This is a genomic window from Phycisphaerae bacterium (assembly GCA_018003015.1).
Lineage (GTDB): Bacteria > Planctomycetota > Phycisphaerae > UBA1845 > PWPN01 > JAGNEZ01.
The window spans coordinates 57,672-113,448 of sequence record JAGNEZ010000015.1 but is presented as its reverse complement, the minus strand read 5'-3'; the positions used below and the strand labels follow the sequence as shown (position 1 = coordinate 113,448).

At 63.5% G+C, this 55,777-nt stretch carries 36 protein-coding genes and 2 pseudogenes; 20 read left to right on the top strand and 18 right to left on the bottom strand.

Translation table 11 applies throughout. From position 1 onward, the window contains the following. The first annotated feature begins 104 nt into the window (after positions 1–104). The 9 genes and pseudogenes from KA354_09285 to KA354_09245 all read left to right on the top strand — a co-directional run bounded on the left by KA354_09285 (position 105) and on the right by KA354_09245 (position 11,598). Positions 105–221: pseudogene (locus tag KA354_09285) on the top strand (hypothetical protein). Positions 222–257: 36 nt separating this feature from the next. Beyond that, positions 258–452: pseudogene (locus KA354_09280) on the top strand (hypothetical protein). Between the two features lie 57 nt (positions 453–509). Continuing rightward, entirely contained in the window at positions 510–3,089 is a 2,580-nt protein-coding gene (locus KA354_09275; protein ID MBP7934824.1) for a PKD domain-containing protein, read from the top strand. 228 nt (positions 3,090–3,317) lie between these two features. Next, the gene (locus KA354_09270) at positions 3,318–3,926 is read left to right on the top strand and encodes an FG-GAP repeat protein (protein MBP7934823.1); all 609 of its coding nucleotides are present in this window, start codon (positions 3,318–3,320) and stop codon (positions 3,924–3,926) included. 2,080 nt (positions 3,927–6,006) lie between these two features. Beyond that, positions 6,007–7,128, top strand: a complete 1,122-nt coding sequence (locus KA354_09265; GenBank protein MBP7934822.1) for a PEP-CTERM sorting domain-containing protein — start codon at positions 6,007–6,009, stop codon at positions 7,126–7,128. 79 nt (positions 7,129–7,207) lie between these two features. After that, positions 7,208–8,713, top strand: a complete 1,506-nt coding sequence (locus KA354_09260) for a hypothetical protein (GenBank protein ID MBP7934821.1) — start codon at positions 7,208–7,210, stop codon at positions 8,711–8,713. 116 nt (positions 8,714–8,829) lie between these two features. Continuing rightward, positions 8,830–9,684 carry a prepilin-type N-terminal cleavage/methylation domain-containing protein gene (locus KA354_09255; GenBank protein MBP7934820.1) on the top strand — a complete coding sequence of 285 codons (855 nt, stop codon included), beginning with the start codon at positions 8,830–8,832 and terminating at the stop codon, positions 9,682–9,684. Positions 9,685–9,757: 73 nt separating this feature from the next. After that, entirely contained in the window at positions 9,758–11,296 is a 1,539-nt protein-coding gene (locus tag KA354_09250; GenBank protein ID MBP7934819.1) for a hypothetical protein, read from the top strand. Continuing rightward, positions 11,293–11,598 (top strand): hypothetical protein, encoded by a 306-nt coding sequence (locus KA354_09245; GenBank protein ID MBP7934818.1) that lies wholly within the window; start codon positions 11,293–11,295, stop codon positions 11,596–11,598. Before KA354_09250 ends, KA354_09245 begins: the two co-directional genes overlap by 4 nt. A 39-nt stretch (positions 11,599–11,637) precedes the next feature. Here KA354_09245 and KA354_09240 read toward each other — a convergent pair whose 3' ends face one another. The 6 genes from KA354_09240 to KA354_09215 all read right to left on the bottom strand — a co-directional run bounded on the left by KA354_09240 (position 11,638) and on the right by KA354_09215 (position 21,034). Then, positions 11,638–13,152, bottom strand: a complete 1,515-nt coding sequence (locus KA354_09240; protein MBP7934817.1) for a hypothetical protein — start codon at positions 13,150–13,152, stop codon at positions 11,638–11,640. A gap of 74 nt (positions 13,153–13,226) precedes the next feature. Beyond that, complete coding sequence (locus KA354_09235) at positions 13,227–14,252, bottom strand: class II fructose-bisphosphate aldolase (GenBank protein ID MBP7934816.1); 1,026 nt, start codon at positions 14,250–14,252, stop codon at positions 13,227–13,229. Positions 14,253–14,381: 129 nt separating this feature from the next. Beyond that, positions 14,382–15,182, bottom strand: a complete 801-nt coding sequence (locus KA354_09230) for an SDR family oxidoreductase (protein MBP7934815.1) — start codon at positions 15,180–15,182, stop codon at positions 14,382–14,384. 160 nt (positions 15,183–15,342) lie between these two features. Next, positions 15,343–18,039: a response regulator gene (locus KA354_09225; protein MBP7934814.1), complete on the bottom strand. Its 2,697-nt coding sequence runs from the start codon at positions 18,037–18,039 to the stop codon at positions 15,343–15,345. Positions 18,040–18,416: 377 nt separating this feature from the next. Continuing rightward, entirely contained in the window at positions 18,417–19,826 is a 1,410-nt protein-coding gene (locus KA354_09220; protein MBP7934813.1) for an MBL fold metallo-hydrolase, read from the bottom strand. A gap of 110 nt (positions 19,827–19,936) precedes the next feature. Continuing rightward, a complete protein-coding gene (locus KA354_09215) occupies positions 19,937–21,034 on the bottom strand; it encodes a spermidine/putrescine ABC transporter substrate-binding protein (protein ID MBP7934812.1) in 1,098 nt (365 codons plus the stop codon). A gap of 350 nt (positions 21,035–21,384) precedes the next feature. On the opposite strand from KA354_09215, the gene KA354_09210 reads away from it, so the two are divergent. Continuing rightward, positions 21,385–23,526, top strand: coding sequence for a serine hydrolase (locus tag KA354_09210; GenBank protein MBP7934811.1), 2,142 nt, complete (start codon positions 21,385–21,387; stop codon positions 23,524–23,526). Between the two features lie 210 nt (positions 23,527–23,736). Here KA354_09210 and hisA read toward each other — a convergent pair whose 3' ends face one another. The 4 genes from hisA to rnc all read right to left on the bottom strand — a co-directional run bounded on the left by hisA (position 23,737) and on the right by rnc (position 27,282). Continuing rightward, a complete protein-coding gene (gene hisA / locus KA354_09205; protein MBP7934810.1) occupies positions 23,737–24,459 on the bottom strand; it encodes a 1-(5-phosphoribosyl)-5-[(5-phosphoribosylamino)methylideneamino]imidazole-4-carboxamide isomerase in 723 nt (240 codons plus the stop codon). Positions 24,460–24,470: 11 nt separating this feature from the next. After that, the gene (locus KA354_09200) at positions 24,471–25,718 is read right to left on the bottom strand and encodes a hypothetical protein (GenBank protein MBP7934809.1); all 1,248 of its coding nucleotides are present in this window, start codon (positions 25,716–25,718) and stop codon (positions 24,471–24,473) included. 79 nt (positions 25,719–25,797) lie between these two features. Continuing rightward, positions 25,798–26,523, bottom strand: a complete 726-nt coding sequence (nfi, locus tag KA354_09195; GenBank protein ID MBP7934808.1) for a deoxyribonuclease V — start codon at positions 26,521–26,523, stop codon at positions 25,798–25,800. Between the two features lie 30 nt (positions 26,524–26,553). Beyond that, complete coding sequence (rnc, locus tag KA354_09190) at positions 26,554–27,282, bottom strand: ribonuclease III (GenBank protein MBP7934807.1); 729 nt, start codon at positions 27,280–27,282, stop codon at positions 26,554–26,556. Between the two features lie 406 nt (positions 27,283–27,688). On the opposite strand from rnc, the gene KA354_09185 reads away from it, so the two are divergent. Further along, complete coding sequence (locus KA354_09185) at positions 27,689–29,521, top strand: hypothetical protein (GenBank protein MBP7934806.1); 1,833 nt, start codon at positions 27,689–27,691, stop codon at positions 29,519–29,521. A gap of 151 nt (positions 29,522–29,672) precedes the next feature. Continuing rightward, a complete protein-coding gene (locus KA354_09180; protein ID MBP7934805.1) occupies positions 29,673–31,967 on the top strand; it encodes a hypothetical protein in 2,295 nt (764 codons plus the stop codon). Positions 31,968–32,110: 143 nt separating this feature from the next. On the opposite strand, the gene KA354_09175 is transcribed toward KA354_09180, so the two are convergent. Beyond that, positions 32,111–32,356, bottom strand: a complete 246-nt coding sequence (locus KA354_09175) for a hypothetical protein (protein MBP7934804.1) — start codon at positions 32,354–32,356, stop codon at positions 32,111–32,113. A gap of 15 nt (positions 32,357–32,371) precedes the next feature. After that, complete coding sequence (locus tag KA354_09170) at positions 32,372–35,788, bottom strand: hypothetical protein (GenBank protein ID MBP7934803.1); 3,417 nt, start codon at positions 35,786–35,788, stop codon at positions 32,372–32,374. Between the two features lie 677 nt (positions 35,789–36,465). Here KA354_09170 and KA354_09165 point away from each other — a divergent pair. The 4 genes from KA354_09165 (at position 36,466) to KA354_09150 (ending at position 42,045) form a co-directional block, all read left to right on the top strand. Beyond that, positions 36,466–39,249, top strand: a complete 2,784-nt coding sequence (locus KA354_09165; GenBank protein MBP7934802.1) for a CHASE domain-containing protein — start codon at positions 36,466–36,468, stop codon at positions 39,247–39,249. Positions 39,250–39,690: 441 nt separating this feature from the next. Further along, complete coding sequence (locus tag KA354_09160; GenBank protein MBP7934801.1) at positions 39,691–40,509, top strand: ATP-binding cassette domain-containing protein; 819 nt, start codon at positions 39,691–39,693, stop codon at positions 40,507–40,509. Positions 40,510–40,538: 29 nt separating this feature from the next. Continuing rightward, complete coding sequence (locus KA354_09155) at positions 40,539–41,240, top strand: cobalamin biosynthesis protein (GenBank protein ID MBP7934800.1); 702 nt, start codon at positions 40,539–40,541, stop codon at positions 41,238–41,240. A gap of 58 nt (positions 41,241–41,298) precedes the next feature. After that, positions 41,299–42,045: a Fe-S cluster protein gene (locus KA354_09150; GenBank protein MBP7934799.1), complete on the top strand. Its 747-nt coding sequence runs from the start codon at positions 41,299–41,301 to the stop codon at positions 42,043–42,045. A gap of 221 nt (positions 42,046–42,266) precedes the next feature. Here the strand turns inward: KA354_09150 and KA354_09145 are convergent, their stop codons facing one another. The 3 genes from KA354_09145 to sppA form a co-directional block, all read right to left on the bottom strand. Continuing rightward, positions 42,267–43,490, bottom strand: a complete 1,224-nt coding sequence (locus KA354_09145; GenBank protein ID MBP7934798.1) for a VCBS repeat-containing protein — start codon at positions 43,488–43,490, stop codon at positions 42,267–42,269. Positions 43,491–43,543: 53 nt separating this feature from the next. After that, positions 43,544–44,614: a DUF2961 domain-containing protein gene (locus tag KA354_09140; GenBank protein MBP7934797.1), complete on the bottom strand. Its 1,071-nt coding sequence runs from the start codon at positions 44,612–44,614 to the stop codon at positions 43,544–43,546. Positions 44,615–45,261: 647 nt separating this feature from the next. Continuing rightward, positions 45,262–46,275, bottom strand: a complete 1,014-nt coding sequence (sppA, locus tag KA354_09135) for a signal peptide peptidase SppA (protein MBP7934796.1) — start codon at positions 46,273–46,275, stop codon at positions 45,262–45,264. Positions 46,276–46,408: 133 nt separating this feature from the next. On the opposite strand from sppA, the gene KA354_09130 reads away from it, so the two are divergent. Continuing rightward, a complete protein-coding gene (locus KA354_09130; GenBank protein ID MBP7934795.1) occupies positions 46,409–46,783 on the top strand; it encodes a metallopeptidase family protein in 375 nt (124 codons plus the stop codon). 6 nt (positions 46,784–46,789) lie between these two features. Here KA354_09130 and KA354_09125 read toward each other — a convergent pair whose 3' ends face one another. Then, complete coding sequence (locus KA354_09125) at positions 46,790–48,724, bottom strand: hypothetical protein (protein MBP7934794.1); 1,935 nt, start codon at positions 48,722–48,724, stop codon at positions 46,790–46,792. Between the two features lie 209 nt (positions 48,725–48,933). Between KA354_09125 and KA354_09120 the strand changes: the two genes are divergently transcribed. The 3 genes from KA354_09120 (at position 48,934) to KA354_09110 (ending at position 53,398) form a co-directional block, all read left to right on the top strand. After that, positions 48,934–50,868 (top strand): motility associated factor glycosyltransferase family protein, encoded by a 1,935-nt coding sequence (locus KA354_09120; GenBank protein ID MBP7934793.1) that lies wholly within the window; start codon positions 48,934–48,936, stop codon positions 50,866–50,868. A gap of 21 nt (positions 50,869–50,889) precedes the next feature. Continuing rightward, positions 50,890–52,539 (top strand): radical SAM protein, encoded by a 1,650-nt coding sequence (locus KA354_09115; GenBank protein MBP7934792.1) that lies wholly within the window; start codon positions 50,890–50,892, stop codon positions 52,537–52,539. A 70-nt stretch (positions 52,540–52,609) separates the two neighbouring features. Beyond that, on the top strand, positions 52,610–53,398 hold the full coding sequence (locus KA354_09110; GenBank protein MBP7934791.1) for a hypothetical protein: 789 nt from the start codon (positions 52,610–52,612) through the stop codon (positions 53,396–53,398). A gap of 18 nt (positions 53,399–53,416) precedes the next feature. Here KA354_09110 and KA354_09105 read toward each other — a convergent pair whose 3' ends face one another. Both KA354_09105 and KA354_09100 read right to left on the bottom strand, forming a co-directional pair. Beyond that, positions 53,417–54,586, bottom strand: coding sequence for an amidohydrolase (locus KA354_09105; protein ID MBP7934790.1), 1,170 nt, complete (start codon positions 54,584–54,586; stop codon positions 53,417–53,419). 100 nt (positions 54,587–54,686) lie between these two features. Further along, complete coding sequence (locus KA354_09100; protein MBP7934789.1) at positions 54,687–55,703, bottom strand: hypothetical protein; 1,017 nt, start codon at positions 55,701–55,703, stop codon at positions 54,687–54,689. Between the last annotated feature and the right edge of the window lie 74 nt (positions 55,704–55,777).

The following is a 55,777-nucleotide window of genomic DNA, read 5'->3' as shown; positions in this document are numbered from 1 at the left end:
CTCAACGGTGACTGGGATGCGTTCCAGAAGCATCGCATCATCGAGGAACGTCGCAGACTATACCCGTACCGGCCGCTCGTGCGCCGGGAACATAGGAAAGTTGCATAGCGGAAGGCGAGTTACACCCCAATGATTTTGTCGCGATAGCTGCAGGAGAGATCCACAGCCTGGCCCTGAAGGCCGACGGCTCCATCGTCGGGTGGGGCTACAATGGCTACGGACGAGCCAGTCCTCCCGCGGGCAATGATTTTGTCGCGATAGCTGCAGGAGCGTACCACAACCTGGCCCTGAAGGCCGACGGCTCCATCGTCGGGTGGGGCTACAATGGCAACGGACAAGCCACTCCTCCTGCGGGCAATGATTTTGTCGCGATAGCTGCAGGAGAGATCCACAGCCTGGCCCTGAAGGCCGACGGCTCCATCGTCGGGTGGGGCCACAATGGCAACGGACAAGCCACTCCTCCTGCGGGCAGTGGTTTTGTCGCGATAGCTGCAGGAGATCGCCACAGCTTGGCTTTGAAGGCCGATGGCTCCATCGTCGGGTGGGGCTCCAATCGCAACGGACAAGCCAGTCCTCCCGCGGGCAATGTTTTTGTCGCTATAGCTGCAGGAGGGTGGCACAGCCTGGCCCTGAAGGCCGACGGCTCCATCGTCGGGTGGGGCTACAATGGCTACGGACAAGCCAGTCCTCCCGCGGGCAATGATTTTGTCGCGATAGCTGCAGGAGCGTACCACAGCCTGGCCCTGAAGGCCGACGGCTCCATCGTCGGGTGGGGCAGGAGCGACTACGGACAAGCGAACAGGCCAGGCGGAGCTTGCGCTGGGATGACCTACAAGGAGGTGATGACTGACCTGGTGGACTTTCTGGCCTGGGCGCAGGTTGATGGGGGGCCTGGAAGAGGCGGATGGCGCTACGAGTGGTACGACAACTCGACCGGCTATTCGGACAACTCGGTGGCCCAGTGGCCGGTGCTCGGCCTGGTGGCCGCCGAGCAATGGGGGATCTATGCGCCGCAATTCGTTAAGGACGAGCTGGAGTATTGGGTCACGTACATCCAGTGTCCCTATGGCGGCGATTGGTACGGCGGGTCCGGTTACGACGGGTCAACCAACATGGTCAATATTGCTAAAACCGGTGGGTTGCTTGTCGAGTTTTTCTACCTGGGCGATGACGCCACCACACCCAGAGCGCAAAAGGCCCTCAGCTATGTTAACTCCCACTGGAATCAGGCTCCGTCTTACTGGGATGGAAACAAGGGCCATCCCTATGCCATGTTCTCGGTGTTCAAAGGGTTGGAACTGATGCAGGTGCCGACGATCCTGAATGCACCGGCCAACGATGAGACACCGGCGGGCGACTGGTGGGGGGACTATTGCGAATACCTCGTTCACACACAGGCTCACCCCTCGCCGGGTCTCGGTCTCGGGTACTGGGACGGCTACTATTACTGGGGACCCTACCTGGCCACGCCGTGGTACATCATTATCCTGCAGGCCTCGGTGTTCCCGGTCTCGGTCGACGTAGTCGTGCCGGGAGCTGCCTGCGACATCACCGGCTACGAGATCAATGTCCATTACAGTGTGGCACGGTTTTCGGCCAACGGCACATTGACCGTATTCCGCGATGGGGTGCTATACGACACGGTCACGCTGACGGACTTCTCGGGCGAGGCGACCAAGAAGTACAACGTTGCCCAGGAGACGGTGGGTGAGCACACCTGGAGGGCGGTCCTGAATGTCACTGGAGGCAGCATCACGACGCAGGTCGAAGACACGGACGATGGTATGGTCTATGCGACACCACAAGTGGCTGGCATCCCGGACCAGTTTACGCCTTTCCAGAGCTTCGATCTGGATGATTTCCAGACCTGTGACTGCGCCGATGTCGATTGGGCTGTGGATGCCGGCAGCGTCCCCGACGGCTGGACGGTGACCATCGACGAGCAGCACATCGCCACCGTTGTTGCCCCGGAGGGTGCTACCACGCCGGCGAATATCATCTTCAAAGCCACTTTCCATTGGCCGGGCATCGATTGCACTGGCAGCGACATGGCGATGTTCTCACCGAACCGCCCCCCCGTGGCCGACCCCGGGAAAGACTATTCCCAAGGAGAAAAGTACTACGTCGACGAAGGCAGCTCGGTACTGCTGGACGGGAGCAATTCGTACGACCCGGATGGGCACGCGCTGGTCTCGTATGAGTGGGATCTGGACGACGACGGCACCTTCGAGACGCCGGGTGACAAGGTGACCTTCTCAGCGGCCAACATGGACGGTCCGAGCGAGGTCTATGTCCACCTCAAGGTGTGCGATCAGTACGGTGCATGCGATGTCGGGACCGCGGAAGTTGAAATCGAGAACGTCGCCCCGACGATCGACGCCCTGACGGCGCCGCTCGACCCGGTGAACATCAACAATCAGCCGGTGACCGTTGGCGTTGAATTCAGCGACCCCGGTACGCTCGACACCTATGACGTCACGTGGGATTGGGGCGACGAAACAAGCGACATGCAGGTCGGCGCCACCAGCCCGGCGTCGGCGGGCCACACCTACGCCGAGCCGGGTGTCTACGAAATCACCGTCACGGTCACGGACGACGACGGCGGCTCGACTAACATGGTGTACCAATACGTCGTCGTCTACGATCCCAACGGCGGCTTCGTCACCGGCGGCGGGTGGTTCGACTCGCCGGCGGGTGCGTACAGGGCAGATCCCGACCTGACTGGCAAGGCCACCTTCGGCTTCGTGTCCAAGTACCAGAAAGGCGCGACGATCCCGACGGGCGTGACCGAGTTCCAGTTCCATGCGGGCGACCTGAACTTCCACAGTTCGAGCTACAACTGGCTGGTCATTGCTGGTGCCAGGGCCCAGTACATGGGAACCGGGACAATCAATGGTGCAGAAGGCTACAGTTTCATACTCACTGCCATTGACGGCCAGATAAACGGTGGCGGCGGAACGGACAAATTCCGCATCAGGATCTGGGGTACTGACTCCAACGGTATGGTGTATGACAACATGCTGGGTGCCGCCCAGACTGATACGCCGACCACGGTGATCGGCGGCGGCAGCATCCTCATCCACAAGTAGCCGTCTGCAAACGGTACCCTCTCGCTCATGAGGGAGGCCGGTGAGTAATTGGGGCCCGCTGGAGCCGGAGACGGCTTCAGCGGGTCCCTTTTTTGACGCTGGAGAAAGGTCCTCTTCAATCGCTCACGGCGAAACGGATCTGGGGCTCGGCGTCACACCGGGCGGCCTCAGCGAGGGGTTTTCCGCTTGATCCGACGGGCTTCGACGGCATGACCACCGGCGTGGTCCGTGCGATCGTCGCACCTGAGCCGGCCGGGCTCGGTGGAGCCGCGCGCAGGGCGCGAGGGCGAGGGTCGCGGAGCGAGGGCGTGGAAGACACGGGGAGGCGGCGACACCGCCATCGTGGGGGCGTACCATAACGATGACGCCGGCGATGGTTCCGGCTCGGCGTACATCTTCCGGCGCGACCAGGGGGGGGCGGACAACTGGGGCCAAATCAGGAAGCTCACCGCCTCCGACGCCGCGGCTGGCGACGAGTTCGGGCTTTCCGTCTCCATCAGCGGCGCCACCGCCATCGTGGGGGCGAGGGGGAACGATGACGCCGGCATCGATTCCGGCTCGGCGTACATCTTCCTCGTTGTTTCCATCCCCGGCGATTTCGACTCCGACGGCGACGTGGATGCCGGGGATTATGCCACGTTCGAAGCCTGCGCGACCGGTCCGGCGATCCCGTACGATCCTGAGCATCTGCCGGAAGGCTGCTGGCTCACTGCGGACGCGTCGCACATCATCCCCGCCGACTTCGACGGCGACCGCGACGTGGACGCCTCTGACTTCGGCATCTTCCAGCGGTGTTACAGCGGGACGGAACCGGCAGACCCGGATTGTGCGAAGTGAAGAACGCCGGGCAAGTACATCGCGAGGCATCCTCCAGCCCGCGGCTGCGCCACATGGGACCCAAACCCAAAACCGCTTCGCCGGACAGGCGAGATAGGATCTGGTACCGTCTGCGCGCTCACCGGGGGGTCCGGATCGCTTGCCGGCGAGCCCTTGGATGGGACCCGTTTTCATTGCGAGGGCAGCGGCGCGGGCGGCGGAGGCGGCCATGGTCGAGGCGGTGGCGGGCCGCTCGGCGGCATCGACCGTGGCAGAGCTGACGCGGGGGGAGAAGGGCACATTGACACCGGCGCCTGTCTGGCCGGCGGAGGCAGCGGGGGCGTGGGCACAGAACAGTGCGGCATGGCCGGTTCCGGTGCCAGCTCCAGGATGAGCTGGGCGAGGAACTCCCGCATCACCCGACGCTTGACGGTGTTCCTCCGCATACCGGCGGCAAGCAGGGCATACATCCGGTCGTGAACATCCGGCCACAGGCCGGTTCGCACGGCGACCTTCTGGAAATCCTCCCAGGCCAGTACGATCCGCCGTCCGTTTCTCCAGCGTTGCATGTCAGATCCCCCGTACTTGTTGTCCAGATGGCCACGAAGTGGCTGGTTGCGCGTTTAAGGACGTCGATCCCCTGCTCAGAAGGCCCAAGGACCGCCCCCGACGTCTGATCGTTGAATGGCGCCCGGATTGGCGGCCCTGAAGCGGGTCTGGCGCCAAAGATGAGGACAACATCGGACCTGAGAGGGCGGGTTCGCTGGCTGGAACTGGCCACCGCTACCGCTCCGCGATCATCGGTAGACCGGTGGCCGAAGCACTGCTGGACGCCCTGAGGCCGAGCCGACGGCGAGAGCTGTTCGTATCTCATGCCCTGCCGTCCTTCGCGTCGAGGGCGGTGAGCAGTCCGGCGAGCAGTGTTCTCGCTTCCGGTGGCAGCTTCGCTAGTTCCGCCGCCAGAGCGGCCAAGCGGTCGGCGGTGACGGTTTGCGGGGCGTTTTGACAAACCCCATCACAAACTGGAGGCGCGTCGCATGTAAGTTCTTCATTTTCAATCGTTTGTACCCTAGGCTGGTTGCCTACGGAGCCGAAGGTTGCAGGTTCGACTCCTGCGCGGTGTAGTGGTTTCGGCTATCTTCGCTGTATCCCCGGTCAACCCCAACGTTGTTCATGAGCTGATCGCTAACTGGTTCTCTGTCCGCGTCCCACGTTGGCACTCCATGGGGGGAGGGGGCCGGTCGCCGAGCCCCAGACCGGGCCGGGGGCCATCGTCTGAACGACCTCCTCACGTCTGGGCAGACTTCCTGAGCCGAATGCGCCCCGTGCCCGTCGCCCGTGAGTGCGTTGAGACAATCTGCTAGCCGTTGAGAGCACGCCTGAGGCGGCTAGCCTGGCGATGAGCGGGGTGCCGGCAGGGATCGAGAGACCGAGGCAGCGGAAGCGGCCACCTGGTTTCGCGTGGTCGGCAGGAGCGGCCGTCGCATCATGTGTTCTAAGATCATTTAACAATCGATTGTATAAAAGACAGAAGCGACGCCGCCGTTTTCCTGAGGGCCTGGTCGCGACGACCGGCTGCCGGAAGAAGGTGGGTGACCAGCGTGGCGGATTCTGGGAAGGACGTGCGGTCATTTGCCACGGTCCACGCTTGACTGAGACAAGGGCTTGGCGTAAAATCTAGTGTGTTGGCACATTAGCGTGCGTCCTGTCATCAAATCTCGACGATGTCTGCCGTCTAGGGAGGGACGCCAACATGGCGCGGTAGCGCCCAGGGGCATGGAGGAGAAGCCCATACGGGAAAGTGAGGCCGATGCGGAGCCGGTCGTGGGGGAGCACTTCAGCCCGGGATTGGGGCCAGTGAAGAGGGGGAGAAGTCCCACTCAGATCACGCTTCTTGGGGTCCGTGGAGCGACCTCGGCCGGCAACATCGGGACGTTTTCAGCGGTGTGTAGGTGGGCAGTCTCAGATGGCTCCCCGTTGAGGCTGAACGTGCTTGAAGTGAGGTCTTGGGTTGCCCGGCGATGGGGCCGGGCGAGGTGGTATGGACGTGTGGGATGGGCATACCTGGTCAGCCAGGAACCCGGAGAAGGAGAGAGGACAAATGGTAGGTAAGAGACTCTGGACGGTTTGTGCAGTGTTTGCGGTGACCGCCGGTGCATCGGGTGCGTTTGGCACGTTTTACAACCTGGGTGCCGGGACCTCCACCGGCATTTCCAGTGATGGCAGCGTTGTGGCCTTCAACAACAACGGTGCGTACATCTGGACCCCAGGGGGCGGGGCCAAGGGTATCGGGGCGGGCTACAGCACTGCTGGTGTGGCCGTTGGCGGGAGCGGGATCTCGGATGCCCTGTTCGGCAACACGGACAAGGTGGTCGTGGGTGCGAACGCCGGTGGGAGTGTCTATTACTGGGTTGGCGACACCAGCGGCACAGGCACGTGGAGTGCGTCGCTAGGTACGGGGACGGCCTATTGCACGTCCGCCTCCGCGTCCAATTTCTGGATCGGCGGGAACCAGGGTACTTCGAGCGGTAGCCGGACGGCCTACCGCTACAAGTACAGCTCGAACTCGTGGAGCTCGCTGAGCCTCCCGTCCAGCTACAACAAGGACGCCTACATCTATGGCATTTCGAATATCGGGAGCTACGCTGGTCGGGCGCAGTATGGGGCGGTCAGCCCGGGCGGTGCGCGCGGTGCTGTTGCCGGCGGCACTCTGGCCGGACTGGACCCACTCATCGGGGCGATGAGCACCAGTGTTGAGGCCGTCGCGAATGCCATCTCGCGCGATGGCTCGCGTGCAGGCGGCTGGAGCACCGCTGCCGGTGGTATTCAGCGGCAGGGCACCATTTGGCAGGTGACGCCGTTCAACAAGACTCCCGTCGTGGCGATCCCCTTCATCGGGACTGACAACTACGACGAGGTTCAGGCCCTCAACAGCGATGGAACAGTCGCTGCAGGCTATGGCCGGGATCTCACTGCGGGAACGCGCCGGCTTTGGATCTGGGATGCAGCCAATGGCTCGCGAGATCTGTCCACGCTCATCCCGGACCTGGGCTCGGGCTGGACGAACCTCAACGTCAAGGGTCTGTCCGGCGACGGTCTGACGATCGTGGGCGATGGCACATTTGGCGGCGTGACCACGGCTTGGGTGGCCATCGTACCCGAGCCGGCGACGTTCGGCCTGCTGGTGCTGGGCGGCCTTGGCCTGCTGCGTCGGCAGCGATGACGTTTTCGTGGTGGCCTGAGCGGCTGATGGAGCATCGGAGTATCACCCAGGCGGCAGGCGTGAGGTAAGGAGAGCAGTCATGATTCGTCCAGAACGTGTGTGTGTGGCAATTGGAATCGTGGTGTGCGCCTCCGTCGCGTTGGCCGCGCCAAGCCTGGTCATGGTTCCGCCGATTGCGGACCAGACCTCGTCCGAAGTCCGCGCCATCACGCCCGACGGCCGGTACGCGGTGGGCAAATCGGGGACAACGGGCTTCCTCTGGGATTCTCTGACCGCCCCGGCCAACAGCGTGGTGGTGATCTCGGGGGCCGCGATGAAGGAAGCGACCGGCGTGGCCTACCGCACCTACGACACGGTCCAGGAAGTTGCGGTTTTCGGGCGCATTGACTTTGGCCTTGGCAACAACACGCCCTGCATCGGAATCACGAGCAACGGTGGGGCGAGCTGGTCGAAGGCCTGGCGCGATGGCCCCAACTTTGCGAATTCTCTTTTGGGCGCGGCCAACACGCTTGCCGGCCCGGGTGATACCGACCTGCTCTGGGCTTCCTTTGGCAAGGGCGGACAGTACAACATCAGCATTGCCAAGCTGACCGGCGCCTCCACCGGATTGACTGTGGCATCGGATAACAAGGCTACCAACACCGGCTCGGAACTCACGGTCAACGGCGTGTCCAAGGACGGCCTGGCGGTGGGCTCTCGCATGGTCAGTGGTGTGAGATCGAACTACTACAACTCCTGGGTCGGCAACGGGACAGGTTCCGTCGCATTCTTCAAGGGCCTGGACGAGACCAATGCCGGCGAGGCTTTCTGCGTCGCCGGGGACAAGGCGAGCGGGAAGATCTTTGGCCGGTCGCCTAAGGCCGGAGACGCCCGGCTGTTTCCGTATGTGCATGACCTGGCCACGGGCCAGACCTCGCAGTTGCCGATGTTCGGCGACGAGGACGGCAGTACGAGCCTGTCCGTGCCGTATGGGTGCAGCGAGGACGGCCGCTATGTCAGCGGCATGCTGTATCGCGGCATGGAGAAGGCCGTTCTGTGGGATACCCAGGTGGGTACGGTGGTCGATCTGACGCAGTACTTCCAGGATGCTGGGCTGCTGGGGAACTTCACGCGTTTATCGCGGGCCTACAGCGTGGCAGTGGACAATATCGGCACCGTCTGGGTGGCCGGGAGTGGTCCGTGGACGGAGGATGGGGCGACGTTCGTCACCCGAGGCTGGCTGGCCTCGGTCTCTGCGGAGCCGGTCGGTGCCTGCCTGGAAGTCGGGTACGGCTTCCGGCGATGCCGGGTCACCACCGAGGAGGAGTGCACAGCGGAGGATCCCGCGCACACCCTGACCTGGACGCTTGGTGAGGGCTGTGTGAACAAGGCGTGCGCTGCGCCCTTCGCGGATGCTGACTCCGACGGCGACGTGGATCAGATTGACTTCGGCTTCTTCCAGGCTTGCTTCGACCCGACCGCGATCAGGCCGGGCTGCGATTGCATGAACCCCAACGGCGACAGCAAGGTCGATTCCAGCGATCTCAATGCGTTCGTCGCCTGTTACATTGGTCCAGCGGTGGCGGCCAACCCGGATTGCGACTAGCGAACGCAGTTGAGACGTCTGCGGTTTGGTGGTGGCCATTGGCAGGCGGTCGACTTCATGGATGGCTTGCGTCCACAGGCCTTTGTCGGGAGCTCACTCCGAGGAAGGGAGTGGTCATGGGCAGGAGACCAGCAGGATTTGGCCGCCGGCCGGGTCGACGGCGTGGCCCAAGGCGGGCAGGCTTCACGCTCATCGAGGTTCTTGTTGTGGTGGCGATCATCGCCCTGCTGATCACCATCCTGATTCCCTCACTGGCCAAAGCTCGCGAGATGGCCAAGCGGTCCTCCTGTCTGGCTGCCCTGCACCAGATCGGGTTGGGCATGGTGGGTTATGCCTCTGACCACAAGGCGCGCTTGCCGCTCCGGGGGACTTACGGGTACAACATTGCCGAACACAAGTCGCTTCACTACGAATCGGTGCCGGCCGACCAGAAGTACATCAAGGAACCCATCAACTACGGAATGCTTTACGGTAAGTACGTGGGCAAGGACCTGCGCTTGTTCTACTGCCCGAGCACGCCGAAGGGCTTCTGGAGTGATCCGACCTACGGAATCGACAGCTTTTTCCTCCACAACGACAAGACCTCCTACGTTACCTGGGGCGGGTACATGTACGCTGCGCCCGTGGACGTGGGCAAGTGTCCCCGTGCGGACAGCAAGAAGGTCTATCCGTCCGAGGTCTGGCATCCGTACTTCGTGGACTACCTCGCCAAAACCAAAGGGGTTGATCCGGCGACCTATCAGATGCCGCTGATGCAGGCCCTTGTCGCCGACGGGGTCATCGGCAGCAGCGAAGGTCAGACGGTCATGCGAGCGTGTCATGGCAACGGCGCCAACGCTCTCTACAGCGACTACCACGCCAAGTTCGTACAGGACATCAAGGGCGAGCTGCGGTCATTGGCTCCCAGCAGCGGACCCAATGGTGGTCCCGCCCTGTACCGCATGTGGGAGTTCTTCACGTTACACTACTGAGCCTGGAAGGTGCTATCATTCACCATTCCCGGTGTGGGCGAAGGCAGGTGGCCCGCGTTGCGGAGGAGGCTCCATGTCAACGACGAAAGTCGTGTTGGCGGTCGGTTGGGTATTCTCGATCGCACCGCCGGTTGGTGCCGACGGCACAACCCTGGCCGGTGATGGTGTCGTATCGGTGAGAAGTGGGATCGCCCAGCTCTTCATCGACGACCTGCTTATTGATTCACAGGTGAATCTGCGGCGAACCCTGCACCAGCCGGTCAAGGAGAACGGCGGCCAGACCCCCCTGATCGCCGCCAACAAGGGCGATGCTCTACTGGCCTACGGCACGATCGTGTTCGATTCGCGGCTCAAGCAGTACGTCATGCTGGTGCAGGATTTCAACAACAGGCGCATGCTTCGGGCAATCTCGTCCGACGCCCTCGGCTGGTCGGCCAGGACTCACGATGAACTCACGCCCCTGAGACTTGATCTGGATCTCGGTCCGCTGCCCAAGGATGCGAAGGGCAAGTTCGGCATCGACGTCTTCTCGTGCTTCTATGATGTGAAGGACGAGAAGTACCCGTACAAGGGCTGGGTCTGGATCGCCAACGCCGGTCATGAATGGGAGGGCGTATGGTATGTTCGCTCGGCGGATGGTCTGGTCTGGGAGCGCCCGCACCAGATCTGCAGCGGTTTCGCCCAGCCCGGAGACACGAGTTGCCAGACGATCATCCAGGAAGGCCGGATGGTGTATGGTCCGGGCGACGTGACCCTTTTCTGCCACGACCCGGTCGAGAATCGTTTCCTGGGCATCTTCAAGTTCTTCAACCCGCACGATGTCTCGCCGGGGTATAGCTCGCGTGCGCGAGCCTACGTATGGTTGGACCGGATGGATGAGCCTTTTGACAGCCGGCGGATTACCCACGTGGAACTTATGCCGGCCATGGCCGAGCGCAACGGGGACACGCCGTATGACGAGTACTACGCCAGCACGGCGTGGCGATATGAATCCGTGTACTTGGGCGGCCTGAAGGTATTCCACGGCAAGGGCGACTATCCGTTTTCGGCGGCTGGCTGCGCGTTTCTGAAGCTCGTGGTCAGCCGCGACGGTCTGCACTGGAGGAAGGCTCCTTTCGCGAACGACGCGGGCATTCCTGAAGTCTGGCTCGCCAACGGTGTCGAGGGCGGCAACGAGGCGCTGAACGATGGGGGGTATATCAGCGAGTTCAGCCAAGGTCCCCTTCGGATCGGGGATGAGCTGGTCTATTATTACAGTGCGTCCTCCTGGGGCAAGAATCAGCCTCGAGATCGACTGGTCCGCGGCGGCGGCATTTTCCGGGCCAAGCTGCGGGTCGACGGTTTTGTCTCGGTCGACTGGGGCACGCTGACGACGCATCCGTTGAGGATCGAGGGCGAACGACTGTACGTCAACGGCACCGGTCCGATGACGGTTCAACTGCTGGATCGCCTGGGCAACCCGCTGGCCGCGACGGTCTTCAATGGCGATTCGCTCCGTCATGAAGTCCGGTTCGGCGACCACGGGTTGCGGCGGTGGGCGCCTGACGGCGTGGTTCGATTGCGATTCGCCGTTGAACCGCCGGGGCGACTGTATTCATTCACTGTGCGATGATGCGTGCGGCTCTTGTCTGGTTTCGACAGGACCTGCGCGTTGAGGACAGCACGATGGGCTGGCCGGCGTCGGCCGGCTGCGGAGCGGATGCCGCGCCGTCCTTCCGCATCTTCAATCCAGTGACCCAGTCGGAGCGTTACGATCCCGACGGGGTATACCTTCGCTGCTGGCTCCCGGAGCTGGCCGCACTGCCGGGCAAGGCGATCCACCGGCCGTGGGAGACCGGCGTCCGGGCATGTCCGAAGCCGGTCGTTGACCATGCGGAGGCCCGCGGCCGTGCCCTGCGGCGTTTCGGGCCATGAACCGGTCGTCGCCCGGCGGAGTGTGGGAGTGTGAATGCCTCACGCCGTGTTAGGCTGCAGGTATGGCCGCAGGTGTTTGTCTTCGAAGAATGCTCGGATGCCTGCCGGGGTCGCGAAATCGTTGAAGGTGTAGCCTTTGCCGGCCAGTCGTTCAACCGGCATCTGCGAGCGGTTGAACAGTTCCAGGGCGAGCTCCAGCATCTTGGTATTCGATCCGCTGGTACCCAGCAAGCCCGCGTTGGCGTAGTGCCAGACGCCGCTTTCGAGTTCGCAGGGGCCGCGTGTGCCGGCAAAGGCCATGATCCGCGCCCCGGTCGGAGCGATCAAGGCATGGGCAAGAGATAGCGTTTGAGCATTTCCCGCTGCGACGATGACATCGTCGAAGCCGTGAAAGCTCTTGCCGGTTCGCTGCTGGTATTGCGGCCCGTAGACCTTGGCGATCCGGCCGGGCAACTGGCTCTCATCCTTGCAGACCACGGTCACGACCCGCGGATCGGCCATGATTCTCCGGACCAGATCAGCCTTGTCGTCCCCGCGAACCACGGCGACCACCTGTGCGGCTGATGACATACCCAGGACGTCGTCGTTGACCAGGGCGAACATCATGGACATCATTGCCATGGCCCCGCTGCCGATGACGCAGGTGGTTCCGCCGGGGAGGACGCTCTTGTGCAGGATGGAGCCGTGGTCATCCTGGCCCAGCTCATGGGTTGATTTCTGGAAGCAGTCGAGCAGACACGCGGCCGGTTCGGCGAATGCCGCGAGGGCATTGGGGAGTTCGCCGGGCACGCGAATGACGCTTCCGCTGCGGATGATCGGGGGTGTCAGGCGGATGTACTGGGCGTACGCTCCGGCCAGGTTCATGGCCAGGTCGGTGATGTTGCCGCCGAGCAGCTGGATACCGGCGGCGTTGGGGCGGCTGGTCGGCGGCGGGTCGTAACGGGCGATGCGGCTCTGGAGTACGCAGCGGTCGCCGGGCTTGAATGCCAGGTAGGCCGGCTCCAGCCATTTGCCGGCCATGTAACCGATGCCCTCGCGGAGTTCGTGGACCTTCGAGCCCACTCGTTCGATCGTGACCACGGTCTCGTGTCCGAGAATGCGGCCCCAAAACCGCCGCAGCAGCCCGGACAACCGACCGCGATCCTCGTCCGACATTCCGGCCAGCCGCTCGCGGATCGCGATGAACAGGCGATCGTCGCTGATTCCCACCGGCTGGTTGTCGAGCAGGAGGCGACTGTAGTCCAGGAAGTGCCCATCGCGATGGGGAGCGTCGATCGCGAAGATGCTCCGCAGCTCATCCAGCAGGGATTCCTCGCACTGATCCGGTCGCCCGCTGGCACAGATCTTCACGTCTGTTCCGCATCGGTAGACGCGTTCGACGCGGGCCAGCAGATCGTGCTCGGTACAGACAATCGGGCGGTCCTCGATCAGTTCGAATCGGCCCTGCCCGAAGTAGGCGAGGGCCTTCATCTTGCCGGACCACTCGATCCGGCTTCCGTCGCGGGCGAGGCCGACCTCGCAGGCTGGCCAGTGGAGATCGTTCAGCATCGTCATCGGTGTCCTCGATCGTTTTTTCCAGGCCTCGGTTGGTGCGTGTCGCAAGGGCGGCGGGCCCCGCGGAGCGGGGTTCACATCAGCTTGCCGTAGCCCAGGGTGTCCAGCATCTCGTAGCACACGTCGGCCACGTGCCGGCGTCGAATGTCGTGGAAGTACGAGGCGCTATTGATCCAGAGATTCCGGTCCTTGAGTACCTTGTCCGCGTGGGCATGCATTAGGTTGCAGATCCTGTTACCCGCGTCGACGGCCATGGCGGTGTAGAAGTTGACCTTGACGATCCCGTCCTCGGGAGTGGAGCCGACCTTGCCGCCCAGGCAACTCGAGCCGTGCAGTGATTGGATGGTGCCGACGCGGTCGCGGATTTGGCGGGCCAGCTCGCGCTCATAGCGGCGCTCCGCCCGGCCAACACCAACGCTGCGGTGCTCGGTGCCCAGGTTGGGCACAATGAGGTCCACCCCCGTCCGGCGGACGAACTGCTCGACCCGGTCCGGCTTGGAGAGTTGATCCTCGCGGCTGAGCTTGAGCTTGGTAATGTCCTTGGGGTCGTAGATCTTGTCGCAGGCGGCCTCGACCACCACCCGTTTCCCGTAACGCTCCACGTACTTGCGGGTCAAGGCGATGTTCTCGTCCCAGTCCAGTTTGCTGGCGTCGTACATGATCACGGCCATCCGTTCGACGATGTCGTCGTTGAACAGCAGGCGCTGGTCTTCCGGGTCCGGGGCCCAGCCGTGGTCGATGAATGGCAGCATCCGCACCGCCGGGAAATAGCCGAGCAGATCCTGGTAGCAGGCTAGGTGCCGCAGCCAGATCTCGCAGCCCTGGAGTACATCGCCGCCCTCGAAACCGCTGATATCCTCGGCGGTCTTGCACGGGGTGGACATCTTGCGGAATTGCGGATTGTCCGCGTAGTTGCCGGTCATGCCGATGCCGAGCGGCAGGTCCTTGATTCGGTGATCGTCCGCGTACCGCTGGGCTCCCATGCACAGGCCTTCGATCTCTGCGGGCAATTCGGCGTTGGGTGCGAAGAGGGCGGCGCCGGCCCTGCGTGTCCGCTCGAAGACGTTCAACACGGCTTGGCGATCGGTGATGATCTTCATGAGAAGTCCTTTCACCCCCTTCGAGGGGGATGGGTGGCTCCACGGGCGTGGCGGCTGCCCCGTCCGCGAGGCGCCGGTCTGAGGTGGAGTCGCCGGCGGCGCCGGCTTGAACTCTGCCGAGGCCGCGCCTCAGGTCGGCAGCAGACCGCCGTTGACCGCGATGGTCTGGGCGGTGATGAAGCTTGCCTGGGAGGAACACAGGAAGGTGACCACGTTAGCCACATCCTGGGCCGAGCAGCTCCGCTGCAGGGGCGTGCGGGCGATCCGCGCCTCGCGCACGCCATCGAGATCCACGGCGTTTTCCTTTCGACAGCTCGTACAGATCAGCTTCTCGTTGGTCCAACTCCCGGCCGGGCGATCGCCTTCCGGATAGACATCGCTTGGGCAGACGATGTTCGCGGTGACCCCTGTCGGCCCCAGCTCGATGCCCATCGCCTGGGTCAATCCCCGGAGGAAGAACTTGCTGGCCGAGTACAGCATGAGACCGCCGGATCCCTTGATGCCGCTGCCAGATCCGATGAGCACGATTCGCCCGTAACCCGCCTCACGCATCTTGGGCAACGCCGCCTGAGCGGCCCAGATGTGGCTTCGCATGTTGACTTCGAAAGTCCGCTCGATGTCCGCGTCGGTGATGTCTTCCAGGCGGTCGGGCAAGGTCAGGCCCACGGAAAGCACCAGGATGTGCAGGCCGCCGAATTGCGTGGCTGCCGATTTGACGGCAGCCACGATCTCGCCCTTGTTGGACACATCGCAGGGGATCGAGACGACCAGGGGGCCCATGCTCTTGGCCAGGGAATCGGAGCGTTCCTTGTTCAGATCGGCGATGGCAACGCCGGCCCCCTCGGTGTGGAGCGACTGAACGATGGCCGCCCCGATGCCGTCGGCTCCACCGAACACGATCGCCGCCTTATCGTACAGGCCGAAGTCCATAGGTTGTCCTCTTGTGAGGTCGGATCTCCGGCCGATCGACCTTCTCAGTCCCTGCTCGCTTCTAGCCGGATGATCAGCGCGGCCCGTGATGGCCCGGCTCGATCACGGAACATCGTGACTATTATTGGCTGAATGGGCGGTGGCGTCCAGACGGGTGGCGTCAACCGGAAGCCCGAGCGAGGATTTGCCCCCTGACCAGGGTGAGGAGGGCCCGCCGGTCGATCGGCTTGGTCGCATAGCCGTCGCAACCGGCCTCGAGGCACTTGGCCTGATCTGTGGCCATGGCATGAGCGGTCAGAGCGATGATCGGTCCGGTGTGGCCACGCCGTCGCAGTTCGGCGGTGGCCTGGTATCCGTCGAGGATGGGCATCTGCATGTCCATCAGGACGAGGTCGAACGGCCGGCCTTCCTGGGCGGCGGTTTCGATTCTCTCGATGGCCGTCTTGCCGTTTTCGGCGATCTCGACTTCTGCGCCGGCCTTGGCGAGGATCGAACGGACCAGCATCTGGTTGTCCGGTCCGTCCTCGGCCAGCAGGATCCGGGCCTGGAGCGGCTGCTCTGCGGCTGCCGTGGGTCCGCCGCGCAGCGTGGCGGCGGTCCTGGCGGATGGGTTCGCTTTGTCCGGGGAAAGCGCGTTGAGCGGCGACGAATCCACCGTGACGGTGAAGGTACTTCCAGCGCCGGGTTCGCTGGACGCGGTCAGGTCCCCCCCCAGAATCCTGGCCAAGCGCTTGCTGATCGTCAGGCCGAGACCGGTCCCGCCAAACCTGCGTGTCGTGGAGCTGTCCGCCTGGGTGAACGGCTCGAACAGCCGGTGCATCTGATCCTCGGTGATTCCGATCCCACTGTCGATCACGTCCACCCTCAGCTGGCTGCTGTCGTGCTCATGGTGTTCGATGCGGGTGAGGATCCGGACCTTGCCCCCGGCCGTGAATTTGACCGCATTGCTGACCAGGTTGATCAGGATCTGCCGCAGCCTGGTCGGATCGGTGCGGATCGACTCCGGAAGAGCGTCGAGTCCCTCGATCTCGAGGCGGAGCCGCTTTGCTTCGGCGCGGGCCTGCATGGTCGCGTGAACGTCGGCGATGATCTCCGCGGGAGAGCAGTCAATCCGCTCGATCTCCACCTTTCCTGCTTCGATCTTGGAGATGTCCAGGATGTCGTTGAGAATCTGGAGCAGGTGTTCACCGTTTCTCCGGATGGTGTGGATGGCCATCTGCCGCTCGTGTTCCGACAGGTCGGGATCGAGCAGACTCTCCGAGAAGCCCAGGATGGCAGTCATGGGCGTGCGTATCTCGTGGCTCATGTTGGCCAGGAACTCGGTTTTGATGCGGGTGGCGGCCTGTGCATCCCGTGTCGCCGCCCGGAGTTGCTCCATGGCCGCTTCCAGTTCGACCGACATGCGTTTCTCGCGGGCCAGGGTGTCCTTCAATGCCTTGTCGCCTTGCCGGCTCTGCTCTTCGATCTGCCGGCGATCGCTGACATCCATCGCCGCGCCGACTAGGCCCGCCACTCGTCCGACGGAGTCGAGGTAGGTTGCCCGGTGGAAGAGAACCGTCCGCTGTTGCCCCTCACGGTTGACCAGCGTGTGCTCGAATGCCTGCCTGCCGGGATTGGCGAACAGGGCGGTGTCCATCTCCTGGATCTTCCGAACCGATGGCACGGAGAACAACTCATCGGTGGTTCGGCCGAAGACTTCCTCACGTGAGATGCCTGCCCACGACGCGAAGGTGTCGTTGCAGCCCAGGAAGTGTCCTTGGGCATCCTTGTAGAAGATGGCGATAGGAGCGGTATCCAGCACGAGCTGCAGGAACCGGAGGTTTTCCCGCTGGGCATCTCGCTCACGCTCGAGCTTGAGGATGCGGGCCTGCTGCTCTCGCTGTCGAGTCAGATCTAAGGTCTGCCCATCCCGCCCGATCGCTCGCCCCAGGAGCATCAGCAGGACGAGTCCGGTCATGACGCATGCAGCGGTGGCCCCCCATGTCAGTCGGGCAAGCGAGTCTTGATCCCTCGTGGTATTCACGAGAGCGACCAGGTGGCCGACCGAGGTGCCGGAGGTGTCCGTGAGAGTGGAGATGCCTGCCCGGTACGACTGCCCGGAGGTGGACCACGCGAGGTCTGCCTGCGAAGACGCTTCCGGCGGAGAGCAGAGCCACGAGCTCAGTTTCGAAGGGATGGCATCCGTCGTGGCGTCGATGACGACAGAGGCGGGCAGCCTGTCCCAGTCCACTTTCCGGCCCAGCATGGCCGTCCCCTTCATGAGGTCATCGTGCGTCAGCTGCTTCTTGTCGACAAGCACAAGCACATCGATCCCCAGGATCGAGTGGGCCAGTTGACCGAGATGCTCCACGCGCCGGCCCAGTTCGACGTAGCCGGCCAGTTGGCCGTCGATGTGCCATGGGTGTGCGACCCGCAGCGTGAAGGTGCCCTGAGGATCGAGTTCCAACCCAGGCGTGGAGAAGGCGGCCTCCGTGGTCCGGGGGGAACTGAAGCAGGAGGCGGGTTGGCCAGTGGAGTCCGGCCTATCCACACATAGGAACGTAGTCAAGTCCGGCTGGAGGAAGCGCAAACGGTTTATGTCATGGCCCGAACGCAGGCGTTCGAAAAGCGGGGCGGCTACGGCGAAGAGACGATCTCGGTCGCGCTTCGGCCAGGCGGCCTGCAGTTGCGGGTCCTGCTGAACTACCGAGAGCACGGCGTTCAACATCGCGGCGTGTTCCCTCTTCTCCAGCTCGAGCAAGCTGCGCGCCGCGGTCAGCTGCCCGGTGACCTGCTCGTCGAGAGCCTGGTGTTCGAGCCAGCAGGCGCCGAGCCCAAGTCCCGCGAGCAACGAGGTCAATGCTGTTCCCGCGGGCATCAATAGGCGTGTCCATGGGGTGCCTCGTTTCATCTGCCGGTTCTCGCAACTCTTCTGATGGAGCCACCACGCCTCCGACTGACCGATGCTGCGGCGTCTGTTCCTCCGCCCGACCCTGTGCTCGTCCCCTGAGTGGTTTCGGCCGGTGCAGGTGGCGACTCTACTTCTGTTTGGCGGGTGGATACCCCGTCAGCGGTGGGGCAGGTGGTGCCCGTTGTTATCGGCTGATTGGTGCGCGCCCGGGGACCTACGTGGCGGTTTCCCGATACCACACCCTATCTGGAGCCCTGGTTGTACCTCCGACTCCTGCCTGGCGGAATGGCCGAGGATCAGCCTAGCCATGGTGCGTCGGCTGCTGCGTGGATGGGTGGGGGGCCTTACGAGTAGATCTCGAAGCTCTGATCGCGCTGTGGAATCACGACTTCCTTGAAGCCGCGCTCGCGCATGGTGCCGGCCAGCATCTGGGACTGGGCGATTTCGCCGTGGACGAGGAAGATCTTCCGGGCCTGTTTTGCGAGGGGGAGGGTCATGGTCAGCAGTTCCTCGGCATCGGCATGGGAGCTGAAGCCGTTGAAGGTCTTCACGCGCGCCCGTACCTGGTACATTTCGCCGAAGATCCGCACGTGCTTGGCCCTGTCCACTAGCCGCCGGCCGAGGGTGTTTTCCGCCTGGTATCCGACAATCAGGATGGTGTTCTTCGGGTCCTCGATGTTGTTCTTGAGGTGGTGCAGAATGCGGCCGACTTCGCACATCCCGCTGGCGGAGATGATGATCATCGGGCCGGGGCGGTCGTGGAGGGCCTTGCTCCGTTCCACGTTCTCCACGTACTCGCAGGTCGAGCAATCGAAGATGGAGCCCGTCGCGTGGTTGAACTCGGTCGCCTCTTTGTCGAAAGCCTCTGGATGCTTCTTGAAGATCTCCGTGGCCCGTACCGCCAGCGGGCTGTCCACGATGATGGGCACGTGCCGGCTGATCTTGCCGCGGTGGAACAGCTGATGGAGGTGATAGACGATGACCTGAGTTCGCCCGACGGCGAAGGCCGGGATGATCACCTTGCCGCCGTGCTCGATGGTCTCGTTGATGATCCGGGCGAGTCTGTCGGGCATCGGCTCGGGGTCGTCGCTCTCGCGGCCGCCGTAGGTGCTCTCGCAGATCAGGTAATCGCACAACGGCAAGGGGGCAGGATCCTCGAGGATGGCCATGCCCGGCCGCCCCAGATCGCCGGTGTAGGTCACGGTGATCGGATCGCGGCTGCCGTTGGATACCCGGGCGTGGATGCAGGCCGAGCCCAACATGTGTCCGGCCTCGTGAAACGAAGCTCGGATACCCCGCACGACCTCGAAGGGCTCACCCAGTTCGCGGGGTTGCATCAGGGCCACGGTCTGTTCGGCATCCAAAGAGCTGTACAGTGGCTCGATCGGAGCATCGCCGTGCTTGACCCGCTTCTTGTTCCAGTAGGCGGTATCTTCCTGTTGGATGTGAGCCGAGTCGTAGAGCAGGATTTCGGTCAGATCGCGCGTTGGAGGCGTCACGTAGATGGGCCCGTGGAAGCCCTCGCGAACGAGGCGGGGGAGTTTGCCACAATGGTCGATGTGGGCGTGGGACAGGAGGACCGCGCTGATCTTGTCGGGCGCACACGGGAAGGAGCGGTTTTTCTCGTTCGACTCCGCCCGCCGACCCTGATGGAGCCCGCAGTCCATCGCGATGGTGTGCCCATCCGCTTCAATCAGGTGCATCGAGCCGGTGACTTCCCGCGTCGCACCGAAGAACCGCAACCAGGCTCTCATTGACCTTACTCCTGCCCACTAAAGGGCCGTATCCCATCCCACAGCGTCCACTGAGGAAGCCCTGCCCGTGTCGTCCGGGGGCAGGCGATCCTTGCTTGCCGATCCGGCCGTCACCGTGACTTGACGGCCGTCCAGGTCTCGTCGTAGAGCTGGGTGTCGCTCCCCAGGTCCTCCAGATACTCCATCTTTGCCATGAGCTCCTCGGATGGGTAGATGCGAGGGTTGTCGCGATCCTTGGCTTCGATCATCGGCAGCGACTTGGCGTTGGGTGTCGCGTACCGGTTGAAGTTCGAGAGCTGGGCGCCAATCTTGGCATTCAGGATGTAGTTGATGAACTTGCAGGCTCCTTCCAGGTTCGGGGCGTGAGCTGGGACGGTCATCGCATCGACCCAGATCAGCGTTCCTTCCTTGGGAATCACGAATTCCAGATTGGGATCCTCGTCCAGAGCCCGGATGGCATCGCCGTTGTAGACGATGGCCAGGGTCGCATCGCCGGATGCGACCTTGTTCTTGCCCCCGACGCCGCCCTCGAAGGCCACCATCTTGGGGCTTTTCTTGGCCTTGAGGATCAGTTCACCGGCCGCCTTGAGTTGCTCAGGCTGGCGGGTGTTGATCGAGTGGCCCTGATATTTCAGGGCGGCTGCGATCATGTCGCGGACCGAGTCGATGAGCACGAACGGGCCGGGCTGCTTATCGGTCTCGAACAAGACTGCCCAGCTCGGGTCAAGCTGAGGCGCCTTGTTCTTCCGGTAGATCAGGCCCATCGTGCCCCACTGATAGGGCAGGCTGTACTTGCTGCCCGGGTCGTACGAGGGGTTCTGAAAACGCTCCGCCACGTTGGCCCGATTGGGGATCCTGTCTGCCGGCAGCGGCTGGATCAGCTTGAGCTTGACCAGGACCGGAATCGCGTGGTCCGAGACGACCACGACGTCATATTGGCGATCCCCGCCGGCTTGCTGGAGCTTGGCCTGCATTTCCTCGGTTGACTCATAGACATCCAGAAGGACTTTGAGCCCGCTCTCCTCTTCGAAGGACTTCTGGATCTCGGGGTCGATATACTCCGAGTACATGTAGACATTGACCTGCTTGCCGGCGGGCGTGGCCGCGGCGGCTGGCTGGGTCGTCGGAGCCGGTTTGCCGGGCTCGCGGGCTCGATCACAGCCGGTCAGGAACGCCAGGATCACGCTGATCGACAGGACAACTCGCATGGTGACGTTCATTGCCGTCTCCCGATTCACGCTATGGGCCCGCACCGGCCGCAGCTAGGCCCAGCATCATAACCGATCTTGCGCGGGGGCAATACCACGGGTCCAGCGACCTTGCCGGGAGAAAACGTGGCCGGCCCATCTGTCCTTCCCGGTCGGGCGATCGCGAAGATCTTGCGATTGCGGGACCACGTTTGATGCCGCTGTTGAGACCGGCCGGCGGCGGTCGTGTTGGCGTTGACGGCGGTCGGCTCGGGCCAACGACAGTACTGTTGCCCAGGGAAGGCCTTTGCGGAATCGTGTTGTCGGGTATACCTTGGCGGATGGGGGATACTGGAAAGGGATTCTGCGCCATGAGGATGGTCCGCATCGTCATCACCGCAACGCTCCTGTCACTCTTTGGCTCAGGTTGCGGCCCCAAGCCGCCTACCGTGACCCGGGACGCAGACCGTTACCCGGGCCGGCACTGGGAAAAGCCCGGTCCGCCGGAACAGTATGGCTGGTCCCCCACCGCCCTGCAGGGCGCCCGGGAGTACGCCGACTCGATCGGGTCGGCGGCGGTGGTGATCGTGCAGCGCGGACGCGTGGTTCATGAATGGGGTGAAACCGAGAAACGCTACAACATCCATTCCATGCGCAAGAGCCTGCTCAGCGCCCTGTATGGCATTCGGGTTCGTGCGGGCGAGATCCGTCTCGGCGAGACGATGGCGGAACTCGGGATCGACGATAGCGAGCCGCGCCTGACCGCGGTCGAGAAGCAGGCTACCATCTCCGATCTGCTTCGAGCGAGGTCCGGCGTCTATCACCCGGCCAACTACGAGACGGAGAGCATGAAGGCAGCCCGGCCGGCGCGCGGCAGCCACGCCCCCGGGACCTTCTGGTATTACAACAACTGGGACTTCAACGTCCTGGGGACGATCTACCGGCGCGTCACGGGATCCAGGGTCGGCGACGACTTCCGGCGTCTGATTGCCGAGCCGCTGGAGATGGAAGATCTGCGCCCGGAGGACGCCGTGGACGAGCCCGGTGTTTCTTCGCTGCATCCGGCGTATCCGTTCCGGATGACCGCCCGCGATCTGGCCCGGTTTGGCTTGCTGTTTCTCCGTGGCGGCAAGTGGCATGGACGCCAGATCATCCCCGCCGACTGGGTTGCGGAGAGCCTCCGCACGTATTCGGCGGTCACCGACGGGAAGGGTGAAGCTCGCGGCGGCTACGGGTACATGTGGTGGACCGAGCTGCACGGTCAGCACCTGGAGGGCGTGGATCTGCCCAAGGGGAGCTACTCGGCCCGTGGTGCCGGCGGGCACTACATCCTCATCGTTCCGGCCTGGGATCTCGTGATCGTCCATCGCGTGGACACCGACGTCAAGAACGGTTGGCGGGTCAGTCGTCCCCAGTTCGGTGGTCTGGTGCGGCGACTGATCGAAGCCATGCCTGCATGCCAGACGCAAGCGAGCGCGAGCCGGCCGGCGGATCCTGAGGTGTGGCTACCCGAACGGCTGGATGGGCTGGTGCCCGGCCTGATGACGAAGCACAAGGTTCCCGGCGTGTCGATCGTGGGGATCGAGAACGGGAGGATTTCCTGGGAGCGGCAATACGGCGTGTGCAGCGCGGACAAGCCCAGGCCCGTGGATGGCCAGACCGTTTTCGAGGCCGCCTCCATGAGCAAGCTGCCCTTTGCCTATGCAGCGATGAAGCTTGTCGAGCAAGGCAAACTGGACCTGGACCGACCGCTCGTGGAGTACCTTGACAAGCCGTATCTGCCCGACGAGCCCCGGCACCTGCTGATCACCGCGCGGATGGTGCTCTCGCACAGGACCGGCCTGCCCAACTGGCGGAAGGGTGGCTTGACCGCCGGGGGGCCGTTGACCCTGGTGCACGATCCGGGCACGAAGTTCACCTACTCGGGCGAGGGGTTCCTGTACCTTCAGCGGGTCATCGAGCGCATCACCGGCGAGCTGATGGAACCGTATCTCCGGCGAACACTCTTCGATCCGCTCGGGATCACGGCCAGTAGCTACGCATGGCAGGACCGGTTTGACCAGCTCGCGGCCGCGGGTCACGACGAGCAGGGCAAGGTCCGACCCAAGCGCCCGTTGTACCGCGAGCCCAACTCGGCTTTCTCGCTCTACTGCACTCCGGCCGAATACGCCGTTTTCTTGATCGAGATGATCCGGCAAGACCGATCCGCGCCCCACTCGCTGAGCGAGGCGTCGATCAAGGCCATGCTCACCCGGACCACGCGGGCTGAAGGTCGCGAGTCGATCGTTCGCTCGGGCAAGCGGCTTTCGAAGGACCTCTACTGGGGCCTGGGCTGGGCGATGGACGCCACCGAGTCCGGAGATCGCATCCATCACGGCGGTTCGAACGGCACCGGCTTTCGCTGCTACTGCGAGTTCGACCGGCAACGCGGCTCGGGTCTGGTGATCATGACCAACGCCGCTGGCGGGAGGGGGTTGTGGGAGGCGGTGATGGCGGCCACCGGGGAACCGTGAGCAGGGGCCCCTTGGCGGCCGCGGGCAAGGAGGGGCGCAGCGCAGGCCCATGGGCTTCACGCCGATATCGATGCTCGCCGGGTATACCTCCCGCCTGGCCCACCGCTCCGCCAGGTGGCGAAGGACGATGCGGATTGGGCCGGCAGGGGGCGGGCGGCGAAGAGAGGGCGGGTGATCGGCACGGGATGGGCGAGGGCCGATGCCAGGCCCTTATCCGCGTACGACGCCAATGGCCTCAGCCAAGTTGATCTGCTTCTCGTAGATCGCCCGACCGATGATGATGCCCAGGAGAGGCAGGCCGGCCAGGCGGCGGACGTCGTTCAGGTCGGTCACGCCGCCTGAGGCGATGACCGGTATTTTCGAGTATCCGGCCAGTATCCTGGTGGCCTCGATGTTCGGGCCGAGGAGCATACCGTCGCGGCCGATGTCTGTGTAGATGATTGCGGCCAGCGGCCACTCCATGACCCGCTCGGCCACCTGAAGGGCGGTCGCGCGGAGCTCCTTCGTCCAGCCGTGTACCGCCAGGCGGTTCTCGCGGGCGTCAAGCCCCAGGGCGATGTGCCCGGCGCAGCTCGGGCGGTGGACCAGGGCATCGAACCAGGGCCAGTCCTCCAGGGCCTTGGTACCGACCACGCAACGAGCCGTTCCGCTGGCCAGCAGTGACTCAATCACCTCGACCTCGCGCAGACCGCCGCCCACTTCCAGCTTGAGCGACGTCTCCTTCATCATCCGCTCGATGACGGGCAGGTTGCACAACCGCCCCTCGCGGGCACCGTCCAGGTCGACGACATGCAGCCACCGGGCCCCGGCTTGCTCAAAGGTCTTGGCCACGGCCACGGGGTCATCGGCATAGTCGATCTGCTGGGCATAGTCTCCTTGCAGCAGACGAACGCATTTGCCTTCCCGCAGATCGATGGCCGGCAGGATGTCCATTAGCGGCTCCTTCACTGTTCCCTGACTTCACCCTTGTTCTCGCTGCCGCCTGTGGCTTCGCCCCTCACCTTGCCTTGAATTCGGTTGAGCTTGAGGTCCAGGATCTCGATCAATCGATCGAGCTCACCTTCGCTGAGTCTCTCGGCCAGGTCCTGAGCGGACATCCTGGCGTTGATGTGGAACGAAGCGATCCCTTTGGTGAGCTTCATGTTCACGCTGTTGACGCCCTTCAGCTCGGCGACGGCTTTCCTCAGGGCGTTGGCGACCTTGAAGTGAGCTCCCTGGATCTCAAGGATCAGCTCGCCGCCCCCGGTGATCTGGGTCGCCCACTGCTCCATGACCTGGGCATAGAGGTCGTTGACCACCGCCTGCCCGGCGAAGTCCAGAGCCATCTTGCCGGCCTGGGGGCTGAACTCCTTGTGACCCTGGGCCCCGCCACGGGTCACCGGGATGCCTTTGCTGGCTAGGATCTTGGCACTGTCCGTGTAGTATGCCTTGAGCTGCACGTCGCAATTGTAGAAGGCGATCCTGACGCCGTAGGGTTCCTCGACGCCGGCCGGGTTGGCATTCGCGGTGCCCACGATGAAGATGTGTGCCTCGCTGTCCTTGGCCAACGCCTGCATTCTGGCCACATTGTTGGTGGCCACCGCGTCGTCGAGTTCCTTTCGCTTGGTGACGTCGACGGCCGCGCGGGCGACCAGGTCAAAACCGCTCTTGAGCAGCCGTTCCTCAATCTTGGTCTCAAGGATGCTCTGCTTCTCAGGCCTGCTATCGATCGTCTCCAGGATGTTCACCATGATCTTGGGTCGGCCGACCTGGTTCAGCAGGTTCTTAATGGCGGCCCAGTTCTCCCTGAGCAGGCTCCTGGAAACCTGAGCCCTGATCTTCACCATCCAAGTACCGCCGACGATCTGTTTCTCCTGCAGGACCTTGAAGTCGGTGACGAGGCCGAGGGCTCGGCTGAGGATCGTGTCGTGGATTAGCTGAAAATTCTCCACTTTCGTTTCAGAGAAGATCTCGACCTTGCCGCCCCTTTCGAGGGCGGCGCGCAAGGCGGCTCTGGTCGCCTGTTCCTTGTCCATGCCCTCCCCTTCGGCCTCGACCACGACGACGTCGTTGGGGCAGGCCTGGGTGGCAGGTTGGGCTGCGGGCTGAGCCCAAGTCATTGGCGCGACAAGGAGTATGGCACCGCAAGTGCGGAGCAGAACGCGGGGCATGCGACCCGAATGATGTCCCAGACCGAGGGGGTCCCTGACCATATTCGAACCTCCCGGCGGGGAGACTTGCGGCCGGTCCCTACGGACACACCTCATGATTGTCGTCGGACCGGACTGAAGGTCAAGGGGCCGCTTGGCGGTCGCTGTCATGCTGGCGGAAGAGCCCAGGTGGAGTGTCGGTGCGGTGTCGGGTTACGAGCATGTGGGCTCGGCGGGTTGGCTCGGGAAGGCGAAACCGGGTCACGCAGGCCATCACGACGCGGCTCGCGTCATCCAGCGTGACGCGATGTCCGACGCTCACGTAGAGGGGCTTGACATGTGGGCGGGTCCTGAGGACGGCACCGATAACCTCATGATCGTCAAAAAGATGCACGGATCGCCCGGCGGCGGCGGGTGGATCGTCATGCTGGCCGCACAGCCGACTCTTGGCGCACCCGATGGTCGGTCGATCGAGCAGCAGGCCGACATGGCTGGCCAGGCCGAGTCGACGGGGATGGGCCATGCCTTGAGCATCGAGGAGGAAGACGTCTGGTTCCTGCCGGAGTCTGCGAATGGCGGCCAGGGCGGCTGGGGCCTCGCGAAAGCTCAGTAGGCCGGGTACGTACGGAAACCTCGTCGGGCGCCAGGCGAGTTGTGTCTCGGTCACACACGACTCCCGCAGATCGTAGAGCACGACGCCTGCCAGCGCGTGCCTGCCATCGGGACTGAAGGCGATGTCGACGCCGGCCACGACGCGGATGTCGGGGCGAAGAGGCTCAATTCTGACCCGTTGTGCCAGTCGTTGCTGGAGCCGGACGGCAGCCTTGGGGGTCATGGACCAGCGGTGGACGGGTGAGGGAATCTTCATCTGGGCTCGTCACCCCTCTCATGCTCGTGCTCACCCCGTCTCCAGCTCCGGCTCGTATTCCTCTGAGGGATCGAGGGCTGCAAGTTCCTGGAGGGCGGTGTAGGCGGCCTTCTGTTCGGCCTCCTTCTTGGAGGGTCCCCAGGCGCTGCCGTACCGGTGCCCCCGAATGACGACGCTGATCTCGAAGCACTTGCTGTGGTCGGGGCCTTTTTCGTCCAGCAACTCGTAGTTCGGAGTAGCCCCAAGTACCTGCTGCGCATACTGTTGGAGCTGTGACTTGAAGTTCCGTTGATGGGCGGATTCGCTCGCCTCGCGGATGTACTTCGAGGTGGTGTCGAGGATGAATTGGCGGACCCGGTTCAGATCGCGGCAGTCGAGGTAGACGGCCGCGATCACGGCTTCCAGGGCGGCGGCGGCGAGCGAATCGGGCAATTGGGCTCGGCCGCTCATGCCTTTGCCGAGGAGCAGGTGGTGGTGGAGGTCAAGATCCCGGGCCACGCGCGCACAAGTTCGTCGCGAGACGACCGCGGATTTGATCTTGGTCAATTCGCCCTCGAGGTAATCGGGGAAGGTTTCGAAGAGATTCGCGCAGACCACCACGCCCAAGATCGCATCGCCCAGGAATTCCAGGCGCTCGTTGCTATTGACGCGGGAGTCGGTGCTGGATGCGTGGGTCAGGGCGGTGAGCAGGAGATTCGGGTCGGAGAAGCGATAGCCGATCGCTTCCTGCACCGCTTGCAGGGTTTGTTGCTCGTTCACGGGAAAGACCTGGTCATCTTCGCCAGGCCGGTGGCGAAAGCCGCACGCGACAGGGTGCGGGCTTCGCGACAGGCCAGGGGGTTGCCGGTGGAGCACGACGGCCAACCGGCGAACCGCAGATTCAATTGTCCAATATCGTAAGATCGGCTGGCCGATACGTCAAATTGAGGAAGCTGTGTAAAGCGGGTGGTTATCGGCGGGGTGAGGGTTAATGGAGGGGTGCGACGGTTGCAGCCCGAGGGGTTACAGGCTAGAGTGCCGCACCGGGGGGCGGCAGCCAGGGAGGATCGATATGCGCGGTGTGGCTCGGTGGGCTGTTGCCCTGATTCTTGCTTTCCTCGCGTTGGTCTTGGGGCCCCCTTCTCGGATGTCGATGCTCGTCGGAGAGGTGGACAGGACGCGTTACATGTCCCCTGATGAGTTGCAGCCTGGCATGAAGGGTCATGGTCGGACGATCATGTCCGGTACGAAGATCGAGACGTTCAACGTCGAGATCATCTCGGTCATGCGGAACGCCTTCTACGCCAAACAGGACGTGATTTTGGCTCGCTGCTCGGGTTTGAATCTGGAGCACACCGGAATCATTGGGGGTATGAGTGGTTCGCCCTGCTACATCAAGGATGCCACCGGCCGCGACCGGATGATCGGGGCGGTGGCCTATGGGTGGTCGATGAACAAGGATCCCATCTGCGGCATCCAGCCGATTACCCAGATGCTGCCCATCCCGGCCGTGCGTGATCCTCAGAAGCGCCCCAAGCCGATCGTTCCCATTTTGGGCGACGCGAGCAGCAGTGCGTCCTCAGTGTTGGGTCGGGGCATTCCGATCGGCGAGTTGATGGCCCGTTCTTTCAGCGAGCCCATTGATGCGTCTTCTCGGTTCAGCGTATTCAACGACGAGATTTGCGCGCATGCCCGCCCCGCGGTCCGGTCGCCGGGCGTTTCCGACCAGTTGCGTCCGTTGCTGATGCCGATCATGGTCTCCGGTGCCAGCGAGCGAACCTTTGCCCGGCTGCGCGAGCGGTTCGAGCCCAAGGGCTTCACGCTGGTGGCCTCCGGCGGGCCCAGTACTTCTGCGGCTTCCGCGCCGTCCGCGGATCAGGTCGTTCTCGAGCCGGGTTCGGCCCTCTGTATCCCGATCATGACTGGTGACATGATGATGGAGGCTCTGGGAACCTGCACCGAGGTGATCGGCAACAAGGTGCTGGGCTTCGGCCATTCGATGTCAAGCACCGGCTTTACCGAGCTACCCCTGGCAACCGGCATGATCCACACGGTGATTCCGTCCGTGGCTCGCTCGAACAAGCTCGGCGCCGCCCTCCGAACCGTGGGTACGCTCTGGGGCGACGAAAGCAGCGGCGTGTTCGGTGTTGTCGGCGATATGCCGAAGACCACCCCGCTGGAGGTAACGGTGAACGACATTCGTGGCCGGCAGGTGTTCAAGTACAACGTTGTCCGCGAGCGCGATTACGCGGCCAGCGCCTTGGTCAGCGGGGTGGAGGAAAGCATCTTCTCGCACAGCGGCCTGCCCGAGGAGCACGTGGTCAAATACAGCGTCGCTGTCGAGTTCGAGGGCCTGGGTACCTTCAAGACCGCCAACTTTACCAGTATGGTTGGCACCGCCAGCATGGTCAGCGACATCCTCGTTCCGGTGATGACGTTGACCAATACCTCTTTTGGCCAGTTGAAGGTCGCCAAGGTCAAGGTGGACGTGAACATCGAGGCGGGAGCCAAGGCCGCCCGGATGGAGCGGGCCCAGCTGGTGCGGACGAGCTTCAAGCCCGGCGAGAAGGTCACCGTTCGGGTTCGCTGGTTCCATCTTTTCCAGCAGCCGGCTTATACGGAGTCAAGCTACGACCTCGAATTGCCCAGGGAGCTGCCGAACGGCGAGTATCAGCTGGTTGTCGGATCCGTTCAGGGGCATCTGGCCGCCCTCCGGGCGGAGAAACCGCAGCTGTGGCGGGCGGAGAACCTCAGCGATGCCTTGAAGGCGGTCAACCTGGCGGCCACGTTCCAGGATGACCGTTTCTACATGCACCTGACCTTGCCGGACAACGGTGTGGCCATCGGCAGGACCGAGATGCCGGAGCTCCCGACGTTTCGCCAGCAGATTGTGGCCGACGCGCGGCGCAACGACGTGCAGCCCTTCACCGAGGCGCTGACCGTCCAGCACGAAGCCGGGTTCCAGGTTCAGGGCTCGCAGGTGTTCCGGATCCGCGTGGGCCGGAAGAACGAGTACTGAGCGAAAGGTGCGCCGTGTGGCCCCGGCGTCTTGCCGTTGGAGGCCCGGCGAGGCATCGGCGTTCCGCCGTGAAGACTCGAATGCAGCGTCGGTTGTTATCAGGCTCAGTTGAGCCGCGTCAGGCCGGTTCTATCGAAGAGGACAGTCCCGTATGCGTCGATCTCTCGTCCTGATCGTGTCGGTGGTGTGTTTCTCGGGGTTCAACTCGTCTGTTCTGGGGGTCAAGCCCCAGGCATGGACCCACGAGCAACCGGCCGAGTTCACCGCCGGCGAGCTCGAGAACCTGGTTGTGACCAACGGCGGCGAGGTGCTGCTCGGCCGCAAGAGCGACGTACTCTACTCGCCCGGGTCCGAGGCCGAGGTGATCAACGCCCTGGCTCGTGCCGGCGACGGCAAGATCTATGCCGCGAGCGGAGCGAAGGGGATCATCTATCGCATTGACGGTGACAAGGTCATCGAGTTTGCCACGCTTCCCGACAGCCCAACCGTGTTCTCCTTGCTGTTCGCCAAGGACGGCAAGTTGCTGGCCGGTACCGGTGGTGGCGAGCAGGCGAAGGTGTATTCGGTCGACGGCAACGGCAAGGCCGCGCTGTTCTACGAGCCGCCGGAGGCCAAGTATGTCTGGTCGATGGTTCGCGGTTCGGCGGGTGAGATCTACATGGCCACCGGCACGCAGGCCAAGCTCTTCGTCGTTAGCGCGGATGGCACCGGCGGCAAGGTCCTCGCCCAGGTCAAGCCCAAGCCCAAGAGTATCCTTTGCCTGGCCATCGGTCCGGATGGCATGCTTTACGGCGGCACGGATGAGGAGGGGCTGATCTTCCGCGCCAATCCGGCCAACGGCAATATCTTCGTTCTCTATGACGCCAAGGAAGCGGAGGTCAGCTCGATCGTCCTCGACGAGGAGGGCAACATCTACGCTGCTACGGCCTCGGCCGCGAACGCGCGCCCCGGGCGCACTCCCGCCGAAGCCACCGCCGGCAAGCCGGACCGCCCGCCCTCGCGGCCGGCGGGGAGCCGACCTGCCGCTCAGAGTCGACCCAGCAAGCCGGGTGACTCCACGCCGACTTCCAAGCCGTCGGCCAGCGAGGATGAGGCCAGGAAAGCGGCCACAGCTGCGGCCGCGGCCAAGCGAGTCGGCAGACCGGCGGGGCCGGCCGGACCCGAGGGCGAAGGCAATGCCATCTATCGCGTCGATACCGATGGCTTCGTAACCGAAGTCTTCCGGGAACCGGTCATGATCCTGGCCATGGCCGAGGCGGAGGGAACGATCTTCGCGGCCACCGGCAACGAAGGGCGGATCTACGCGATTACGCCCGCTGATGAAAAGACCCTGATCCTGGCCAAGCTCAAGGTCAACCAGGCAACCTGCATTCTCCGTCAGCCCAAGGGCGAACTGATCATCGGCACCGCCAATCCCTCGTCCCTGGTCCGGCTGTCCGACGGCTACGCCTCCAAGGGCACGCTGGTCAGCAAGCCGCTGGACGCCGCCCAAATCGTCAAGTGGGGGCGCATCTCCTGGGATGCGACCATTCCTCAGGGCGCCAAGTTGACCGTGGCGACGCGGAGCGGAAATGTCCACAGCGAAGAAGCAGAGCAGTGGGACGAGTGGTCTGCGGAGATGGACGCAACCTCGCCCCAGCAGATTTCCTCGACCGGGGCTCGCTTCCTGCAGTACCGGTTGACGTTCGAGAGTAGCGTGCCCGCGGCAACGGCGATCCTGCGCCGGCTGCAGATCCCGCGAATCGAGGAGAACCGCCCGCCGCGCATTCCCGAGCTCAAGGTCCTGCCGCTCCGGGAAGCGGCCAAAGATCCGGCCGGTCCCCCCAAGGTGAAGGCTTTGGCCGGCAGCGCCTTCGGAGGCGGCGGAGAGCAGGACGCGGCCCCGAAACCCGACAACGTGTGGGTGGCCATGTGGAAGGCTGAAGATCCCAACCAGGACACGCTCGAGTTCACGGTGTTCTACCGCGAGCAGGGCAGCAAGCGGTGGATCCGCAAGGCCAAGGAAGTGAAGGAGCCGTTTGATGTCTGGGATTCGCTGACCGTTCCCGACGGCAAGTACGAACTCCGTGTGCTGGCCGACGATCGTCCGACCAATCCCCCGGGCACGCAGCTCACTGAGGCTCGCATCAGTGATCCGATCACCGTGGACAACACTGCTCCCGAAATGACCCTGGGGGTGGCCGTGGGCGAGGGCCGCAACAAGGTGACGGTCAACGCAACCCTGACCGACGCCCTCTCGGCGATCACCGCGGCCAGCTACAATGTGGACAGCGGTGAGAAGTGGATCCCTTTGGCGGCTCTGGATGACATCTTCGATTCGCCCAACGAGTCGGTTTCATTCACAATCGAGAACCTCGATGCCGGCGAGCACCGCATCGCCCTCAGGGTCACCGACCAGCGTAACAATACCCGCTATGTGACCAAGACGGTGACCGTCGGGGAGTGATGCCGGCGTCGGGCTGCAGTGAGCCACCGGGTCCGTCCCGGTGGTCTGACCTGTGTTGACGTTCGCGCATCGCAACGGGCGAGACCGCGGAGGCGGAGCCAGGCCGGCATCGAACCGAGGCCGTGGCCTTTCGGGACGGGTTCTCACGCCGTCATGCCGGAGCGGTCGGCCGGTTCAGTCCGCGTGATGTGGCTGAGTGAGCAATGCACGACTCCCTCGGCGGGGCCATCGGGGCCCTCGGGGCCGGGCACCGCCACGATCACTTTGGACCGCTGAACAATGGCCATGTCCGGGTGCCAGATCTCGTAACTCGCTCCGTCGCTCAGATGCAGCCGGAACGGTTCGAAAGGATGAAGCCGCAACAACTCGAGGATGTCTTCCGGTCGCATGTGCATCTCCTGCCCTCACCGCCGTTCTGCCCCCGTTTCCAGTCGGATCGCGGCCATCGCGTTCGCAGCGAGTTTCACCGTGACCTGACCATTTGTCACCGGTAGAGCATCTCTGTTCCGTTCGACGAGGTCGCAGCCGGTTACCCGGGCCACTCCCGGGAACCTGACCGCGACCTTCGCTTCGGTGGCCTGGCCCGCGGTCTCGCGCACGCGGACGATCACGCCCCTGCCGTCGTCGGCCGGCTTGACCGCGGTGACGATGACGTTAGCCGGTTGCACCTCGCACAGGCTGGCCGTCGTCGGCTGCTTCGGTGATCGGCGGCCTGCAAACAGGCGAACCGCACGCATCGGCGATTGCACATCCTCGCCGAACAGCGTTGCGGTGGCCGGCTCAGCTCGGGCGTCGCTGGTCAGGCTGTAGCGGAAGACGAACTCGCCGTCCTGGCCGGCCTTGTAGTTGGTGAACCAGTAGTTGTTCAGTGCGTACGCGAACACCGTGCCGTTGGTGATCGGTAGTTCGTCGAGCCACTTGCCCGGTGTCATATCGCACAGGGTGATCAGCGGCGTATCCACCGCCGACCAGACCACGCCGACGTCGCTCGTGTTGACCGTCACCCAGCGCTGCACACTGAACCAGTCGCGGCAGCCGCCTGGCCAGTGGTCCTCGTTGGGTCGCACGCTGCCGCCGCCGATCTCGTACCGGAACCTGGGCTCAACGCCGGCGAATGGAAAGGCGATGTAGACCGCTTCCTTCTCGCGGGTCATTTTCTTGTTCAGCCGGACGACGAAATCGACCCGCCGCTCCTGCTCGTACAGGAGGGTTTCCAGTTCGATCCTGTGGAACATGGGCATGTTGGCTACGGTCCGAGCGCTGGTATAGACCGGCCCGGCAAGCCCGGCCTCGATCCTGGCTTTTTCCGGCGAGGAGAATTGCACTGCTGCGAAGTTCGGGCAATCGACGTTGTATTGGTCGACGCACTTGCCGCCGGCCGCATACACCAGTTGGCCGAGCCGGTACTTGCTTGCGGCATCGACCAACTCCTTGTTGAGCTTCTTGTCGAGCAGGCTCAGGATGCCGCCGGTGGCCGGATCAAAGCTGACCTTGTAGAAGTCGTTCTCCAGTACTGTGCCATTGAATCGCGGAGGAACTGCGGGCCTGGTCGTCTCCTTGATCAACTTGTACGTGCGATAGCCGACGGCGGGCACGTCGGATGCCCGGAACATCTTGGTGACCACGTCCATGACATCCTGCCGCACGATCTGGCTGGGCACGAGTGCGCCCTGCTCGTCGGTGATGCCCAACTCGCGGGGCAGATCGACCTTGACGAGGCCGGTCCTGGTTCGGCCGGCAGGGTTGAACACCAGCAGCGAGTTATCGGAGGCGTTCACCTGCCCGGCCAGTTCCACCAAGGCCTGATCGAGGAGACGCTTGCTCGTGTCGGCCGCATCGTAGGCATACTGAGCCTTGACCGCCCACTGGCGGGTGACGAAATCCGAATCCGGCTCAGCGATACTGTTGTGTGCGCCCCAGGTGTGCTCGTCGTAGAGCAAGATGTTGTCCCATGCCTTGTCGAACGTGGCTTGTGTTGATGGCGGAATGGGCTTGCCGCCTGTGGCTACGGCCCAGGCGGTCTCCGCGGCGATGATGTCCTGATGGGCGACGCGAGTGATCGCGGTCTCGACCGCACTCGAACCCGCCCCATCCTCCCACCAGCTTCCGCCGCAGCCGCGGACCACCGGGATCTTGTCTGCGAAGTTCTTCTCGATGTGCTTCATGAATGTGTCATTGCTGCACAGGAGGACCTTGGGGTAAGCGTAGTGCTTGCTGTACTCGGTGATGGACTCGGCGATGTCCCGGCCGATGGCCACGTTGTCCGAGTAGGCCCCGTGCAGCAGGATGGCGTCGTACGGATAGTCGCTGCGCCCATTCCACCACATCAGATCGCTTTCGATTGCCTGACGCATGCGGGCCATGCCCTCGCGTAGGCCGATGTTGCCGGCCTGGGAGTAGCCGGAAGTATTCCAGAGCAGAACCCGCTGCCCGTCCGGTCCTTCCCACCAGAACGGGCACTTGTGATGGAGGTTCTGCTTGAGGATGGGTGCCCGGGTCTGGTTCGAACCGATGCTGATGTGGCGGACGCCCGCGCCGGCCAGGATGCTCGGCAGGCTCCAGACGTGCGACGGGGCGTCGGTCAGCGTGTAGCTCTCGAAAGGCACGCCATGCTCGCGGTGCAGCCGGGCGCTGTAATACATGTTGCGGATCAGCTCCTCGTCCGAGCACAGACCGGTGAGCATGTTCAAGTAGGTGGTCTCGATCCCGACCCGACGTTCGCGGGCGGCCTTGTAGAGTTCCTCATGGCGGTAAGGCGGATTATCGCGCAGCCACATCTGGGCCGCCCACGACGACTCCAGGTTCCAGTGGTAGAGTGGAAACTCGGCGCTCAATTCCAAAGCCAGATCGGTGTTCCGGTTGTGGAGGGCGATAACCGCCTCCTGCTGAGCGGTGTAACCGATATCGGTGTGGGTGCTGGGCGCGCAGTAGATCCGCCATTTCTTCCGCGGCTTCTGGGTGACCTTGGCGGTGATGGCTTGCGAGCCCGCGGAGACGGTTACGACGAGCTCTCGTTCGGTGGTCGTCTCGGCCACGTGCAGCGGTCCGCTGGCGATGCCGAACATCGGCCTGCCCAGCGTACCGGACCCGACCTGCTTGTCGCCACTGCGGACCTCGATCTTCACCAGGTCCGTGGTCAGGAGGCGATCGACCGAAACGGCCAGCTCCTGCTGAAGCTGGCCTTCTTTCTCGACGAAGAAAAGGCTTGGTTTGACAGAGAGGTTGGGTGCGACATTCGCCTCCAGCGTCAGCTTGGCCAGCGAGATCGCGTCGTAGAGGAGCCAAGAGCCCCGAGTCACGGTCAGTTCGATGGTATTGCCTTCCGGTTTGAGCGTGGCTCCCGCGATCATGAACTTGAGGGCCCGGGTTTTCCCCATTTCCGGATGGAGCACCACCATGTCACCGGCGCCTCGTTCCAGCGGGATCTCGGTGCTCTGCTCATTGACCTTGACCCGCAGCGTCGGGCCGAAGCTGCCTTGGGTGTCGAGTATGTCGATTCTCAGCTCGTATGCGGATGCTGAAGGGCCCTGCAAGTCGAAGGTGATTCGGAAGGGGTGGGTCTTGTTGCCGGCCCAGGCGTCCAGCGGTCCGGGATGGGAAGCACTGAAATCCCTGGCCGGATCACTCTTGCCGACGGTGAAGCGCACATCTCTGGGAAACGCCTTGGTGTATCCACCGAACACGTCGCCAGCGTTGCCCAGGTCATGGTAGTCCTTGTTGGTTTTGCCGATCTGCCACAGCACTTCGGAATCGGCGCCCCAGGAGGCACCGGCCGAGAAAGCCAGAAGAACGGTTAGGCTCGCGAGAACGTGTCGAGTCATACGGCATCTCCTTACCGCCCCGGGCGGCGCTAGGGGTATGTGATCGGTCCGGTCGACAACCCCCGGACGAACTGGATACCCTTCAAGGGCTCAAGATCATCATAGGCCCGGCCCCTGCCCGATCAAGTCCGAGGCCCCGCAGCGACACCGGACAGGCAAGCTCACCGAGCGAGTACACCAGCTCAGAGGCCTCAATCAAGAAGCTCGTCCGGTTGCACTGGCAGGGCTGCACGCGCCCGCCGGTCTGCGCGGGTGAGAAGCGCCATGATCGCGACGTGGCGCCGAAGCCTGGTCACGCAGCGTTCGCCCGGATCCTATGGTGGCCGGGATGAGTCTGCTACAATGGGGTTGGAAGCGGTAGCACGGACTGGATCACCGACCGGGCGGCCCGGAGTGCCGATCGCATCTTCGTCGAGAGGAGTGCGCGGTGGGGCGCATGATGCCGAGCAGGCATGGCTCGGCATGACGAACGTGGCTTCACGATGGTCGGGTGCGAGGTGCAGTCGACAGACGTCATCGCTCGAGCCCATCTCTTCCGGCGGTAGCCTGGCATCTGGTTCGCCTGCCACAACTCAAAGGGACAGCGTCAGTTACGGCGGCCGGCGTGGATATGCCGAAGGCAGGCCAAACGCCGGCCTCATCCTGCGAGGGCTCCGACAGTGCCTGACGATATCCCGGTGAACACGATCCCAGACGGGCGAAGGCGACGCTGGCTGTGTGTGGCGGGTGCATTGGTCCTGCTGCCGGTCGCACTCGGCGTGGCCTGGTGGATGGCGGCGCAGGCGGATCACCAGATGCGGGCCGATCTGCTCAGGCAGGCGCGGCTCGTGGCCCAGGGAATCGACCTCGAACGGATTCAGGTCCTCTCGAGTACGGAAATGGAGCCGAGCGCGCCCGCCTACCAGCGGCTCAAGACGCAGTTGGCGACGATCTGTTCGGCCGACCCGCGGTGCCGCTGCGTGTACCTCATCGGTCGGACGGGCGACGGCAGAATCGTGCCACTGGTGGATAGCGAGTTGGCTGTCCTCAAGGACGGCGCTTTTCCGAGGCGGGCTTCTGCCAACGCTACGGAGGGATGCCGTCGTGCCTTCGCCCCGGGCATCGAGGTGGTCGAAGGGCCTTCGCGCGATCGCTGGGGCGCGTGGGCCAGGGCCCTGGTGCCGATTCGTGATTCGCAGGCGGTCGTGGCCGTCCTGGGTATCGATGTCGACGCCCGCGCCTGGAAGTGGTTGCTGGCTAGGGCGGCGATACCGCCCGTCCTGTCTGCGCTAGCCCTGACGGCAGTCCTGTGGGTTGGCACATTGCTGTTGGCGAGACGCGCCCGCATGTCCGGCGTGTCGCTGAGCCCGGGTCGGCGCCTGGAATCCGTTCTGGCGGCCGTGGTTGGCGTGATCGTGACGTTGTTTGCCGCGTGGCTGGTCAGTGAACGTGAGGCCTACCGGCGCAACGATGCGTTCATGCAGCTGGCCGTGAGTCGAACCGAGGCGGTCGCCGAAGAGTTGCGTGATATCCGAGAAACAGGGCTGGGGAGCCTGGCGAGTTTCTACGAGAACAGCGTCACGGTGACCCTGGATGAGTTCCAGCGGTTTGCCGCACACCTGGCCCGCAACCAGACGGTCCACGCATGGGAGTGGATTCCGGCGGTGCCCGCCGAAGAGAAGTTGCGATTCGAAGCTGAAGCTCACCTCGTGGGAGTGACAGAGTTTGAGATCTGGCAGAAGGACTCCCGGGGCAACCGGCTGCCGGCCGCCGGTCGGGCGGTCTACTATCCTGTCTTTCAGGTGGCGCCTCTGGTGAACGACGAAGCCGCCCGAGGATACGATCTGGGTTCCGAACCACGACATCGCGAGGCCATTGAGGCGGCCATTCGCGGCAATCTGCCCAGCGCGACGGAACCGATCCTCCTGGCCGAACGAGCGGGTGGCCGCAAGGGAATGGTGATCTTTCGACCGGTCAGCGATCTGGATGAACCGAACCGCCTGCGCGGCTTCGCCGTGGCGGTGCTGCGGATGGATGATCTCCTGCAAGTGACGGGTGCAGATGGCGCAGCGCACCTTGAGCTCGCTCTCTGGCGCGAGGGGGCAGAGCCCGAGCCGCTTGCCGCCACTCCTGGACATCACGGCCGCCTCAGCACGGGAGATGCGACCACGCGTCCCGTCTGCGCCTTTGGCAAGGTCTTTGCGGTGTCCGCCCACGCGGGTCCGGAGTTCGCACGTTTGTATCCGAAACGGGCTGGCGGGCTGGCTATCCTGGTCGGCCTGGCGCTCACTGCCGCGGTCGTTGCGATCACCCGTCCGATTATTCATCGCCGCGAGGAGCTGGAGCGATTGGTTGCCGTGCGGACCGCGGATCTGCAGGAGAGCAAGCATCGTTTTGACCAGCTTGCCGAGCAGAGCCGGACTTTCATCTGGGAAGTCGACCCGAACGGCCTCTATACTTATCTGAGTGACGTGATTGAGAGCGTTCTCGGCTATCGCCCCGAGGAGTTGATCGGCCGAACACACTTCTACGATCTGCACCCTGAAACCGGCCGGGAGGCGTTCAAACAGGCCGCCTTTGCGGTTTTCGAGAGACACGCACCTTTTGTCAACATGGTCAACGCCGCGGTGACCAAGGAGGGCAGGCAGGCGTGGCTCTCCACCAACGGCATTCCTCTTCTGAATGCCGACGGGAGCCTGCGGGGCTACCGCGGCAGCGATACCGACATCACCGAACGGAAGCGAGCGGAGGAGGAGATCCACAGACTCAACGCTGAATTGGAGCAGCGGGTTGAACAGCGAACGGCTCAGCTTGCCGCCGCCAACACCGCCCTGAACGAGTTCGCCTACGTCGTGTCCCATGATCTGAAGGCGCCGTTGCGGGCGGTTGGCCAGTTGGCCCAGTGGATTTCGGAGGACTACACGGCGGTGCTGGACGACGAGGGAAGGCGCAAGCTCGACCTCATGCACGGCCGGATCGGACGGATGCACAATCTCATCGATGGAATCCTCCAGTATTCGCGCATCGGCCGGGTCGAGGAGGATCGCCGCCCGGTGGACCTCGATGCCCTGGTTCGGGAGGTAATCGAATCACTCTCTCCGCCGCCGCATATCCGCGTCGCGGTCGAGTCCTCGCTTCCGGTCGTTGTCGCGGATCGCGTGCGGGTGCAGCAGGTGTTTCAGAACCTCATTGGCAACGCCATCAAGTTCATGGACAAGCCGGAAGGCCGGATCACGATCGGATGTGAGGAGGCGGGCGCGTGCTGGCGGTTCCACGTGACGGACAACGGTCCCGGCATCGACCCCAGATACCATGACAAGGTGTTCGGGATCTTCCAGACTCTCACACCCCGCGATCAGCAGGAAGGCACCGGTATCGGATTGGCCCTCGTCAAGAAGATCGTCGAAGGCTATGGGGGTAAGGTCGAGTTGCAGTCCCAGGTCGGAACGGGATGCACGTTCTCGTTCATGTTGCCCAAGTAGGTGGAGTTGTGTGGATCCGAGAGGTTACCAGGGCCGCCTCCAACAGTTCTCTGATGGTCCCCGGTGCTCCTTGATGCTCGCCCCTCAGGCACGGGACTCCGGCATAGCCCCGTCACATCTCATGGGATGCTGAGACGATGCCACAGGGCGGCGGTGACATGTCACGGAACAGGCGTATGTGATTCTCCGGGAGCGTGCGAATCACGACTGGCAGGCAGTGTTTGCGACTATTTCTGGCTGGCATGGCGAATGCAGGAGGGATTCTCCAGCACTCGGCAGGCTGGAGGGGCCTGCCCGGTGATGAGGTTCTGACGAGTAGGAATGTGCTTGCGCGTTGCCGAACGCTCCGATTGTGGGCCCAGGCGGAACGTACGCCATGAGCCTGAGGGTCCATCGGTGAGACGCCGGTGCCACACGGCAACAGAAACGCACTCAGGAGAGATGAGACTCGTGCGAATCGACAGCATCACGATTCTGGGCGGGTGCACCAAGGTCGGCGAGAAAGAGCCGGTCGAACGAGTGACCCTCAATATGGGTGACGTGGTGAGCATCGTCGGGCCGACCGGATGCGGCAAGACCACGCTGATCAACGATATTGAGCTGTTCGCCAACCGCAACACCCCGTCCCGGCGAAGCGTCCTGATCAACGGATCGCTGCCGCCGGAGGAGATCGCCTGGGACCCCTCCAAGAACCCGATCGCGTTGATCTCCCAGCACACCAACTTCCTCTCCGACCTTCCGGTCGACAGGTTCCTCAGGACCCACGCCGCCATCCGGGGTGTGGAGCATCCGGAGGCCGTGGTACAAGAGACGGTCGATTTCGCCAACCAGCTCACCGGGGAACCGTTGATCCTCAGCAACCCGATGACCGAGCTGTCCGGCGGCCAGACCCGGGCCCTGCTGATCGCAGACGCGGTCATCATCGGCAACGCTCCGATCATCCTGCTGGACGAAATCGAGAACGCCGGCATTCACCGCACCAAGGCCCTGGAGCTGCTGCGGGCCTACCGCAAGGTCTTCATCTTCGTCACCCACGACCCGCGGATCGCCTTGCTCTCCGACTACCGCATCGTGATGCGTCAGGGCGGCATGCGCAAGGTCATCCTTACCGCCGAAGAAGAGCGTCTGGTCGCTGAGGAAATCAAGACCCTGGACGATCTGCTCCTCTACCTGCGTCACAAGATCCGCGAAGGCGAGCAACTGACCGCTAGCGTTGTCGGCGAGAGGCTGCAGGCCATGGGCTACCGGCCAGCCGCATGAATCCTGCTACAACAAGGAGTCAAACCAGCATGAGAGCAGTCATCTGCGCCGGTCCACCGACGAGCGGCAAGACTACGATTCTCAAGCAAGTCGTTCGCCGGTTGATCGGGAACGGTCGGCGCCCGGCCTACTTGAAGATCGACGTGCAATACGCCGACGAGGACACTCTGTTCGGCGAGGAGTTCGGTATTCCGGTTAAGAAAGTCTACTCGGGCGAGCTGTGCCCGGACCACTGCAACGTCATGGTTCTGGGTGAGGCCATCGAATGGGCCGAGGAGGAGGTGGCGGATTTCCTGCTTGTCGAGACGGCTGGGTTGTGCCTGCGATGCTCCCCGTACATTGAGGGCTCGCTGGGTCTGGTGGTGCTGGAGGCGACCAGTGGCATGAATCTGCCGCGCAAGATCGGTCCCATGCTGTCGCTGGCGGATGTGGCCATCGTGACCAAGATTGACCTGATCTCGCAGGCTGAGCGCGAGGTGTTTCGGGCTCGCATTCTCGAGGCGGTGCCCGGCGTGCGGATCATCGAGACCGACGCGCTCTACGGCATTGGTGTGGACCCGCTGGTTCGTCAACTGGAACAGAGCCCGGAGGTGAACTACCCGCTTTACCTGCGCGGCAATCCGCCGGTGGGCACCTGCACCATTTGCGTCGGCAAGAAGGAGATCGGCTGGAAGCAGCATTTCGGTGTCGTTCGGCCGCTGAATACGGATATCTTCTACCGCGGCGAGTGAAGGGTGATGCCGCCGTCGGCGATTTCGGAAGTCAGAAGTGAGAAGGAAGAGGTGAGCCATGTCGAGTGTTACGCCCGAACTGCAGTCCATCCTGAGCGATCTGCCTGGCTTGGATTGCGGGCTATGCGGCCGGCGGTCCTGTGCGGAGTTCGCCAAGGCCGTGCTAGAGCGGCCCGGCGAGATCAAGCGCTGCGCCCACAAGAATGGAGCGGGCTGCGTCGCACGTCCGGCAGCCAAGTTCGCCGCGCCCGTTGCCTGCGCTGCGCCCGCCGTCAAGGCCTCGGCGTGCGCGGAAAGCTGCGCCGCCTACGAAATGGGCGACGCGCACGAAGGTGTGGCCCACAAGGACTCGCTTGGCCGCGATTTCGATTTCGTGCTCGACACCTTCCCGAACGAGCCCGGCCCGCGCGAGACCATGCTGCCGCACAATCCCCTCATCACCCGCGAGATGAACATCACCCGCGGGGACCTCGTCATCGGCCGGCCGCTGGGCATGTCCTGCGGATGCCCGATCACCCACTGCGGCGTGGTCATGAACGTCGAGCCGCGGACCGGCGTGATTGTCTGGTGTGTGACCGGCCCGCTGAGCCCACGTGCCGGCGCTCACAAGGACATCGGCTACTACTCGGCCGAGGCCTACGAAGGGCTGGTCAAGGATACCCGCGCGGAGTTGAAGATCGGGATGCGCTACTGGTTCATGCCTCGGCGGTGTATGCTTCAGTGGCGGCACAGCGGATTGGTCAACTTCATCAGCAAGGGCAAGCACGGTGTACAGGTTCGGATCGAGGGCCTGTACATCGGATAGGTCGCCGAGCTGCGGAAGTGAGAAATGCGCGGTGAGAAGTGAGGCGGCCCGAATGGGCGGGCAGCCGCCGCGGTCCTGCATGTCCTCGCCCCTTCCGTTCGCCGACAATGACAAACAAAGACGGGGAGAAGAAGGCCGGAGGGGCGTCCTTTTCTCCGTCTTATTGTTGGATCGTTGTTCAACTCCTTCGCTGTACACGCAGACGGCGAAGGACACTCGAATCACTTTCTGGCTGGTCCCTTGTTGAACAAGACGTACGTTCCGGTTTTGCCGGCCACGGCGATATCGAGTCTGCCGTCTCGGTTCAGATCGACCGCTCGAATCTGCATGCCCGTGCCAACCTTGTCGTTGAAGGTGATAGCGTCACGTTCAAACGCCTTCTTGGCCGGGTCCCACAGGTAGCGTACCACGCAGATGGGGTCGGCCGAGCCGGGATCGGCGCCCTTGTGCCCGCGCCAGCGTTTGCCGGTGACGACCTCGTTCCTGCCATCGCCGTCCAGATCAGCCCAGATCAGGCAATGATACTGGGAGATGCTCTGGTCGATGTCGTGACGGGTCCAGGTGATCTCGCCGTCCTTGGCCGGTCCCTGCTCGAGCCAGAACAGACCGTAGTCGTGGGCGTGCCCGATGACGATGTCGTTCTTGCCGTCGTTGTTCACATCGACGATCAGCCCTGGCAGCGACGTGTGGGTGAGTTCCAGGCCAGGGTGGAACTTCCACTTGGTAGTCCAGGGACCCTCGGCCGGCTGTTCGAACCAACCCTTGGGCACGACGATGTCCGGCCGCCTGTCGCCGTTGACGTCGCCCACCACGATGCCGTGCCCATGGCCCTTGTCGCCGACATCGATCCGCATGAACCTGGGCATCTGCCCGCCTTTGCCCGGGGTGATGCGAACGACGGTCATCGGCTTGTTCTCGTCCCAGCTGTTGACCACGATCTCGGGGGCCTTGTCGCCGTCGAGGTCTACAAGCAGCGTGCCCTCGCAGGCGTTCTGGCCGTCAACGACCAGATGCTCGGCCCACGCTTTGCCTGCGTCGAAACCCTTTGGGCCCGGGTTCTCGTACCAGAAGAGCTTGTCCGAGAACCATGAGCCGGAGATGACATCGAGGAATCCGTCGCCATTGAGGTCGAACAGGTGCTCGCTGTTGCTGGTCATGAATTCCTCGTTGTCGATTTGCAGCTCGCGCAGAGGACGGGCCTTGAAGCTGGGGCCCTCGTACCAGCTGGTGCCCGAACTGATGTCCAACGTGCCGTCGTTGTTGATGTCACCGACGGCGATGCCCTCGTTGAGGTCGTCCTTCAGCTGCTTCTTCTCCCAGTTCAGCTTTGGCGGCTTGGGGATGTCCTTGCCTCGGGGAGCATCTGCCGCCGGGGCGGCCAGCGATCCGATCCAAAAGGCGACCGGAATGGCCACCACCCACAACCATGGTCTGTTGCTCGGCATGTTCAGCTTCTCCTGTCTGTTGAATACCCTGTGATTCAGCCTTGCCCAGCCGTTCAGTTCACCTCGAGATCGTCCTTGCCCGGCAGCTTGGGGAATGGAGCGTGCGGCTCGGTCTGATACCAGAAGGACACGGACGCGATGTCGTCCTTCAGCGGCAGGTAGCGCCCCGCCGAACGCCAGCCCAGGGCCTGCATGGTCACCTTCAGGTCGGTTTCGAAACGGATCGGATCCATGATATGCCAGCGGTATAGCCCGAAGCGGGTGTTGGCTTTGTAGACGCCATCCGGCCGGATGACCTGGGGCATGCCCGCAAAGGGGGTGGTGTACTCGCGGTACTCCTCCTTGCCGGTCATCGGGTTCTTGACCAGGAAGCAGTAAGAGCCGCAGAAGTAGTCCTCAGTGCCGGTCCCGCAGATGGTCGGAAACTCCTTGTCGCCGTCCAGGTAGAACTTGATCTCGCCCTCGCCCCACCAGCCGTTGCTGTTCGCCTGCCAGGCCATGTAGGTGCCGACATAGTGGCCCTTGCCCTTGATGCCGTCCACCAGGGAGTAGACATCCTTGTAGGCCAGCGGATTGGCGCGGCGGAACTGGGCGTGGAACTGAGCCTCGTCCGCCGGCACATCGGTCAGGGTGTAGTTGATCTGGTAGTAGAGGGTCTCATCCTTCTCGCCGATGTTCTCGACGGTCATCTTGCAGGATTTGCGGAAGGGCATGACCCAGTAGCAGTTGAAGGCACTGCCCGGATTCACGCACACCGGCAACGAGGTGACCTGGGCATACTCGTTCCACCCGCAGGCGAAGAAGTCGCCGATCGGCACCTCGACCGAGGGCTCCGCCTCGCCGTCCCACCAGATCCGCAGGATCAGGTAGCGCCAGTGGCCCGTGGGTGTGAACCAGATCTGCTGAATCGCACCCGGACCCTGGATCTCGGCCAAAGTGAAGGTCTTCTTGGCCTTGATGCCCACGGATGGGGACACCTTCCAGCCCTGTCCCAGGTCGCGAGACGCGTTCTTGCCGGTGCCCTCGGTGGCCATTCCACCTTTTCCCTTCTCGCCGTTGAAGTTCTCGGCGGAGATAGACCGAGTCTTGGCATTCGACAATCTGGATAGATTTCCCATATTCATGTGGAGGCCATTGAATTCGGCACTCTGGGCAAATAATGCGGTCGTGAGCAGGCCGATGACCAAGGCCGTCGTTGCCGTGCAGGTCACAAGCTTCATGAGAGCTCCTTTCTCGTGAATGGGGCCAAGCCGAAACGATGCGGGCGGACTGGGCCCGCAAGAATGACCATGGTAGCGGCTGGAGCGGTGACAGGGAAGGTCGGGTGGGGCCAAGGTGGGTAGAGCCTGTCGGCGTCGCTTGACAGTCGGCGGCTTCTAGGGTAATCACCCCGTTTCCGGCGAGATCACCCCTGGGTTGTGCTCGCCGGCGTGGACGGATTCGGGCGGTCCTTGTGGCCGTGGGTGTGGGGCAATGGAGGCCCTCAAACCACGAAAGGGGTGTCCCGTGAACTGGCATCGTCTGCTGCTTTCCATCGTCCTGGTCGGTGGCTGCGTCTGGTGCGTTGGTCAGGTCCGGCAGGCCCACAGCAAAGAAGCGACAAGCTCTCGTGATAGTCTATCGGCCGAGGCCGCTGCTGCCGGGGAGGACCGCGGGATGCTCGCGGCCCGTGTGAGCGCGGATCTGGTCGCCCGGCAGACGATGCATGCGCATCGCCGTAGCGATGAATCGTCGCCAGGTGGACCGCGGCCGTTGAGAGAACTTTATACTTCTATAGCAGCCCGGGCACCCAGAGGTACAGGAACTGCGGAGTGGTGCGCGGCCAGGTCTCGGGCAAGTCCACGTTGATCAGGTTCACCTGCGGGCCACTTCCGGGTTCAGCCGCGTAGAGATTCGGTTTCCAGCCCAGGGGCCGGTCGTAGGTTACGACCTGGACGCGGCTGAGCCCGAGCTGCTTCTTGAGGACTCCGACCGTGCCGCGCAGATCGTCGATCCGGTCGACGAAGCCGAGGTCCAGAGCCTGCCCCGCCGAGTAAACCCGGCCGTCGGCCACTTCCCGAATCCTGGCCTTGGTCAGTTTGGGCCGGCCGGTGGCGACGACGTCCACGAACCGATCGTAGAACTGGTCGACCATCTTCTTGAATACTTCGCGCTCCTCGGCTTTCATCTTCCGCAACGGCGAGCCGGCGTCCTTCATCTTTCCGGAAGTGATGGCGTCGGCGCTGACCCCGATCTTGTTCATTGTGTCGCTGAAATTGACCATCTGCATGATCACGCCGATGCTGCCGGTGACGGTGGTCGGGTGAGCAACGATCTCGTCGGCCGAGCAGGCGATGTAGTAACCTCCGCTGGCAGCCACGTCCATGAGCACGGCTACAACTGGCCGCGTGCCGTTGGTAGCCTGCTTGAAGTGTCTGACCTCGTTGTACATCAGGTCGCTGGCGGTTACGGTGCCGCCCGGCGAATTGATGCGCAGAATGACGGCCTTGACCATGGAATCACTCGCCGCCTTGTCCAGTTTCTCGGTCAGCAGCGACACGGGATGCTCACCCTCGCCGAACAGGTGTGGCTTGCGGGCGTCCATGATGATGCCCTCGACGTCGATCAGGGCGATCTTGGACAGGGCCAGGCCCTTGTCCTTGAGAACGACCGATTCCTCGAGTGCCTGATCGGCCGGGACTGGGGTGATCTTGTAGGCCATGGGCCCACAACCCGCGACGACGACCAGCACGGCGATCAGGGCGACGGGTGGAGCGACACGCGACATTGGTTTCGAGTGAGGCACGGATTATACTCCGACATAGAGACTCGGGTTGGATGGCTTTTCCACGCCGGGGCATTGTATCGATGCGGTGATGGCGAGGCCAGCGGTACGCGAGGCTGGCGACGGCCGCAGAAGCTGAGCGGCGGGTGTTGTCTTGCATCTGAGCGACGACGAGTTTGAGGCGGTGGTTGATGAGGCCATTCAGGCGATTCCTGAGGGGTTCCATTCCTATCTGCAGGATATCGCGATCGACATCGAGGACATGCCCAGCCCGGAGGTTTGCAGGGACATCAAGGCCCGCGACCCGCGCGGCATTCTCGGCCTGTACCATGGCACGCCTCTGACCGAGCGGCACGTAGATCAGACCTACCGCTATCCCGAGCGGATCGTTATCTACCAGAGCAACATCGAACGGATGTGCCGCACCAGGCGGCAGATGATCGAGCAGATCAAGACCACCGTCCTGCACGAGGTCGGCCACCACTTCGGCCTCAGCGAGCGCCAGCTTCGCGAACTGGGCTACGGGTGATCGCGCTCACACCGCGGCCGCCGCCCGAGTCTCTCGGACCGCGGTCCACCAGCGGTGCGCCGCCAGGGTCATCACTCCCGCAGTCATGCTCAGCACGATGATGTCGGCGATGACCAACGGCGCGGAGCCGGGCCACTTGGGGAGGTAATCCACTGCCAGAAGCCGGATCAGCATGGTCACCGAAGTCACCATCATGAACGCGGTTGGCAGCAGCGTGAACCAGGCCGACCGGCCGCGGCTGATCAGCCAGCAGGTGGCGATCAAGAGCGCCAGGGCGGCCAAGAGCTGATTGGCCGAGCCGAAGATGCTCCACAGGGCCTTGTAGCCGTTACCCCAGCCCAGCATCAGCATGAAGAAGACCGCCAGGCCGGAGTTGACCCAGTAGTGGCGAAGGAAGGACAGACCCGCTCGAGTGAGACCGCGTGTGGCGATGACCGGCTGCCGGGGTACCATGGTGCTTACCGGCGGGGCGTTCAGCGTCAGGCCACCCGTCCCGGCCAGTTCATCTGTGCCCGTCTTGGCCCTGGTTTCGAGTTCCACGGGGCGGGTCTGATCGACGTCAGCGAAGACGTCGTAGCGTCGGAAAAGGGTAGCCCAACCTTCCTCGATCATGTAGCGGGTCAACCTGATGGCCGTATCCAGTGTCGTCACCAGGAAGCCCTCGAGCAGAAGCATGGCCCCGAGGGCCCCAGCGGAAACCGGCAAGCCGAGCCCGACGTTGGCGGTGTGGCCGACGGCCATGGCGAATGTCAGCACCGCGTTGCCTTTGCCGGATGCAGGATAGCAGTCGGCGAGGTAGTGACTCATCGAAGCACCGACCAACAGGCAGCACACCACGCAGATCGCCAGGAGGCTTTCCAGGAGCATAGCGTAGTAACCCACTCGCCGAGCCGCGATCTCGTTGGTGAGCTGCTTGCAGGTGGTTCCCCCGGCGCAGAGGCTGTGAAATCCGCTCACGGCTCCGCAGGCAATGGTGATGAACAGCACCGGCCAGCCGGGTCCGAGCTTTGCCGAGGCATCAGACCAATTCAGCATGGGAATGGCAGTCGCCGCGTCCGCGGCCTCTCCGCCTCCGCCCCGGATCGCGGCGGCGATGACCGCGACGACCACGAAGATGATGCCGACGTAGAGGATGTGCACATTGATGAAGTCGCGGCTCTGCAGGAAGAACCACACCGGCACGCCGGCGGCTACCAGGACATAGGCGCTGATCAGCACTTTCCACGTCTCGGGGTTCACCTGCATCGGCAGTATGAGCCCCACCAGGATCGAGACCGTGCAGATGATCAGTGCCAGCAGAGAACAGACCCATACCGGAGTCTGGCGCCTGATGTACAGGTAGCCGATGAAAGGCGAGAAAAGGGTGATCACCACCACCGAGGTCGAGGCGATTCCGCCGATGACCGCCATATCACCTTCGAGGCGGAACATGCTCTGCTCAGGAGTGAGCTCGAGGCGGGTCAGTGACACGGTGGAGGTCAGGGCGGTGGCCGAGAGATCCAGAAACGCGGCGCAGATCAGAGCAAGCAGGGCCACAAGGAGAACCAGGAGCATGAGGAAGGCCCCGGCCCCCACGTACCGGCTGGCGACCACGGTGATGTTCTTGCCTCCTTCGCGCATGGCCATGTGGGTAACCACGTAGTCGTGGGTCGCCCCCAGGAACACTCCCCCGAGCAGAATCCAGGCGACGGCAGGCAGCCAGCCGTAATAGAGGGCTAGAACCGGGCCGATGATCGGACCGGCGCCGGCGATAGATGCGAAATGGTGGGCGAAAACCACCGGCGTGCGGGTTGGCACGTAGTCCCGACCGTCGTTCACCGCCACGGCCGGCGTCATGCGGTCGCGGCGTTCACCAATGATCCGGCCGATCAGGGGAGCATAGCCAAAAGCGCCGAGAGCCAGCATCGCGAGAGAAACGAGAATCAGACCAAGAACGATCATGACATGCCTCCACCGGTTCGGGGCGTCCAGGGGTGTTGCCCGCGGGCATTATACACCGAATTCCTTGATGGAGGTACGGGGGGGCGGTCTGGAGTCGGTGCCTGACCGGGACGGGCGGGATGATTCCGGACGAAGTAGGATAGCGCGATGGGCGGGCACCAGCGGTGAAGGTTCTCGTGCCGCCGAAATCCGGCTATCATGAGCCGCGTATGGCTGCCGACACCCCCAGCAACTCACTGGCCCGGGATGAGGTCTACTGCCGGAACATGGCGGCCCTGTTCCGCTGTGACAATCGCCTGGCCCAGCGGATCGACGAGTATGAGCCGGACGGTTCGATCGCGGTCGAGGCGGCCAGGACCGGCGTACCCACGGCCTCGGTCTTGCCGCCGGGCTCCGATCGACCGGTGTCGCTGCACAGCAAGGTAGATCCGCTGGCCGAAGCCGCACGGTTCGCCGGCAGCGTGGAGGTGGGCGAGGACTTCTGCTACGTGGTCAGCGGCTTCGGGCTGGGCCACCACCTCAAAGCCTTGGCTGCTAGGCTGAAGGGCGACGCCTTCCTGGTGGTGACCGAGCCGAACCTGGGCATGCTCAAGGCGGCGCTCGAGACGGTGGACGTGGCCGATCTGTTTGCCAGAGACCGCTGCATCATTCTCACCACCGAAGACAAGGGCGAGATGCAGAGCCGGCTGGAGCCCCACAGCACGCTGATGATGATGGGGGCCAAGTTCGTCAGCCATCCGCCGTCGGAGCGCGTGGCCGGCCCGTTCCACGCCGCTCTCCGCAAGATGATCGCGGACTTCATGACCTACTGCCGCATGAGTCTGGTGACGCTGGTGACCAACTCGCGTATCACCTGTCGCAACATCACCAACAATCTGCCGATCTATCTTTCGACGCCGCCCATAGATCCGCTGCGAGACCGATTCAAGGGATACCCGGGCATCGTGGTTTCCGCCGGCCCGTCGCTGCGGAAGAACATCGACCAGTTGGCGGACTTGCAGAGCCGGGCGGTCCTGGTGGCGGTGCAGACGACGTTCAAGACGCTGTTGGATCGCGGGATCCGACCGCACTTCGTCACCGCGCTGGACTATCACGAGATGTCCAAGCGGTTCTTCGAGGGCATCGGGGAGGTGAGTCAGACTCATCTGGTGATTGAGCCGAAGGTGACCTGGCACGTGCCCGATCACTATCCCGGGCCGATTTCGGTATTGAGCAACAGCTTCGCCCGGCTGTGCGTCGGCGACCGTTTGGCCGCCCGTGACGGGCTCAAGGCCGGTGCGACCGTCGCTCACCTGGCGTTCTACCTGGCGCTGTACATGGGTTGCGATCCAATCATTCTGGTGGGTCAGGATCTGGCCTACACCAATCATGTGTACTACTCACCAGGCGTGGCCATCCATGGCTTGTGGCGTCCTCAGCTCAACCGGTTCTCAACCATCGAGATGATGGAATGGGAGCGGATTGTGCGCACCCGGCACATCCTGATGAAGGTCAAGGATGTCCAGGGTCGCGCCGTTTACACCGACGAACAGTTGTTCACCTACCTGCAGCAGTTCGAAGGCGACTTCAGCACCGTGCCCGGCCGGGTGATCGATGCGACCGAGGGCGGTGTCCGCAAGGCGGGGACGCGGGTCATGAGTCTGGCGGAGGCCGCCGGTCAGTACTGCACCCGGCCGATTCCCGGCGAGCTGCTGGCCTATCGTGAGAAGACCCGGTGGCACGACCCGTCACGATTGGAGGCGGGGCGAAGGGAGCTTGGCCGACGGATCGAAGAGGTGGACGAGATGGTGGTCGACTGCAAGGAGATGGTCGCCCTGCTCAAGGAACTGGAGACGCTGCTGAATGATCCCCCGGCGTTCAATCGCAGGATTGCGGCGGTGGATGCCCTGCGGGTCAGGATCGACGGGCACGACCATGCCTACCAGATGATCAGTGCGGTCTCGCAGCATGCCGAGCTGCAACGGTTCAGCGCCGACCGGCGGCTGAAGCTGACTGAGACGGAGGGAATCGAATTGGCCAGGGCCCAGCTAGCCCGCGATCTGCGATTTGTGGAAGGCGTGATCGAGGGGGCAGAGGCGCTGAAGGAGATTCTCAGCGAGGGCATTGCGCGATTTGACCGGGCGATGGCACAGAGAATGTGCTGAGCTGAAAGTGCTGCGTGCTGAGTGAAGATCATTGCCGCGATTACTGCTGATTTGGAGCGCACTTTTTCGGGGAGGCGCTCGCGGCTTACTGACCAGTTGCTGGGCGAGACGGTGCTCCGCCGAACGGTGAAGCGTGTGCTGGCCGCCAAGCGATTGGCGAGCGTTCACCTGCTGGTGGACAAGTTGCAGGAGGAGCGAGCCAGGCAGGCGGTCGCGGGGCTGGGGGTGAGAATCGAGACCCACCAGGCGGGCGGCGTGCCGTGGGAGAGCTACGTTGCCAGTGCCCGCAAGTGGTCGTTGGACGCGTGGCGCGGGGGGTTGGCCGGAACCTGCGTGTTCGACGAGTCGGTTCATCCCTGGCTGCTGGAAGCCCTGGCCAGGCGGGAACAGGCCGAGGGCGTGGTCGACGTTCCCGCCGCGGCGGTGCTGCTCGACCCGGTTCTGCTGGACGCGATGGTCGAGCATTACGAGAAGGTGTATGCCGAAGTGCGCATGACCTTCACACAGGCGGCGCCGGGGCTCTCGGCCGCGATCTACGCTCCGGCCTTGCTGGCCGATCTGATGAAGGCGAATCAGCCGCCTGGGCGGATGATGGCCTACCAGCCGGCATTGCCGCAGCGGGACCTGATCATGCTGCCGTGTTTTTACCCTCCCGAAGTGGAGGTGCGGCGCGCCTGCGGGCGGTGCGTGGCGGACACGGATGCGGCCATGGAGCGAATCACCGCGATCCTGGCGCGGGCCGGCGGGAGCGCGGATGACCCGTTCACCCCCGACGTGCTCACGGTATCGCGGTTCCTGCTTGAGCGGTGGGGTGTGCGCGCGGACCCGCTGCCGGGGGAAGTCGAGATCGAATTGACCACGGAGGATCCGCTTGCAGCCACGACGATTCGGCCGCGTGGCGAGATCGTAGGTCGGCGCGGACCGATGGCCGATTCGGTTTTCGACCGGCTGATCGAGGAACTGGCCCGGCGTGACGATGTCCGCGTGGTCTTGGGTGGGTTTGGCGATCCATTGCATCATCCGAACTGGCAGCGGTGCGTGCGGAAGTGCCTCCAGGTTGGAGTCTTCGGGCTGGCCGTGCGCACGACGGCCGCCCGGCTCGACGATGCCGCGATTCAGACGCTGGTGGAGGCTCGTGTTGATGTGCTCAATGTGCTCATTGACGCCGCCGCGCGGGAGAAATACCTGAGGGTGCACAACGTCGATCTCTATGAGCAGGTCGTGGCCAATATCGAGCGGTTACTGGCGGTCCAGACGGAGCGCCAGCAGCCCCAGCCGATCGTGGTCTGCGAACTGACCAAGACCACGACGACGATGGAGGAGATGGAGTCGTTCTATGATTGCTGGGTCAGCCGGGTTGGCACGGCGGTCATCAGCGGGCCGAGCAGCTATGCCGGGCAGTGGCCCGACCTTTCTGTCATGGACATGGCTCCGCCGAAGCGAGTCGCCTGCGAACGGCTCTTCTCCAGAGCGATGGTCCTGGCCGATGGGCGGATGCCGGTCTGTGACCAGGATTTCAAGGGGCTGCATACGGTTGGGTCCGTGACTGAGAGCTCGTTTGCGGCCCTCTGGAGTGACCAGTGGATGGCCGAGATTCGCGAGCGACACGCAGCTGGCCGGTTCCACGCGATGTCCCTCTGTCCGGGGTGTCGGGAATGGCACCGGCCTTGATGGCTTGCCTGGAGCCGCAGGTGCCGTCGGCTCAGCGCCTGCCGCTGACCCGCGAGCATGGAGACGACCGATGGATGACCGGCAGATCGACGGGGCGTTCGATTTTGAGGCCATGGCCCAGGTGACGACCGTCGAGGCTGACCGCTACTGTGAGGGGTGTGGCTACAACCTTCGCACCCAGATCGTCCGCCGAGATTCGCGGACGCAGGTGTTGCTCTGCCGGTGCCCGGAGTGCGGGCGGTATCATCCAGTCAGCGATTCGGTATCGGTCGGCCGTGTCTGGCTCAGCCGTGTCTCGACGCTGGCGTTGGCCCTGTGGATCACGGTGCTGATTTCCATCTTCTCCGGTTGGGCGTTCGGTCTGTTCGGCATCAGTGTGGTTACACTCGAGGAACTGGGACGACCATGGTGGATGGGCGGTTCTCAGTCTTCGAACATCGGACTCTATGCCTACGCGCATACACGTCAGTACTGGGAGTGGGTGGCTCCGATGGCAACCGCGTCGGTGGGCTTGGCCTTGGTTGGGGGGATCATCCTGGTCATCGTGTTTCCGCACTGGCGGAGGAGTTGGTACACCTTGACAGCCGTGGTTGTTCCGCTGCTGGTCGGCGCGGCGGTTTGGGCCATGGTGGCGAGCGATCAGCCGCGGCCGGGGTGGAACAGACCCGCGATGAGCACCTGGGCGAATCCGTATGTCTACGGGCAGATGCTGCTCCAGATGCTCGGAAGCCTGATCGGCGTGGGGCTGGGTCGCCAGCTGGCCCGGCTGACCATTCGCATTCTCCTTCCGCCGCGTTTGCGGCCGCCGCTGGCGTTCCTTTGGGTGGCGGATGGACTGCCGCCGCCGTCGAGCAAGTAGCTGGCTCGGTCCGGTTGCTCACGACCCCTGGGCGGCGCGGACCGCGTCGGTCAGGACGATGCGCTCGGCGTTCTTGCCGTAGATTTTCTCCAGCACTTCCTTGGGCAGGAAGACACCGTAGATCATCCAGAAACCCTGACGGTGATGGCCGCCGGCGCTGTCGAAGTACTCGTCATCGGTTTCCAGGAATCGGAAGTACATCCGGTAGGCGTCGCGGTCGGGAAAGGTATCGGTCCCGAACATGATCCGGTCCTGATACTTGATGAGGAAGCGGCGGGCGGAGTAGGGCTGGCGGCCGAGCTCGTTAATCCGGGCGTCGATGTCCACGTAAAAGTTGGGGTACTTGTCGAGCCAGGAGGCAACCGTGGCCAGGTCTTCCGGGTTGTTGCCGCAGTGAGCTCCGATGAAGGTTGTCTTCGGGTGTTTGGCGATCGCCCGGTTGCGCTGGGCGAGCAGCTCGTCCCTTCGCGGGAATTTGGGGTTGGCGAAGAGCCAGCCGGGGTGCTCGTTGAGCTCGTGCCAGCGCTCGCTGAACCGGTCGAGGGGTGTAAAGAAGGCGGCTGGGTCACTGGTGTGGATCATGACGGGCCGGCCGTACCTGGCGCACGTTTCCCAGACGGGATCGAGTTTCGGGTCATCGATAGGCATGAGCCGGCCGTCCTTGTAGCGGACGGTCAGGCCGAGGCTCTTGTGGAACTTGAGGCCCTTGGCGCCGGCTTTGAAATCCGCTTCCAGTTGACGTGCGGTCCGCTCGGACCAATCGGCATCATCTATGCCCTTGAAGTCGATCAGTGCGTAGGTCAGGAACCGCCCCGGGTAGGCTTTGTCCAGCCTTTCAAGACGGGCTTTGAGCTCATCTCCCCACAAGCCGTCCAGGTTGACGACGGTCCTGATGTTGGCGGCGTCCATCTCTTCGATGATGGCCGCGGCCTTCCTGCCGTCGCCGAGGTGGTTGTGCACGTCGATGACCGGAAAGGCGGCCTTTGGCACTTCGGTGACCTTGGTCCTGAGCATTGACCGGGGCTGCCAATCCTTGAGCTTGAGCTCGCGAATATCGCCGTTGTCGGTGGATGGTTGGGCGACCGTTGGTTGAGCCTGGAGGGCGACAGGCAGCATGGTTAACAGGGCGGCGTATTTCCACAGACGTTTGATGCAGGACATGGATAGACCTCCTAGGGTATACAGCATTGCCTGTCACTCATACTTGGAATGGCCGGTGCGTGCAAGCGGGGGCGACGCGCATGCCAGCCGACCTGGTTGCGGTTTCACCGGCGTCGAGACCGGCGATTCATGGGGGTGGCAATGGAGGTTCCGTCGAGGGGCTCGGCTGGACGGGCTCGAGGGCTGGCGGCGTAGCGGGTGCGGACGGCTTGATTTCGGGTTCCGCCTGTTCGGCTGGGGGCAGGGGGTCGCCCGGGGCCTCACTTGGCGTATCCGGAGTCGGTCGCGCGGGCCTCGGTGGAGTGGCACCTGGAGGTGAGGCTCTCCTGGTTCTCCTGGCGGCCTGCGCAGGAGGATCGGGAGGCGGGCGGCGGACGATGATCGGGGCAACCACATCACAGATCACGGCGCGGCTGATGCTGCCGGCATGCTGAAGCTTGACCGGGCCGACGAGTGGTTGGGGTTGCCAGGGGACGTTGTGTACCTTGCGGTAGAGATTCACCGTTTCCCTGGAGGCGTTTCGAGGCAGCCTGGCCCCGTAGACGCCCGCGGGGAGGACCTTGTCGGAGCTGCGGTCCACGGTGCCGATCATGGGGACGACTTCGCGGAGAACGGGATCGTCGGGCGACCAGAGGAAGTAGATACCGCCCCTCACGTGGGTCAGGGCCCAGCTCAGATCGTAGTTGGCCGACAGGCTTGAATCGAGCATGACGACGTTGTCGACCTTGTAGTTGGGTCGCAGGGCCTCGAGGGCGAAGATGGCGATGCCGGAGCCGGCGCTCAGGCCGATGAGGTTCACTTGCCCGTCGGGATAGCGGTTGAGGAAGCCCTCAATCCTGCGGGCCAGCTCCGTCGCCTTGCCGCGGTTGTGCGTCACGTTGACCTGGTCCACGAGGGGGCCCAGGTAGGTAGTCCAGATGAAGTGCTCGACGAATCCTTCATATCCGCCGTCGGCCAGGCCGAGCGGCACGGTCTCCTTGCCGAAGCCGTAGTTGCCGGCGCCGTCGAGGAAGTAGGTGCGCTGGTCCGGTCGGGTAGCGTTGGGTTCGACGAAATTCGGCCGGTTACCGATGATGCAACCGGAAAGTCCGCCACCCAGAGACAGGATACCGAGGTACTTGATGATGTCGGACGGTCTGTTCATGTGTGGTCTACGATACTGGCGGTGTCACACGACGGGAAGCTCGGCTGTCGACGGATCACGGGCGGGCGGCACAT

What these genes read in the sequence shown, in the direction of transcription:
- KA354_09265 (MBP7934822.1), top strand. Translation starts at nt 6,007, where the DNA reads ATGGTAGGTAAGAGACTCTGGACGGTTTGTGCAGTGTTTGCGGTGACC.
- KA354_09260 (MBP7934821.1), top strand. Translation starts at nt 7,208, where the DNA reads ATGATTCGTCCAGAACGTGTGTGTGTGGCAATTGGAATCGTGGTGTGC.
- KA354_09255 (MBP7934820.1), top strand. Translation starts at nt 8,830, where the DNA reads ATGGGCAGGAGACCAGCAGGATTTGGCCGCCGGCCGGGTCGACGGCGT.
- KA354_09250 (MBP7934819.1), top strand. Translation starts at nt 9,758, where the DNA reads ATGTCAACGACGAAAGTCGTGTTGGCGGTCGGTTGGGTATTCTCGATC.
- KA354_09245 (MBP7934818.1), top strand. Translation starts at nt 11,293, where the DNA reads ATGATGCGTGCGGCTCTTGTCTGGTTTCGACAGGACCTGCGCGTTGAG.
- KA354_09240 (MBP7934817.1), bottom strand. Translation starts at nt 13,152, where the DNA reads ATGACGATGCTGAACGATCTCCACTGGCCAGCCTGCGAGGTCGGCCTC.
- KA354_09235 (MBP7934816.1), bottom strand. Translation starts at nt 14,252, where the DNA reads ATGAAGATCATCACCGATCGCCAAGCCGTGTTGAACGTCTTCGAGCGG.
- KA354_09230 (MBP7934815.1), bottom strand. Translation starts at nt 15,182, where the DNA reads ATGGACTTCGGCCTGTACGATAAGGCGGCGATCGTGTTCGGTGGAGCC.
- KA354_09225 (MBP7934814.1), bottom strand. Translation starts at nt 18,039, where the DNA reads ATGCCCGCGGGAACAGCATTGACCTCGTTGCTCGCGGGACTTGGGCTC.
- KA354_09220 (MBP7934813.1), bottom strand. Translation starts at nt 19,826, where the DNA reads ATGAGAGCCTGGTTGCGGTTCTTCGGTGCGACGCGGGAAGTCACCGGC.
- KA354_09215 (MBP7934812.1), bottom strand. Translation starts at nt 21,034, where the DNA reads ATGCGAGTTGTCCTGTCGATCAGCGTGATCCTGGCGTTCCTGACCGGC.
- KA354_09210 (MBP7934811.1), top strand. Translation starts at nt 21,385, where the DNA reads ATGAGGATGGTCCGCATCGTCATCACCGCAACGCTCCTGTCACTCTTT.
- hisA (MBP7934810.1), bottom strand. Translation starts at nt 24,459, where the DNA reads ATGGACATCCTGCCGGCCATCGATCTGCGGGAAGGCAAATGCGTTCGT.
- KA354_09200 (MBP7934809.1), bottom strand. Translation starts at nt 25,718, where the DNA reads ATGGTCAGGGACCCCCTCGGTCTGGGACATCATTCGGGTCGCATGCCC.
- nfi (MBP7934808.1), bottom strand. Translation starts at nt 26,523, where the DNA reads ATGAAGATTCCCTCACCCGTCCACCGCTGGTCCATGACCCCCAAGGCT.
- KA354_09185 (MBP7934806.1), top strand. Translation starts at nt 27,689, where the DNA reads ATGTCCCCTGATGAGTTGCAGCCTGGCATGAAGGGTCATGGTCGGACG.
- KA354_09180 (MBP7934805.1), top strand. Translation starts at nt 29,673, where the DNA reads ATGCGTCGATCTCTCGTCCTGATCGTGTCGGTGGTGTGTTTCTCGGGG.
- KA354_09175 (MBP7934804.1), bottom strand. Translation starts at nt 32,356, where the DNA reads ATGCGACCGGAAGACATCCTCGAGTTGTTGCGGCTTCATCCTTTCGAA.
- KA354_09170 (MBP7934803.1), bottom strand. Translation starts at nt 35,788, where the DNA reads ATGACTCGACACGTTCTCGCGAGCCTAACCGTTCTTCTGGCTTTCTCG.
- KA354_09160 (MBP7934801.1), top strand. Translation starts at nt 39,691, where the DNA reads ATGAGACTCGTGCGAATCGACAGCATCACGATTCTGGGCGGGTGCACC.
- KA354_09155 (MBP7934800.1), top strand. Translation starts at nt 40,539, where the DNA reads ATGAGAGCAGTCATCTGCGCCGGTCCACCGACGAGCGGCAAGACTACG.
- KA354_09150 (MBP7934799.1), top strand. Translation starts at nt 41,299, where the DNA reads ATGTCGAGTGTTACGCCCGAACTGCAGTCCATCCTGAGCGATCTGCCT.
- KA354_09145 (MBP7934798.1), bottom strand. Translation starts at nt 43,490, where the DNA reads ATGCCGAGCAACAGACCATGGTTGTGGGTGGTGGCCATTCCGGTCGCC.
- KA354_09140 (MBP7934797.1), bottom strand. Translation starts at nt 44,614, where the DNA reads ATGAATATGGGAAATCTATCCAGATTGTCGAATGCCAAGACTCGGTCT.
- KA354_09125 (MBP7934794.1), bottom strand. Translation starts at nt 48,724, where the DNA reads ATGATCGTTCTTGGTCTGATTCTCGTTTCTCTCGCGATGCTGGCTCTC.
- KA354_09120 (MBP7934793.1), top strand. Translation starts at nt 48,934, where the DNA reads ATGGCTGCCGACACCCCCAGCAACTCACTGGCCCGGGATGAGGTCTAC.
- KA354_09110 (MBP7934791.1), top strand. Translation starts at nt 52,610, where the DNA reads ATGGATGACCGGCAGATCGACGGGGCGTTCGATTTTGAGGCCATGGCC.
- KA354_09105 (MBP7934790.1), bottom strand. Translation starts at nt 54,586, where the DNA reads ATGCTGTATACCCTAGGAGGTCTATCCATGTCCTGCATCAAACGTCTG.
- KA354_09100 (MBP7934789.1), bottom strand. Translation starts at nt 55,703, where the DNA reads ATGAACAGACCGTCCGACATCATCAAGTACCTCGGTATCCTGTCTCTG.